The sequence below is a fragment of the Stenotrophomonas sp. FW305-3-2-15-E-LB1 genome (assembly GCF_058787375.1).
Window position 1 is genome coordinate 1 of record NZ_JBYSZR010000005.1, and the last position, 57,236, is coordinate 57,236.

At 69.6% G+C, this 57,236-nt stretch carries 48 protein-coding genes (1 of these 48 running past the window's edge); 23 read left to right on the top strand and 25 right to left on the bottom strand.

What is annotated here, in order from left to right; all coding sequences use genetic code 11:
* Nucleotides 1-317 precede the first annotated feature (317 nt).
* From AC3WL7_RS05285 to AC3WL7_RS05325, 9 genes are read left to right on the top strand one after another with little or no spacing between them, the layout of a single operon-like run.
* A complete protein-coding gene (locus AC3WL7_RS05285; RefSeq protein ID WP_492749593.1) occupies nt 318-1,949 on the top strand; it encodes a TldD/PmbA family protein in 1,632 nt (543 codons plus the stop codon).
* A 31-nt stretch (nt 1,950-1,980) separates the two neighbouring features.
* A complete protein-coding gene (locus AC3WL7_RS05290; protein WP_312739599.1) occupies nt 1,981-3,615 on the top strand; it encodes a TldD/PmbA family protein in 1,635 nt (544 codons plus the stop codon).
* Between the two features lie 21 nt (nt 3,616-3,636).
* Nucleotides 3,637-4,971 (top strand): TldD/PmbA family protein, encoded by a 1,335-nt coding sequence (locus AC3WL7_RS05295; RefSeq protein ID WP_108745645.1) that lies wholly within the window; start codon nt 3,637-3,639, stop codon nt 4,969-4,971.
* Entirely contained in the window at nt 4,971-5,678 is a 708-nt protein-coding gene (locus AC3WL7_RS05300) for a DUF4159 domain-containing protein (protein ID WP_197564653.1), read from the top strand. The genes AC3WL7_RS05295 and AC3WL7_RS05300 overlap by 1 nt, the downstream gene beginning before the upstream one ends.
* Before the next feature lie 16 nt (nt 5,679-5,694).
* Nucleotides 5,695-6,678 (top strand): AAA family ATPase, encoded by a 984-nt coding sequence (locus AC3WL7_RS05305; RefSeq protein WP_492749594.1) that lies wholly within the window; start codon nt 5,695-5,697, stop codon nt 6,676-6,678.
* Between the two features lie 7 nt (nt 6,679-6,685).
* The gene (locus AC3WL7_RS05310) at nt 6,686-7,582 is read left to right on the top strand and encodes a DUF58 domain-containing protein (RefSeq protein ID WP_492749595.1); all 897 of its coding nucleotides are present in this window, start codon (nt 6,686-6,688) and stop codon (nt 7,580-7,582) included.
* Complete coding sequence (locus AC3WL7_RS05315) at nt 7,579-8,697, top strand: BatA domain-containing protein (RefSeq protein ID WP_492749596.1); 1,119 nt, start codon at nt 7,579-7,581, stop codon at nt 8,695-8,697. The genes AC3WL7_RS05310 and AC3WL7_RS05315 overlap by 4 nt, the downstream gene beginning before the upstream one ends.
* Complete coding sequence (locus AC3WL7_RS05320) at nt 8,694-10,859, top strand: hypothetical protein (protein WP_492749597.1); 2,166 nt, start codon at nt 8,694-8,696, stop codon at nt 10,857-10,859. Before AC3WL7_RS05315 ends, AC3WL7_RS05320 begins: the two co-directional genes overlap by 4 nt.
* Complete coding sequence (locus AC3WL7_RS05325) at nt 10,856-12,664, top strand: hypothetical protein (protein ID WP_492749598.1); 1,809 nt, start codon at nt 10,856-10,858, stop codon at nt 12,662-12,664. Before AC3WL7_RS05320 ends, AC3WL7_RS05325 begins: the two co-directional genes overlap by 4 nt.
* Nucleotides 12,665-12,715: 51 nt before the next feature.
* Here AC3WL7_RS05325 and AC3WL7_RS05330 read toward each other — a convergent pair whose 3' ends face one another.
* Nucleotides 12,716-13,390: a hypothetical protein gene (locus AC3WL7_RS05330; protein WP_492749599.1), complete on the bottom strand. Its 675-nt coding sequence runs from the start codon at nt 13,388-13,390 to the stop codon at nt 12,716-12,718.
* A 37-nt stretch (nt 13,391-13,427) separates the two neighbouring features.
* Nucleotides 13,428-13,910 (bottom strand): hypothetical protein, encoded by a 483-nt coding sequence (locus AC3WL7_RS05335; RefSeq protein WP_200734116.1) that lies wholly within the window; start codon nt 13,908-13,910, stop codon nt 13,428-13,430.
* Between the two features lie 196 nt (nt 13,911-14,106).
* Between AC3WL7_RS05335 and AC3WL7_RS05340 the strand changes: the two genes are divergently transcribed.
* From AC3WL7_RS05340 to AC3WL7_RS05350, 3 genes are all read left to right on the top strand, one after another.
* Nucleotides 14,107-16,596 carry a DEAD/DEAH box helicase gene (locus AC3WL7_RS05340; protein WP_200734117.1) on the top strand — a complete coding sequence of 830 codons (2,490 nt, stop codon included), beginning with the start codon at nt 14,107-14,109 and terminating at the stop codon, nt 16,594-16,596.
* Nucleotides 16,593-17,615: a ribonuclease H-like domain-containing protein gene (locus tag AC3WL7_RS05345; protein ID WP_492749600.1), complete on the top strand. Its 1,023-nt coding sequence runs from the start codon at nt 16,593-16,595 to the stop codon at nt 17,613-17,615. The genes AC3WL7_RS05340 and AC3WL7_RS05345 overlap by 4 nt, the downstream gene beginning before the upstream one ends.
* Nucleotides 17,616-17,699: 84 nt before the next feature.
* Complete coding sequence (locus AC3WL7_RS05350) at nt 17,700-18,023, top strand: I78 family peptidase inhibitor (RefSeq protein WP_492749601.1); 324 nt, start codon at nt 17,700-17,702, stop codon at nt 18,021-18,023.
* Nucleotides 18,024-18,109: 86 nt separating this feature from the next.
* On the opposite strand, the gene AC3WL7_RS05355 is transcribed toward AC3WL7_RS05350, so the two are convergent.
* Together AC3WL7_RS05355 and AC3WL7_RS05360 are read right to left on the bottom strand one after the other, a co-directional pair.
* Nucleotides 18,110-20,053 (bottom strand): M56 family metallopeptidase, encoded by a 1,944-nt coding sequence (locus AC3WL7_RS05355; RefSeq protein ID WP_492749602.1) that lies wholly within the window; start codon nt 20,051-20,053, stop codon nt 18,110-18,112.
* 3 nt (nt 20,054-20,056) lie between these two features.
* Nucleotides 20,057-20,443, bottom strand: coding sequence for a BlaI/MecI/CopY family transcriptional regulator (locus AC3WL7_RS05360; protein ID WP_079224605.1), 387 nt, complete (start codon nt 20,441-20,443; stop codon nt 20,057-20,059).
* Between the two features lie 192 nt (nt 20,444-20,635).
* Between AC3WL7_RS05360 and AC3WL7_RS05365 the strand changes: the two genes are divergently transcribed.
* A complete protein-coding gene (locus tag AC3WL7_RS05365; protein ID WP_492749669.1) occupies nt 20,636-21,703 on the top strand; it encodes a serine hydrolase domain-containing protein in 1,068 nt (355 codons plus the stop codon).
* On the opposite strand, the gene AC3WL7_RS05370 is transcribed toward AC3WL7_RS05365, so the two are convergent.
* Both AC3WL7_RS05370 and AC3WL7_RS05375 read right to left on the bottom strand, forming a co-directional pair.
* Nucleotides 21,676-22,089: a DUF7684 family protein gene (locus tag AC3WL7_RS05370; protein ID WP_492749603.1), complete on the bottom strand. Its 414-nt coding sequence runs from the start codon at nt 22,087-22,089 to the stop codon at nt 21,676-21,678. The genes AC3WL7_RS05365 and AC3WL7_RS05370 overlap by 28 nt on opposite strands.
* Nucleotides 22,090-22,157: 68 nt before the next feature.
* Complete coding sequence (locus AC3WL7_RS05375) at nt 22,158-23,264, bottom strand: SDR family oxidoreductase (protein WP_492749604.1); 1,107 nt, start codon at nt 23,262-23,264, stop codon at nt 22,158-22,160.
* A gap of 196 nt (nt 23,265-23,460) precedes the next feature.
* On the opposite strand from AC3WL7_RS05375, the gene AC3WL7_RS05380 reads away from it, so the two are divergent.
* Nucleotides 23,461-23,805, top strand: coding sequence for a putative periplasmic lipoprotein (locus AC3WL7_RS05380; RefSeq protein ID WP_079224598.1), 345 nt, complete (start codon nt 23,461-23,463; stop codon nt 23,803-23,805).
* A 28-nt stretch (nt 23,806-23,833) separates the two neighbouring features.
* On the opposite strand, the gene AC3WL7_RS05385 is transcribed toward AC3WL7_RS05380, so the two are convergent.
* Nucleotides 23,834-24,886, bottom strand: coding sequence for a DNA topoisomerase IB (locus AC3WL7_RS05385; protein ID WP_492749605.1), 1,053 nt, complete (start codon nt 24,884-24,886; stop codon nt 23,834-23,836).
* 116 nt (nt 24,887-25,002) lie between these two features.
* Between AC3WL7_RS05385 and AC3WL7_RS05390 the strand changes: the two genes are divergently transcribed.
* The 3 genes from AC3WL7_RS05390 to AC3WL7_RS05400 all read left to right on the top strand — a co-directional run bounded on the left by AC3WL7_RS05390 (nt 25,003) and on the right by AC3WL7_RS05400 (nt 31,527).
* Nucleotides 25,003-25,392 (top strand): I78 family peptidase inhibitor, encoded by a 390-nt coding sequence (locus AC3WL7_RS05390; RefSeq protein WP_079225454.1) that lies wholly within the window; start codon nt 25,003-25,005, stop codon nt 25,390-25,392.
* 173 nt (nt 25,393-25,565) lie between these two features.
* Nucleotides 25,566-30,020, top strand: coding sequence for a glutamate synthase large subunit (gene gltB / locus AC3WL7_RS05395; RefSeq protein WP_492749606.1), 4,455 nt, complete (start codon nt 25,566-25,568; stop codon nt 30,018-30,020).
* Between the two features lie 61 nt (nt 30,021-30,081).
* Nucleotides 30,082-31,527 (top strand): FAD-dependent oxidoreductase, encoded by a 1,446-nt coding sequence (locus tag AC3WL7_RS05400; protein WP_492749607.1) that lies wholly within the window; start codon nt 30,082-30,084, stop codon nt 31,525-31,527.
* Here the strand turns inward: AC3WL7_RS05400 and AC3WL7_RS05405 are convergent.
* On the bottom strand, nt 31,513-32,919 hold the full coding sequence (locus AC3WL7_RS05405) for a sensor histidine kinase (protein ID WP_492749608.1): 1,407 nt from the start codon (nt 32,917-32,919) through the stop codon (nt 31,513-31,515). The two genes, AC3WL7_RS05400 and AC3WL7_RS05405, sit on opposite strands and share 15 nt — an antisense overlap.
* A 163-nt stretch (nt 32,920-33,082) precedes the next feature.
* Here AC3WL7_RS05405 and AC3WL7_RS05410 point away from each other — a divergent pair, with 163 nt between their 5' ends.
* Nucleotides 33,083-33,949, top strand: a complete 867-nt coding sequence (locus AC3WL7_RS05410; protein WP_492749609.1) for a methylglyoxal synthase — start codon at nt 33,083-33,085, stop codon at nt 33,947-33,949.
* A 280-nt stretch (nt 33,950-34,229) separates the two neighbouring features.
* Here the strand turns inward: AC3WL7_RS05410 and AC3WL7_RS05415 are convergent, their stop codons facing one another.
* The 3 genes from AC3WL7_RS05415 to ttcA are packed head-to-tail and all read right to left on the bottom strand — an operon-like array spanning nt 34,230 to nt 36,940.
* Entirely contained in the window at nt 34,230-35,009 is a 780-nt protein-coding gene (locus tag AC3WL7_RS05415) for a M48 family metallopeptidase (RefSeq protein WP_492749610.1), read from the bottom strand.
* Nucleotides 35,010-35,068: 59 nt separating this feature from the next.
* Complete coding sequence (locus AC3WL7_RS05420; RefSeq protein WP_005411825.1) at nt 35,069-35,974, bottom strand: recombination-associated protein RdgC; 906 nt, start codon at nt 35,972-35,974, stop codon at nt 35,069-35,071.
* Between the two features lie 36 nt (nt 35,975-36,010).
* Nucleotides 36,011-36,940 (bottom strand): tRNA 2-thiocytidine(32) synthetase TtcA, encoded by a 930-nt coding sequence (gene ttcA, locus AC3WL7_RS05425; RefSeq protein WP_283222024.1) that lies wholly within the window; start codon nt 36,938-36,940, stop codon nt 36,011-36,013.
* A gap of 83 nt (nt 36,941-37,023) precedes the next feature.
* On the opposite strand from ttcA, the gene AC3WL7_RS05430 reads away from it, so the two are divergent.
* Nucleotides 37,024-37,227 (top strand): YdcH family protein, encoded by a 204-nt coding sequence (locus AC3WL7_RS05430; RefSeq protein WP_079224582.1) that lies wholly within the window; start codon nt 37,024-37,026, stop codon nt 37,225-37,227.
* Nucleotides 37,228-37,251: 24 nt separating this feature from the next.
* On the opposite strand, the gene AC3WL7_RS05435 is transcribed toward AC3WL7_RS05430, so the two are convergent.
* The 6 genes from AC3WL7_RS05435 to AC3WL7_RS05460 form a co-directional block, all read right to left on the bottom strand.
* Nucleotides 37,252-37,611 carry a hypothetical protein gene (locus tag AC3WL7_RS05435; protein WP_492749611.1) on the bottom strand — a complete coding sequence of 120 codons (360 nt, stop codon included), beginning with the start codon at nt 37,609-37,611 and terminating at the stop codon, nt 37,252-37,254.
* Nucleotides 37,608-40,244 (bottom strand): glycerol-3-phosphate 1-O-acyltransferase PlsB, encoded by a 2,637-nt coding sequence (gene plsB, locus AC3WL7_RS05440; protein ID WP_492749612.1) that lies wholly within the window; start codon nt 40,242-40,244, stop codon nt 37,608-37,610. The genes AC3WL7_RS05435 and plsB overlap by 4 nt, the downstream gene beginning before the upstream one ends.
* A complete protein-coding gene (locus AC3WL7_RS05445; RefSeq protein WP_108745625.1) occupies nt 40,244-41,197 on the bottom strand; it encodes a hypothetical protein in 954 nt (317 codons plus the stop codon). Before AC3WL7_RS05445 ends, plsB begins: the two co-directional genes overlap by 1 nt.
* Before the next feature lie 260 nt (nt 41,198-41,457).
* Nucleotides 41,458-42,282 carry a serine protease gene (locus AC3WL7_RS05450; protein WP_492749613.1) on the bottom strand — a complete coding sequence of 275 codons (825 nt, stop codon included), beginning with the start codon at nt 42,280-42,282 and terminating at the stop codon, nt 41,458-41,460.
* 219 nt (nt 42,283-42,501) lie between these two features.
* Entirely contained in the window at nt 42,502-43,227 is a 726-nt protein-coding gene (gene pyrF / locus AC3WL7_RS05455; protein WP_492749614.1) for an orotidine-5'-phosphate decarboxylase, read from the bottom strand.
* On the bottom strand, nt 43,224-44,147 hold the full coding sequence (locus AC3WL7_RS05460) for a 5'-nucleotidase, lipoprotein e(P4) family (protein ID WP_283222020.1): 924 nt from the start codon (nt 44,145-44,147) through the stop codon (nt 43,224-43,226). The genes pyrF and AC3WL7_RS05460 overlap by 4 nt, the downstream gene beginning before the upstream one ends.
* 102 nt (nt 44,148-44,249) lie before the next feature.
* Between AC3WL7_RS05460 and AC3WL7_RS05465 the strand changes: the two genes are divergently transcribed.
* Complete coding sequence (locus AC3WL7_RS05465; protein ID WP_492749615.1) at nt 44,250-44,903, top strand: YceH family protein; 654 nt, start codon at nt 44,250-44,252, stop codon at nt 44,901-44,903.
* 78 nt (nt 44,904-44,981) lie between these two features.
* On the opposite strand, the gene AC3WL7_RS05470 is transcribed toward AC3WL7_RS05465, so the two are convergent.
* Together AC3WL7_RS05470 and AC3WL7_RS05475 are read right to left on the bottom strand one after the other, a co-directional pair.
* Complete coding sequence (locus AC3WL7_RS05470; protein ID WP_492749616.1) at nt 44,982-45,506, bottom strand: GNAT family N-acetyltransferase; 525 nt, start codon at nt 45,504-45,506, stop codon at nt 44,982-44,984.
* Nucleotides 45,507-45,848: 342 nt separating this feature from the next.
* Nucleotides 45,849-47,825: a UvrD-helicase domain-containing protein gene (locus AC3WL7_RS05475; RefSeq protein WP_492749617.1), complete on the bottom strand. Its 1,977-nt coding sequence runs from the start codon at nt 47,823-47,825 to the stop codon at nt 45,849-45,851.
* A gap of 101 nt (nt 47,826-47,926) precedes the next feature.
* On the opposite strand from AC3WL7_RS05475, the gene AC3WL7_RS05480 reads away from it, so the two are divergent.
* Both AC3WL7_RS05480 and AC3WL7_RS05485 read left to right on the top strand, forming a co-directional pair.
* Nucleotides 47,927-48,547: a thymidine kinase gene (locus AC3WL7_RS05480; protein ID WP_079224565.1), complete on the top strand. Its 621-nt coding sequence runs from the start codon at nt 47,927-47,929 to the stop codon at nt 48,545-48,547.
* 83 nt (nt 48,548-48,630) lie between these two features.
* Entirely contained in the window at nt 48,631-49,362 is a 732-nt protein-coding gene (locus AC3WL7_RS05485; protein ID WP_492749618.1) for a sel1 repeat family protein, read from the top strand.
* Nucleotides 49,363-49,426: 64 nt separating this feature from the next.
* Here the strand turns inward: AC3WL7_RS05485 and AC3WL7_RS05490 are convergent, their stop codons facing one another.
* The 6 genes from AC3WL7_RS05490 to AC3WL7_RS05515 all read right to left on the bottom strand — a co-directional run bounded on the left by AC3WL7_RS05490 (nt 49,427) and on the right by AC3WL7_RS05515 (nt 56,612).
* Nucleotides 49,427-51,031, bottom strand: coding sequence for an OpgD/OpgG family glucan biosynthesis protein (locus AC3WL7_RS05490; protein WP_079224561.1), 1,605 nt, complete (start codon nt 51,029-51,031; stop codon nt 49,427-49,429).
* A 48-nt stretch (nt 51,032-51,079) separates the two neighbouring features.
* Nucleotides 51,080-53,545 (bottom strand): protein kinase domain-containing protein, encoded by a 2,466-nt coding sequence (locus AC3WL7_RS05495; RefSeq protein ID WP_492749619.1) that lies wholly within the window; start codon nt 53,543-53,545, stop codon nt 51,080-51,082.
* A gap of 16 nt (nt 53,546-53,561) precedes the next feature.
* Nucleotides 53,562-54,128 carry an ECF-type sigma factor gene (locus tag AC3WL7_RS05500; RefSeq protein ID WP_079224557.1) on the bottom strand — a complete coding sequence of 189 codons (567 nt, stop codon included), beginning with the start codon at nt 54,126-54,128 and terminating at the stop codon, nt 53,562-53,564.
* Nucleotides 54,129-54,195: 67 nt separating this feature from the next.
* A complete protein-coding gene (mutM, locus tag AC3WL7_RS05505) occupies nt 54,196-55,008 on the bottom strand; it encodes a bifunctional DNA-formamidopyrimidine glycosylase/DNA-(apurinic or apyrimidinic site) lyase (RefSeq protein WP_492749620.1) in 813 nt (270 codons plus the stop codon).
* Between the two features lie 75 nt (nt 55,009-55,083).
* Nucleotides 55,084-55,413 carry an EF-hand domain-containing protein gene (locus AC3WL7_RS05510; protein ID WP_108745616.1) on the bottom strand — a complete coding sequence of 110 codons (330 nt, stop codon included), beginning with the start codon at nt 55,411-55,413 and terminating at the stop codon, nt 55,084-55,086.
* On the bottom strand, nt 55,410-56,612 hold the full coding sequence (locus AC3WL7_RS05515) for a DesA family fatty acid desaturase (protein WP_295518000.1): 1,203 nt from the start codon (nt 56,610-56,612) through the stop codon (nt 55,410-55,412). The genes AC3WL7_RS05510 and AC3WL7_RS05515 overlap by 4 nt, the downstream gene beginning before the upstream one ends.
* A gap of 152 nt (nt 56,613-56,764) precedes the next feature.
* Between AC3WL7_RS05515 and AC3WL7_RS05520 the strand changes: the two genes are divergently transcribed.
* A protein-coding gene (locus AC3WL7_RS05520; protein ID WP_492749670.1) for an ABC transporter ATP-binding protein crosses the window boundary here: on the top strand, nt 56,765-57,236 show its 5' portion. The gene runs 350 nt beyond the window's last position; 472 of the gene's 822 nt are visible here — the first part of the coding sequence; the start codon lies at nt 56,765-56,767; its stop codon lies beyond the right edge, outside the window.

Here is a 57,236-nt window from a genome sequence, read left to right on the forward strand (position 1 = left end):
GGGCGCTTTGCTTGCGAAGCACTGCTTCGCAAGCGCCCGAACGCACAGCCGCCAGCGGCTGGGCCGGCCTGGGGGTTTACGGCGTGTCCTGACCACCCACACCGCCCCGCCATCCCACGGAATGCCGCTCTTGATCTTGAGGTTGCCGGCCAGCGGCCGGCACTACCGCAGGTGCAGGGCTGCAAGCCCTGCCGAAACCCTCCCCTACCATGACTGCAGTCACTTGCCCGATTGCCCCGCGCTGGCGAAAGTCGAGCAGTTGACGTGATCGGAGCGGCCCTTTGCCCTCCGCACGGTTGTAAGAAGAGAGAGACGCTGTGCAACGACGTGAGTTCCTGGCTTATTCCGGTCTGGGCCTGGCGGGCCTGGTGCTGCCGCATTCGCGGCTGATCGCGGCCGAGCAGCTGCTTGCGCCCGTGGATACCGCGCAGCGCCGGCGGCTGGCCGAGGTCGCCCTCGCTGCCGCACGCACCGCCAAGGCCAGCTACTGCGACGTGCGCATCGGCCGCTACCTCAACCAGTCGATCATCACCCGCGAACACCAGGTCGGCAACGTGACCAACCGCGAGTCGTCCGGCGTGGGCGTGCGGGTCATCGTCAACGGCGCCTGGGGCTTCGCTGCAACCCATCAGCAGACCGAGGCGGCCGTGCGCGGCGCGGTCGAGCAGGCCACGGCCATCGCCCGCGCCAATGCCGGCATCCAGACCCGGCCGGTGCAGCTGGCGCCGACGCCACCGGTCGGCGAGGTGCGCTGGCAGACCCCGGTGCGCAGGAACGCCATGGAAGTGCCGATCCAGGACAAGATCGAACTGCTGCTGGCGCTCAACAGCGCCGCGCTCGATGCCGGTGCCGATTTCATCAATTCCACCCTGTTCCTGGTCAACGAACAGAAGTACTTCGCCTCCAGCGACGGCTCCTTCATCGACCAGGACATCCACCGCATCTGGCTGCCGTTCACCGCTACCGCCATCGACAAGGCCAGCGGCAAGTTCCGCACCCGTGCCGGGCTGTCCTCGCCGATGGGCATGGACTATGAGTTCCTCGACGGCGATGCGCGCGGCAAGGTACAGCTGCCCGGCGGCATCACCGCCTACCGCGATTCCTATGACCCGGTGGAGGACGCCATCGCCGCCGCCCGCCATGCGCGCGAGAAACTGAAGGCGCCGTCGGTGAAGCCCGGCAAGTACGATCTGGTGCTGGACCCGTCCAACCTGTTCCTGACCATCCACGAGAACGTCGGCCACCCGCTGGAGCTGGACCGCGTGCTGGGCTACGAGGCCAACTACGCCGGCACCAGCTTCGCCACGCTGGACAAGCGCGATGCCGGCTTCCGCTGGGGCAGCGACCTCGTCACCTTCTTCGCCGACAAGACCCAGCCGGGCAGCCTCGGTGCGGTCGGCTACGACGATGAAGGGGTGAAGACCCAGCGTTGGGACCTGGTGCGCGATGGCGTGCTGGTCGATTACCAGGCCACCCGCGATGAGGCCCACATCCTCGGTCGCGACGCCTCGCATGGCTGCAGCTATGCCGATTCCTGGTCCAGCGTGCAGTTCCAGCGCATGGCCAATGTCTCGCTGGCGCCGGGCAAGGCACCGCTCAGCGTCGAGGACATGATCAAGGATGTGGAGAACGGCATCTGGATCCACGGCCGCGGCTCCTACTCCATCGACCAGCAGCGCTACAACGCGCAGTTCGGCGGCCAGCTGTACTACCAGATCAAGGACGGCAAGATCGCCGGCATGGTCGAGGATGCCGCCTACCAGATCCGCACGCCGGAGTTCTGGAACGCCTGTACCGCGATCTGCGACCAGCGCGATTTCCGCCTCGGCGGTTCCTTCTTCGACGGCAAGGGCCAGCCCGCGCAGGTATCGGCGGTCTCGCACGGGTCGTCCACCACCCGCTTCAACGGCATCAACATCATCAACACCGCGCGCAGTCTCGGCGCCTGAGTCGTCCCATCCTTCGACGTGGAGAGCTGCCTTGCAGAGACGTGACTTCCTCGCCCTTACCGGGCTTACCGCGGGCGGCCTGATCGTGCCGTCGTTCTTCGGCAAGGCCATCGCCGCCGAGCAGCTGCAGTCCAGCCTGGACCTGGGGCTGAAGAAGCGCCTGGCCGATGCGGCGCTGCAGGCCGCTCGCAGCGCCGGCGCCACCTACTGCGATGTACGCATCGGCCGCTACCTGCGGCAGTTCGTCATCACCCGCGAGGACAAGGTGCAGAACGTGGTGAACACCGAGTCCACCGGCGTCGGCATCCGCGTGATCGTCAACGGCGCCTGGGGCTTCGCTGCCACCAATGCGCTGGGCACCGCCGACGTGGCCCGTGCCGCGCAGCAGGCCGCTGCCATCGCCAAGGCCAACGCCGGCGTGCAGACCGCGCCGGTGCAGCTGGCCAAGGCACCGGGCGTGGGTGAAGTGAGCTGGCGCACGCCGATCCGCAAGAACGCCATGGACGTGCCGATCAAGGAAAAGGTCGACCTGCTGCTGGACGTCAACGCCGCCGCGATGGGCGCCGGTGCCAGCTTCGTCAATTCGATGCTGTTCCTGGTCAACGAGCAGAAGTACTTCGCCTCCACCGATGGCTCCTACATCGACCAGGACGTGCACCGCATCTGGGCGCCGATGACGGTCACCGCCATCGACAAGGCCAGCGGCAAGTTCCGCACACGCGAAGGCCTGTCCGCGCCGATGGGCCTGGGCTATGAGTACCTGGACGGTGCGGCCAGCGGCAAGGTGCTCACCCCCAATGGCGTGGTGAACTACGGCTCGTCCTACGACATGAAGGAAGATGCCATCGCCGCGGCGAAGCAGGCACAGGAGAAGCTGAAGGCACCGTCGGTGAAGCCGGGCAAGTACGACCTGGTCCTCGATCCGTCGCACACCTGGCTGACCATCCACGAATCGATCGGCCACCCGCTGGAACTGGACCGCGTGCTCGGCTACGAAGCCAACTACGCCGGCACCAGCTTCGCCACGCTGGACAAGCGCGAGCAGCATTTCCAGTACGGCAGCGAGCACGTCAACATCTTCGCCGACAAGACCCAGCCGGGAAGCCTCGGCGCGGTCGCGTACGACGATGAAGGCGTGAAGTGCAAGCGCTGGGACTTGATCAGCAACGGCAAGCTGGTGGATTACCAGACCATCCGCGACCAGGCCCACATCCTCGGCAAGACCGAGTCCGATGGCTGCTGCTACGCCGATTCCTGGTCCAGCGTGCAGTTCCAGCGCATGGCCAACGTATCGATGGCGCCGGGCAAGACCCCGCTCAGCGTCCCGGACATGATCAAGGACGTCGAGAACGGCATCTACATCATCGGCGACGGTTCGTTCTCCATCGACCAGCAGCGCTACAACGCGCAGTTCGGCGGCCAGCTGTTCTACGAGATCAAGAACGGCCAGATCACCCGCATGCTGGAGGACGTGGCCTACCAGATCCGCACGCCGGAGTTCTGGAACGCCTGCACCGCCGTGGCCGACGAACGCGACTACCGCCTGGGCGGTTCGTTCTTCGACGGCAAGGGCCAGCCGGGCCAGGTCTCGGCGGTCTCGCACGGTTCGTCCACCGCGCGCTTCAACGGCATCAACGTCATCAACACCGCACGCAGCCTCGGCTGACCGGTCAGGAGCCCTTACACCATGAGTATCTTCACCGAAGCCCAGGCCAAGGCCATCCTCGACAAGGTCATCGCCCTGTCCAAGGCCGATGAGTGCACCGCCGTGCTGGCCGGTTCCATCAGCGGCAACATCCGTTTCGCGCTGAACAACGTCTCCACCAGCGGCATCGTCGACAACACCGAGCTGGCCGTCACCGTGGCCTTCGGCAAGCGCGTGGGCACCGCCTCGATCAACGAGTTCGACGATGCCGCGCTGGAACGCGTGGTGCGCCGCGCCGAGGACCTGGCCCGCCTGGCCCCGGAGAACCCGGAGTTCATGCCCGCCATCGGCAAGCAGAGCTACCGTCCCAGCCCGACCTTCAGCGAATCCACCGCCGCGATTGATCCGGCGTTCCGCGCCAAGGTCGCCGCCGATTCCATCGCGCCGTGCCGGGGCAACGGCCTGATCGCTGCCGGTTTCCTCGAAGATGGCCAGGGGTTCCAGGCCACCGCCAACAGCAACGGCAACTTCGCCTACCAGCGCACCACCAGCTTCGACTACACCTGCACCGTGCGTACCGAAGATGGCCGCGGTTCGGGCTGGGTCGGCCGCAACCTGAAGGATGCGGCGGACTTCAAGGCCGACCAGGACATCCGCATCGCCATGCGCAAGGCCACCGAATCGGCCGAAGCCAAGGCGCTGGAACCGGGCAAGTACACGGTGATCCTGGAGCCGGCGGCGGCCGCGGGACTGATCAGCTTCATGATGAACTTCTTCAGCGCACGCTCGGCCGATGAAGGCCGCAGCTTCCTGTCGAAGAAGGGGGGCGGCAACAAGCTGGGCGAGCAGGTCTACGACCCGCGCGTGAGCATGTATGCCGACCCGTGGCATGCCGAGGCACCGGTGCTGCCGTGGGATGGCGAGGGCATGCCGCGCGAGCGCATGGCCATCATCGAGAACGGAAAGATCGCCAACCTGGACTACTCGCGCTTCTGGGCGCAGAAGCAGGGCAAGACCGCCAAGGCCACGCCGGGCAACCTGCTGATGAGTGGCGGCGACAAGAGCACGGCCGACCTGGTGCGCGGCACCCAGAAGGGCATCCTGGTCACCCGCACCTGGTACATCCGCATGGTCGACCCGCAGACCGTGCTGCTGACCGGCCTCACCCGCGATGGCACCTTCTACATCGAGAACGGCCAGATCAAGCACCCGGTGAAGAACTTCCGCTTCAACGAATCGCCGGTGATCATGCTCAACAACATCGAGGAACTGGGCCGGCCGGTGCGCGTGGCCGGTGATGAATCCAGCTTCGTGATGATGATCCCGCCGATGAAGCTGCGCGATTTCACCTTCACCTCGTTGTCCGACGCGGTCTGATGGATCGCCGGGCCTGCCTGCGCTGGCTGGCCGCTGCCGCTTCGGCGGCGGCGCTGCCGGCCTGGGCACAGGCGGGCCCGCGCAGTTCGCGCTACGACTTCTGGTTCACCCGCCTGCAGTACGACTCCGGTGACTGGGACGTGGACGCGCGCATGCCGTCCAACCTGATCACCTCGCTGATCGACTACACCTCGCTGCGGGTGGACCCGCAGGAGCACGTGGTGGCACTGGCCGACCCGCGCATGCTGGAAGCACCGTTCTGCTATCTGGCCGGGCACACGCTGGTGGAGTTCAACGCCGCCGAGCGGCAGAACTTCGTGCGTTACGTACGCAACGGCGGCTTCGTTTTCGTCGATGACTGCAACCACGACATCGACGGCCTGTTCGCCACCTCGTTCGAGGCGCAGATGGGCCGCCTGTTCGGGCCGAAAGCCCTGCAGAAGCTGCCCAACACCCATGCGCTGTATCGCAGCTTCTTCCGCTTCCCGGACGGCCCGCCCGCCACCGGCTTCGAGCTCAACGGCTGGGGCGACGACCTGGTGCACGACTACCTGAAGGGCATCGAGGTCGATGGCCGCCTTGGCCTGCTCTACAGCAACAAGGACTACGGCTGCGAGTGGGACTACGACTGGCGCAACAAGCGTTTCCTGGCCGAAGACAACACTCGTTTCGGCGTCAACATCGTGATGTACGCGCTGAACAACTGACAGGACCTGCACGACCATGACCACCCTCGACCTCGATTCCCTGCTGCCGCGCCTGGATGCGCTGCGCGCGGCGCTCGCGCGTGCGGTGGTCGGCCAGCACACGGTGGTCGAGCAGCTGCTTATAGGCCTGCTGGCCGGCGGCCACTGCCTGCTGGAGGGTGCGCCCGGCCTGGGCAAGACCCTGCTGGTGCGCTCGCTCGGGCAGGCGCTGGAGCTGCAGTTCCGGCGCGTGCAGTTCACTCCCGACCTGATGCCCAGCGACATCCTCGGCACCGAGCTGCTGGAAGAGGACCACGGCACCGGCCATCGCCATTTCCGTTTCCAGCAGGGCCCGATCTTCACGAACCTGCTGCTGGCCGACGAACTGAACCGCACCCCGCCCAAGACCCAGGCCGCACTGCTGGAAGCGATGCAGGAACGCACGGTCAGCCACGCAGGCACCACGCGCGAGCTGCCCGCGCCGTTCTTCGTGCTGGCCACGCAGAACCCGATTGAACAGGCCGGTACCTACCCGCTGCCGGAAGCCCAGCTGGACCGTTTCCTGCTGCACGTGCTGGTGGATTACCCGAGCGAAGACGAAGAGCGCCGCATCATCGAGCAGACCACGGGCGGCGCCACCGGGGCGGTGCCGAAGGTGATGGATGCCGACGCGGTGATCGCGCTGCAGGCCGCCGTGCGCCAGGTGCATGTCAGCCCCGATGTGCTGGCCTGGATCACCCGCCTGGTGCGCGCCAGCCGTCCCGGCGACGGCGCACCGGCCGCCATCAACCAATGGGTGAAGTGGGGCGCTGGCCCGCGCGCCGGACAGTCACTGGTGCTCGCGGCGAAGGCACGCGCATTGCTGCAGGGCCGCTTCGCCGCCACCCGCGAGGATGTGCAGGCCCTGGCTGCACCGGTGATGCGCCATCGCCTGCTGCTGTCCTTCGCCGCCGAAGCCGAACAGAAGCGGGCCGACGACGTGGTCGCCGCCCTGCTGCAGGCCGTGCCGTTCCCGGGTTGAAGCACACGTGAGCACCGGCACGCCGCTGACCCTGCCACCGGAGCTGCGCGCGCGCCTGCGCACGCTGCGGCTGCGGCCGCGCCTGGCCAGTGGCGCAGGCGGCATCGGCCAGCACGCCAGCCGCAGCCGCGGTGCCGGCCTGGAGTTCGCGCAGTACCGCGCTTACGAGCCGGGTGACGAACTGCGCCAGATCGACTGGAAGCTGTACGCGCGCTCGGACCGCTTCTTCGTGCGCGAATCCGAACGCGAGAGCCCGATCACCGTCTGGCTGCTGCTGGACGCCACCGCCTCGGCCGGCCAGGCCGACCGCGCGGCGCCGCAGCGCACCCGACTGGACCACATGCGCGGGCTTGCCGCCTGCGTGGTCGAACTGGCCCTGCAGCAGGGTGATCGCTTCGGCCTGCTGGCGATCAACGGCGATGGCCTGCAACTGGTACCGGCCGGCAACGGCGCACGCCAGCGTGATCGTGTGCACCTGCAGCTGCATGCCCTGCAGGCGCGCGGTGGCTGGCCGGCAGCCGGCCGCCTGCGCCCGCTGTGGGAACGCGTTCGCCCCGGCGATCTGCTGCTGGCCATCGGCGATGGCTTTGATGAGGCCAGCATCGTGCTGCTGGAACAGCTGGCCAGCGCACGCCGCGAGGTGATGCTGCTGCAGGTGCTGGGCGCCGACGAGCGTGATTTCCCGTTCGATGCCGGCCACCGCTTCCGCGATCCGGAAACCGGCGAGGAACTGCTGGGCGATGGCGCCGCGATCCGCGCCGACTACCTGCAGCGCTTCGCTGCCGCACACAGTGCGCTGCAGTCGCGCCTGCAGGCCAGCGGCATCGCCAGCGCCACCGGTTGGCTCGACCAGCCGTTGGACCAGCCACTGCAGGTGGTGTTCGGCCGCGGAGGCGGCGCATGACCCTGCTGTTCCCGCTGGGCCTGGCGGCGCTGGCCGCATGGCTGCTGCCACTGCTGATCCACCTGGCCCGGCGCCATCCGTATACGCCGCTGGATTTCGCCGCACTGCGCTGGCTGCGCGCGCAGGTCCGCCCGCGCCAGCGCATCCGTTTCGATGATTGGCCGCTGCTGCTGGTACGCCTGCTGTTGCTGGCTGCACTGGCGCTGCTGCTGGCGCGCCCGGCGCTGACCGGCAGCGCACCGCCCCCCGGCGCGTGGACGGTGGTGGCGCCCGGCCTGGATGCCCGCGCACAGCGCGGCAGCAGCGAAGCAGCCCACTGGCATTGGCTGGCGCCCGGCTTCCCGTCCGTCGACCAGCCGGCGCCCGGCGTGGCTGCGCCGCTGGCCAGCCTGCTGCGCGAGCTGGACGCGCAGCTGCCCACCGGCACCGCGCTCACCGTGCATGTGCCCGATCCGCTGCCAGGCCTGGATGGCGCACGCCTGCAGCTGTCGCGACCCGTGCACTGGCAGCCGCACCCTGCGGCCCCCGCCAGCACACAGGCCTTCGTGGCGCCGCCACGCCTGCGCGTGCATGCCGACGCACCGGCCAGCGCGCGGCAGTGGATCAGCGCCCTGCAGCGTGCGTGGAGCACCCAGCCTGCACCCGCCGAGCTGCCTGCCGATACGCTGCCCGCACGCGGCGAGATTGCGGTGTGGAGCGGTACCGGTGCATTGCCGCCTGCCTGGCAGGCCTGGCTGCGCCACGGCGGCAGCGTCCTCACCGCGGCCCCACCGGTGCAGGGTGCCAGCGTGCGCCTGCGCACCGCCGAGGGCGCGCCGCTGCTGTGGCAGCAGCGTGTCGGCCAGGGCCGCCTGCTGTCGCTGCCCGGCGAGTGGGACGCCACCCACAACGCCGCGCTGCGTGATGCCCGTTTGCCGCAGTCGCTGTTGATGGCCCTGCAACCGCCGCCGCCCGCGCGTGTGGCCGATGCGCAGGACCAGGCACCGCAGCAGGCAGTCCTGCCCGCGAGCGTTGCCGCACCGCGTGAACCCACGCCCTGGCTGCTGCTGGCCATCGTGCTGCTGTTCGCGCTGGAACGCGGGATGGCCAGCCGCCGCGCGCGGAGGCCGGCATGACGTCGCTGCAACGCACCTGGCAACGCGCACGCCGCCGCCGCGCCAGCATCACCCTGCTGCTCGGGCTGCCGTGGGCGCTGGCCGCCACCGCGCTGGCCCTGCGGCTGGCCGGCTTCGATGCCGCCTGCGTGGTCGCCACGCTGGCGCTGCTTGCCTGTGCGGGCGTGGCGGTGGCGCGGGCGCGTCGGATGGACCCGCGCTGGCTGCAGCGCCAGCTCGACGGCAGCGGCCGCAGCGAGGACAGCGCCGACCTGCTGTTTGCCGATGTCGCCCGCCTCAACCCGTTGCAGCAGCGCCAGCGCGCGCATGTGCTGGCCACGCTGGAACGCACCATGCCGGACCTGCGCCCGCGCTGGCCGCGCGCCGCACTGGCCCTGTGCTGGATCGGCGGGCTGGCCATCGCCCTGCTCGCGCTGGGCTGGCCGCGCAGCACGGGCATGCCTGCAGGCAGCAGTGGCACGGCAACGGCGCCCGCTGCTGCCGCCGGCCCGCTGCAGCTGCAATCAACCCGCCTGCAGATCGATGCACCGGCCTACACCGGGCAGGCCACGCGCACCCAGAACGCGCTGGATGCCAAGGTGGCTGCGGACAGCCGGCTGTCGTGGTCACTACGGTTCGACCGTGCGCCCAGCAGCGCCTGGCTGCAGTTCCACGATGGCCGCCGGCTGCCGCTGCGCGAGCACGATGGCCAATGGCAGGCGCAGGACGTGGCACGCACGCCGGTGCTGTACCGCGTGGTCAGCGAGCCTGCGCTGGCCAGCACCCGCCTGTACCGGCTGGATGTGGTGGCCGACCGCGCGCCCAGCGTGCGCGTGCTGGAACCGGCCGCCAGCCTGGTGCTGGGCACGCCCGGGCAGCGGCAATGGGCGCTGCGCTTCGAAGCCAGCGATGACTACGGCGTGGCCACGCAGGCAAAACTGTCGATCACCACCACCCAGGGCAGCGGCGAGAACATCACCTTCGTCCAGCGCAGCGTCACCCTCACCGGCAGCGGTGAAGCCACCGCACGACGCTTCGCCCACACCCTCGACCTGGCCGCGCTGGGCGCGCAGCCCGGCAACGATGTGATCGCCCAGCTGGAAGTGCGCGACAACCACGCCCCCAGCGCGCAGACCGGGCGCAGCAGCAGCGTGATCCTGCGCCTGCCGACCACCGAAGTCGCGCTCGGTGCCGAGCTGGAAGGCCGCATCAAGAAGACCCTGCCGGCGTATTTCCGCAGCCAGCGGCAGATCATCATCGATGCCGAAGCGCTGATCCGCCAACGCCGCAGCCTGGCCGCCGATGACTTCATCAAGCGCAGTGATGCGATCGGCGTCGACCAGCGCATCCTGCGCCTGCGCTACGGCCAGTTCCTCGGCGAAGAAAGCGAGGGCGCGCCAAAGCCGCCGCCGACCAGCGACCTGCCCACCAGCGATACACCCGCAGCCGACTCGCACGATCACGACGACGAGCATCAGCACACGCAGGACGATGGCCATGATGCGCATGGCCACGACCACGGCGGCACCGGCGGCAATGCCGGCACGCCGCCGGTGTTCGGCAGTGCCACCGACGTGCTGTCCGAGTACGGCCACACCCACGACCACGCCGAGGCCGCCACCCTGCTCGACCCGCAGACCCGCGCCACCCTGAAGGCCGCGCTGGACCAGATGTGGTCGGCCGAAGGCGAGCTGCGCCAGGGCCGGCCCGAGCAGGCGCTGCCGTTCGCCCACAAGGCGCTGGGCTTCATCAAGCTGGTGCAGCAGGCCGAGCGCATCTACCTGGCCCGCGTCGGCCCCGAACTGCCGCCCATCGACGAAGGCCGCCGCCTGGGCGGCGACCGCACGGGACTGGCCAGCCGCGAGCTGCCGCTGGCCGCACGCACAGCGCCGGACCCGGCCATCGTCGAGGCCTGGCAGCGGCTGGGCGACGGTGACGGCACGCCCGACCTGGATGCGCTGGCCGGCTGGCAGCAGCGCCATGCCGCCTTCCTGCCCGACGCCCTCGACCTGGCCGCCGCCATCGAGCAGCTGCGCATCGAACCGGACTGCAGCGACTGCCGCCAGCGCCTGCGCGCGCAGCTGTGGCGCGCCCTGCAGCGGCCGCTGCCGCAGGTGATGCGGCGCACGGCCACCGATGCGATGGGCCAGCGCTACCTCGATGCGCTGGAGGCACAGCCATGAACGCCCCTGCATTGAACCTGTGGCTGGCCGTGGCCCTGGCGGTCATCGTCATCCTCGCCAGCGCGCTGCAGCTGCGCGCGCCCACTGCACATCGCGGCCGCCGCGCGGTTCGGCTGGGCGTGCAGGCCATCGCCGCGGTGCTGCTGTATTTCTGCCTGCAGCCACCCAGCCAGCAGCAGCCGGCGGGCGGCCTGGTCGTGCTCACTGCCGACGCCACCGCTGCCGGCACATTGCCGGCCAGTGATGGCCCCCTGCTGCTGTTGCCGGAAGCGGCGGATGTGCCGGGCGGCCAGCGCGTACCTGATCTGGCCACGGCGCTGCGCCAGCACCCGGCCTCCACGCTGACCCTGGTCGGCGCCGGCCTGGCCGCGCGTGACCGCGACACCGTGCTGCCGGCGCACGTGCAGTGGCAGGCGCCGCCTGCGCCGCGCGGCTGGATCGCGCTGCAGCCGCCGGCCGATGCAGCGCCCGGTGCGCGCTTCGAGGTGCACGCCCAGGCGCACGGCATCAGCGCTGGCCGCGCCGAACTGCTGGACCCGGCCGATACCGTGGTTGATCGCGCGGACCTGGCCGCCGATGGCCGCGTGCAGCTCAGTGGCATCGCCCGCGCGCCGGGCCGCAGCGTGTTCCATCTGCGCCTGCTTGACGCGCAGTCGCACGTGCTGGACAGCGTGCCGGTGCCGCAGCAGACGCTGGCGGCGGCACCGCTGCGCCTGCTGGTGCGTGCCAGCGCGCCCGGGCCGGAACTGAAGTACCTGCGCCGCTGGGCCACCGATGCCGGCCTGCGCGTGCAGGTGCAGGCCGACACCGGCGCGGGCCTCAGCGTGGGCGATGGCGCGGTGCCGCTGGATGCCGCCGCACTGGCGCGCAGCGATCTGCTGCTGCTGGATGAGCGCAGCCTGGCAGGTTTGAGCGCGGGCCAGCTGGCTGCAGTGCGCCAGGCACTGCGCGATGGCCTTGGTGTGCTGGTGCGCAGCGCCGGTGCACCCTCGGCCAGCGCGCGCCTGCGCCTGCGCGATCTCGGCCTGCCGGTGCAGGGCGATGGCAGCAGCCACGTGGCCGATCTGCCCAGCGATGGTGAGAGCACGATGCTTGCCGCACGGCGTGGCCCGCTGGGCTCGACCACCCTGCCCAGCGCCGACGGCGAAGCGGCCGACCGCAGCTCGCACAGCGCCGCCCTGCCCACGCTGGAGGTGCTGGCATTGCAGCCGATCGATGGCAGCACGCTGCTGCACGACCGCGCGGGCAAGGCACTCGGTGGCTGGCGCAGCGTCGGCAAGGGCCGCATCGGCCTGCTGCCGGTCACCGACAGCTGGCGCTGGGTGCTGGCCGGTCGCGATGATCGCCACGGCGAACTCTGGAGCGGTGTGGTCGCCACGCTGGCACGCGCGCAGGCCGGTGCGGATGCACTGTGGTCAGCGCAGGCGATTGCCTGGGCAGGAGAGCGGCAGGCTCTGTGCGGCGTGCAGGCGCCGCTGCAGGCGTTCGATGCGAAGGGCGCGGGGGTGCCGCTGGTGGTCGATGGCGCGACAGCGTCGCTGCGCTGCGCCGGCTGGTGGCCGCGTGCCGCAGGCTGGCAACGCCTGCAGCATGGCGAGGCAACCGTCTGGCGCTATGTGTTCGACGCGAATGAGGCAGCGGTGCTGCATCGGCAGGCGATGATCGATGCAACCACGCAGGCGCTGGCAACGGCCACGCCTGCGGGTGCTGCGGCGATGCAGCCGGTGCCGGGCCCGCGCTGGCCGTGGTGGCTGGCGTTCGTGCTGTGCGTGTCGCTGCTGTGGTGGCTGGAACGGCGGCGCTGAGCCCCACCCATGAAGCATCCACGCATGGCGTGGATCTACTGACCCCATCCCTCACCGCGCCCCGGTACGCCGGTACACGCCGTCGAACCGCACGTTCATGCCACCACATTCGCTGTTGTCGGACACCACCAGCACGTCGCCCAGCACCTGGGCGTGCACCGTGCAGCTGTCCTCGACGAAATCCACCTGGCTGCCACGCGGCGTCGCCTGCGCTTCCACCTGGCCCATGTTCGGCCCATACGGCCGCTGTTCCGGCGTGGGGTTGGCCGAGGGCCAGTAGGCATCACCTTCGACATGAAGCTGGCCGCCACGCACCGAGATGCGCAGGCCGTTGTCGCCATCCTTCCAGTCACCGGCCCAGTCCTGCAGCGACGGCGTTGCCACCGGCAACGGCTGCAGCGTGCTGCGGTCGACCCAACCGGCGCTGCCGCCCACCTTGTTCGGATAGAACGCGCAGCGGTACGCGCCCAGGTCACGGCCGGTCACCACGGTATCGCCGCTCACCACGTAACTGCGCTGGCGGCAGGCCGGTTCGCCCTTGGCTGGGCAGCCGTCCATATCGCCCAGCAGGTACAAACGCTGCGTGCCCACCACCCTGGCCAGCGCGAAACCAGACTGCGCGGATGGGAAAAGGCCGTTGCGGCAGGAGCCACCGTCGGCCAGGTCGCTGGCCGCCGCAGCCAGCGGGCTCAGCGTGGCAAGCAGGAGAAGAGAGCGCAGCAGCATCCAGGCAGCCTCGGAAGGAGAGGCGGCAGGATAGCGCCTACTTCCCGGCCGGGGGATCGCAGCCTTCCTGCTGCTCGCAGAACTGCTGTGCACGGCGCTGCTGCTCGGCGGTCAGTTCCGGCGGTGGCCGTGCAATGGCGGACTGGATCTGGTCCGGGCCACCGGTCAGCTTGTTCAGGCCTTTGCCAGCGGCAGTCAGGCCTTTCACCACGCCCATCATGATGTAGCCACCGCCCATGCTCACCTGTTCGGGCGACGGCGGCTCGCTCCAGTCGCGGCTGAAGCGGTTGTCACCGAACTTCACCGGATTCTTGAAGCGGTACAGATCCAGCGGCTCGTCATCTTCGGGCTTGATCGCGCGCACTTCGCCCAGGGTGGTGACATCGCCCTGCGGCGGCGCAGGCAATGGCGATTGCGCAGCGGGCTCGACCACCGGCGTGGCCTGCTGCGCCTGCGCGGTGGCGGCCAGCATCATGCCGGCCAGAAGTGCTCCCTGCAGTTCCCGTCGTGCCACAGCCATCGCCCTGCCTGTTGCGTGCAATCCTCGAGGATACGCATCACGGCTTCAGATTTCGTTGCCTGCGCTGCCGGCATTCAGCCAGCGGTGTCGTGCCGCCGCACTGAATGATTCACTGCATCCCGGCACGCGGTCTCACACCCTGAGACCCATCTGTGGTGCCATGTGACCCCTCGCAAACCGTCCCGGCTTCACCTCCATGGCCTACGAACTCGCCAAGCGCACCGCCGACGCCGAGCAGAAGCTCGCCACCCGCGACGGCCTGCCCGCCCGCGATGGCGCCCTGCTCAGTGCGCGCCTGCAGCGCCGCTACCACGACCGCATCACCGGCAGCTTCGCCATTCCCGGCCGCGAGGGCCGCTATGCGCCGCTGCCCGGTTCGGTGCCGCCGGCCCTGGCTGCAGCGCTGAAGGCGCGCGGCATCGAGCAGCTCTACAGCCACCAGGCGGAAGCGTGGGAGGCCAGCCAGCGCGGCGAGCACGTGGCCATCGTCACCCCCACCGCCAGCGGCAAGTCGCTGTGCTACACCCTGCCGGTGGTCAGCGCAGCCATGCAGGACAAGGCCAAGGCGCTGTACCTGTTCCCGACCAAGGCGCTGGCCCAGGACCAGGTGGCCGAGCTGCTGGAGCTCAACCGCGCCGGCGACCTCGGCGTGAAGGCCTTCACCTTCGATGGCGACACGCCGGGCGATGCCCGCCAGGCCATCCGCCTGCACGGCGACATCGTGGTGTCCAACCCGGACATGCTGCACCAGGCCATCCTGCCCCACCACACCAAGTGGGCGCAGTTCTTCGAGAACCTGCGCTACATCGTCATCGACGAGGTGCACACCTACCGCGGCGTGTTCGGCAGCCACGTCACCAACGTGCTGCGCCGGCTCAAGCGCATCTGCGCGTTCTACGGCGTGCAACCGCAGTTCATCCTGTGCTCGGCCACCATCGGCAACCCGCAGGCGCATGCCGAAGCACTGATCGAGGCGCCGGTCACCGCCATCACCGAATCCGGCGCGCCCAGCGGGCCCAAGCAGGTGCTGCTGTGGAACCCGCCGGTGATCAACCCGGACCTGGGCCTGCGTGCCTCGGCGCGATCGCAGAGCAACCGCATCGCCCGCATCGCGATCAAATCCGGGCTGAAGACGCTGGTGTTCGCGCAGACCCGGCTGATGGTGGAAGTGCTGACCAAGTACCTGAAGGACATCTTCGACCACGACCCGCGCAAGCCGCCGCGCATCCGCGCCTATCGCGGTGGCTACCTGCCCACCGAACGCCGCGAGACCGAGCGTGCGATGCGCGCGGGCAACATCGACGGCATCGTCAGCACCTCGGCGCTGGAACTGGGCGTGGACATCGGCAGCCTGGACGTGGTGATCCTCAACGGCTACCCCGGCAGCGTGGCCGCCACCTGGCAGCGCTTCGGCCGCGCCGGTCGCCGCCAGCAGCCCGCGCTGGGGGTGATGGTGGCCAGCTCGCAGCCGCTGGACCAGTACGTGGTGCGGCATCCGGATTTCTTCGCCGAGGCCTCGCCCGAGCACGCGCGCATCGCGCCGGACCAGCCGCTGATCCTGTTCGACCACATCCGCTGCGCGGCCTTCGAACTGCCGTTCCGGGTGGGCGATGGCTTCGGCCCGATCGATCCGGAAGTGTTCCTGGAGGCGCTGGCCGAAACCGAGGTCATCCATCGCGAAGGCGAGCGCTGGGAATGGATCGCCGACAGCTATCCGGCCAACGCGGTCAGCCTGCGCGCGGTGGCCGATGGCAACTTCGTGGTGGTCGACCGCAGCGATGGCCGCCAGCAGATCATCGCCGAGGTCGACTATTCCGCGGCCGCGCTCACCTTGTACGAAGGCGCCATCCACATGGTGCAGTCCACCCCCTACCAGGTGGAAACGCTGGACTGGGAAGGCCGCAAGGCCTACGTCACGCGCACCCACGTGGACTACTACACCGACAGCATCGACTTCACCAAGCTCAAGGTGCTGGACCGCTTCGACGGCGGCGTGGCCGGCCGTGGCGACTCGCACCATGGCGAAGTCCACGTCGTACGCCGCGTGGCCGGCTACAAGAAGATCCGCTACTACACGCACGAGAACATCGGCTACGGCCCGGTGAATCTGCCCGACCAGGAACTGCATACCACTGCGGTGTGGTGGCAGCTGCCGCAGGCATTGCTGCTGCGCGCGTTCGCCAGCAAGCAGGATGCGCTGGATGGCTTCCTCGGTGCCGCCTACGCACTGCACATCGTCGCCACCGTGGCGGTGATGGCCGATGCGCGCGACCTGCAGAAGTCGGTCGGCAACGGCGACGGTTCCTGGTTCGCGATCGCCGACCAGACCGGTCGCGGCCAGCTGCGCGGCGGCGAGGGTGATCCGGGCATCGTCGAGCTGCTGCAGGAGTTCGTGCCGACGGTGTACCTGTACGACAACTTCCCTGGCGGCGTCGGCCTCAGCGAACCGTTGTGGCAGCGCCAGGCCGAGCTGGTGCAGCGCGCGCGCGAACTGGTGCAGCGCTGCGACTGCAAGGCCGGCTGCCCGGCCTGCGTCGGCCCGGTGCTGGCTGCGCAGGAAGAAGATGAAACCTCGCCGCGTGCGCTGGCGCTGCGCGTGCTCGACCTGTTTGACGCCGAAGCCTGCCAGCACGTACGCGACGTGGTGGTGACCCCGCGCGACCCGATGGAGCTGCTGGCACCGTGAGCCTGAGCCTGGACAAGCTGCGCCTGCTGCGCAAGCAGGCCGGCGACCCGAAGGCGAGCGCCCCCGCCGCGCCGGAGCCGCCGCCCACGGCGCCTGCTCCGGTAGCCGCCAACGACGCGCGGCAGCCCGCCGCCGAGCGCTCGGTGTTCGCCTGGGTCGAGCAGGAGATCCGCCACAAGCCGACCGGCACGGCGGCACCTGCGACGGCACCGGCACCGCTGCGGCGGCCGGAAGTGGGCGGCCTGCATCGCCTGCTCGGCCTGCGCACGCGCGGCGCCGCCGCCCCGGCACGGGCCAGCGCGCAGGACCGGCAACTGCCTGGCGAGGAGATCGCCCCCGGCCTGTTCCTGATCGAATCGCTGCAGCCGCAGGCGATTCCCCCGCAGCCACTGTCACTGGATTTCGCCCGCCGCGACGGCGAGCACGTGGCCGCACGCGACCTGCTGTTCTTCGATACCGAAACCACCGGCCTGGCCGGCGGCACCGGCACCCGCGCCTTCATGATCGGCGCTGCGGACTGGCATGCCTGCCCGCAGCGCGGCGAGGGCCTGCGCATCCGCCAGCTGCTGATATCCACCATGGCGGCGGAAGACGCAATGCTGGCCACCTTCGCCAGCTGGCTGCAGCCCTCCACCGTGTTCTGCAGCTACAACGGCCGCAGCTACGATGCGCCGCTGCTGAAGGCGCGTTACCGGCTGGCCCGGCAGCGCGATCCGATCACCGCGCTGGACCACGTCGACCTGCTCTATCCCACCCGCCGCCGTTATCGCGGCAGCTGGGAGAACTGCAAGCTGTCCACCATCGAGCGCCAACTGCTGCGCGTGGTGCGCGAGGATGACCTGCCCGGTTCGGAAGCACCCGCGGCGTGGCTGCGCTACCTGCGCGGCGGCGATGCAGTGAACCTGCGCCGCGTGGCCGACCACAACCACCAGGACGTGGTGACCCTGGCCCTGCTGCTGCAGCGGCTGATCCGCGAGGAACAGCGCGAGCGCGAGACGCTGGCGCTGGTGCAGCCCTGAGCGCGCGCGGGTTCAGGCGGCGTTGACACCGCTGACACGCGCAGCGGCGACACTGCCCCCTGTCCCTTCACCGGAGCCGTGCCCATGCGCCGTACAACCCTGTTGCTGCTGGCCAGCATCCTGCCGCTCGCGGCCTGCAGCCATGCCGGTGCCAACAGTACCGCCGACACCGGCACCCTGCCGGCCAAGGGCGCCGAAGGCCCGCACGAATGCCGTCCGGAGACACTGGAGGCCTTCACCGGCAAGACGGCCGACGAGGCCACGATCAAGAAGCTGGTGGCCGACAGCGGTGCGCGCAACGCACGCGTGGTGAAGCCGGGCATGGCGGTGACGATGGATTTCCGCCAGGACCGGGTCACCGTGCGCGTGGACGAGCAGAACCGGATCGAGCGCGCCAGCTGCGGTTGATGAGGTAGCGCCGGGCCATGCCCGGCGGGTTCCATTCGCATACGCGCCGCTGCGCTCGCCGGGCATGGCCCGGCGCTACCGCTCCTTCAGAGCTGCTGGGCCTTGCCGCTGGCCATCGCGCGGGCGATCACCTGCTTTGCCTGTGCCGACGCCTGCGCCTGCAGCTGCGCCTGGCGTTCACCCAGTTCGGCCTGCTGGCTGCCCAGCGCGGCCTGGCGCAGGCCCAGCTGGGCCTGCTGGTTGGCCAGTTCGCTGATGTCGTGGCTGTGTGCGTCCTGCACCGCCTGCACTTCACGCATCGCAAGACGCACCTCGGCTGCGGCCTGGCGGGCAATCGCGGCGTCATCCACCGCACCACGTGCCGCCCTCGCGGCCTCCGCTGCGCCCTGGCGGTTGATGTCGCTCTCGCGCACCGCCCTGCTTGCCGCCTGGGTCGCCACACGGCTGATTTCCCGGGCATGCACGGCCTGCTTGCGGCCCAGCTCACCCTGCTGGCGCCCCAATACCCCCTGCTCGCGGCCGAGCTGGCCCTGCTGGCGGCCCAGTTCGGCCGATTGCGCATAGACGCGCTGCAGCGGCTGGATCAGGGCCGGATCACGCACGGCATAACGCTTGTTGCCTTCGCGGAACCACAGCACCGGGCCATCGCGGCCGACATCACGGCGGGCCTGCTGGATGTCATCGATCGTCGCACTGGCATAGCTGCGGCCGTGGTCGATCAGCACGTGGCCACGTTCCAGATCGTTGCCCAGGTGCAGCTCGCCCACCGTGGTGTAGCTGTCGTCATCCTCGGCAGGCGGTGCCGGAGGCGCGGGCGGTGCAGACGGCGCAGACGGCGCAGACGGCGCCGCGGGGACGGACGGCGCGGCGGGCGGTGCCGGCGGCTTGGGCATCACCAGATGGACCCCGTTGGCCGGCACAGCGGGCGCGGCCGGCGGTGCGGGCGGTGCAGGGACCACCTTCGGCGGCGCCGGCGGCGCAGGCGGTGCCGGGGCAGCCACGAGGCGCATCGGCGCCACGCCCACCGCAACCACCAGGGCGGTCAGGCCGATGGCGAGGATGCGCGGGCAGGCACGGCGCGGCTGCAGGCTCATCAGGCGGCGCTTCAGGCTGGTGGTGCTCGGCGCGGCACTGGCCACGCCCAGGTGCGGCTGCGGTGCCACGCCCAGCTGCAGCAGCAGGCGGCCATAAGCGTGGCGGCTGGCACCGTGCTGGCCGACCACCGCCGCATCCACTGCTTCTTCGCGGGCCTGGGCGTATTCGCGCACGGCCAGGCGCAGCAGCGGATGGAAGAAGAACAGGTGCTGGGCCAGTGCGGGCAGCAGGCCCCACTGCAGGTCACGGCGCTGCATGTGCTGCAGCTCGTGGGTCAGCGCCAGATCCAGCGCATCGCCCTGCAGGGCATTGGCACCGGCCGGCAGCAGCAGCACCGGGCGCAGCGGGCCGACCAGCTGCGGTGCGTCCACCTGCCCGCTCATCCACAGGCGCGGTGCGCGGCGCAGGCCATGGGCATCGGCAGCCAGTTGCAGCGCCTGCACCAGCGCCGCGTCTTCGCAGGGATGCGAGGCGGCCAGCAGCGCGCGGCACTGGCGCCACTCACCGAAGGTGCGCCACGCCATCACCAGCACGCCGGACAGCCACAGCGCGGCCAGCGCCATCGCCCACCAGGCCATCGGCGATACGCCGCTGCCGATCGACGCGGCGATGTCAGGGGCCTGGTCGATCGGCGCAGTGGCCAGCAGGTTCGCGGAGAGTTCCGGCGCCATCGGATGGATCGCATCGGCGGCCAGATCGGTGGCGCTCATTGCAACGGCCTGCGGCGCCGGCAGCCAGGCAAGCTGCAGCGGCTGGCTCCAGAACAGGCCCAGCACCGCCTGCAGCGACACCAGCCACCACAGGCGGCAGCGGGTGCTGGCCGACAGCGAGGGCAAGGCGCGGCAGAGGCCGTAGACCAGGGCCACCAGCAGCACGGTCTGCAGGCTGGTCCAGCCCAGGCGTTCCAACATCGGGATCAGCATCGTGGTGTCCATGGCTCAGCCCTCGTGGCGACGCGATTGGAGTTGGGCGACCAGCGCTTCCAGTTCCGCCAGTTCGTTGTCACTGACTTCCTGGCGTTGCGACAGGTAGGCCACGAACGGCGACACCGAGCCCTGCAGGGTGTTGTCGACGAACTGGGCCACGGCGCCCTGCAGCACGCTGTCCGGGCCACGGGTGGCCTGGTAGCGGTAGACGCCTTCCTGCTGCTCGCGCTGAAGATACCCCTTGGCGCGCAGCCGCTCCATCATCGTCAGCACGGTGGAACGGGCCAGCCCGCGGGCCTCGCCGTAGCCACTGGCGACCTCGCCGACGCTGGCCGGCGCATGTTCATCGATGTACTGCAGCAGGGCCAGCTCCTGGTCCCCGATGGTCTTGCCACGCATGACACCACTCCCTTGACTACACGTGTCGTCACTGTCTGCGTGACGACAGTTGTAGTCAACCCCCCGGAAGTCATGGGCCGACGAACGGTAGGGGTTGGGGATGGGCTTAAACCTTCTCCCCACCCCGCGCATCCGATCCCCGACAACCTGCCGGGAATTCCCATGTTCCGCCCAACGCTGCCCGCCCTTCTGCTGCTCCTCGCCGCCCTGCCGGTGGCCGCCGCGTCGCCCAGCACGGATGCCGCCAACGAACAGGCGCGCCGCCTGGTCCGCCAGACCATGCAGGACGAGCGCATCCCCGGCCTGCAGGTGGCCGTGGTCAAGGACGGCCACGTGGTGCTGTCCGAAGCCTTCGGCCTGGCCAACGTGGAGAACGGCATCGCCGCCACGCGCAGCACGCGCTTTCCGCTGAACTCGGCCACCAAGGCCTTCACCGGCGTGGCGGCCGCGCAGCTGGCGCAGCAGGGCAGGCTGGATCTGGATGCGCCGCTGGCGCGCTACCTCGATGCGCTGCCGCCGGCCTGGCAGAGCGTTCGCGTGCGCCAGCTGCTCGCGCACACCTCGGGCCTGCCGGACATCCTTGATGAGCGCGGGCTGCTGGGCGGTGGTACCGAGGCGCAGGCCTGGCAGGCCGTGACCGAGCGGCCGATGGATGCCGCACCCGGCCAGCGCTTCGCCTACAACCAGACCAACTACCTGCTGCTGGCGCGGATCATCGCGCGGCAATCGGGCATGCCCTACGAGCGCTTCCTCGCCAGCAGCCAGTTCGGCACGGTCGGCATGGACCGCACCACCTTCGGTGACAGCTACGACCTGGTGCCCGATGCAGCAACGATGTACAGCCTGGCGCCGCGCGCAACGGAAGCGGCCGACACGCCGCCACGCCTGTCGCACTGGTTCTACGACATGCCGCCCAGCCTGTGGGCGGGCGGCGGCATCCTCACTACCGCCGATGACACTGCACGCTGGCTGGCCGCGCTGGCCAGCGGCCGCCTGCTGGCCGAGCCCGCGCGCACGCGCATGTGGACCGCCGAGCCGCTCGCCGATGGCAGGGCCGGCCCTTGGGCCGCCGGGTGGCCGGTGCTGCAGGCCGCGCCGGACCGTCAGGTCGCCGGCATCGGTGGTGCGCGCTCGGCCTTCATCGTCTACCCCGACCGCGGCGTGGCGGTGGTGGTGCTGACCAACCTGGTCGGCGCCAACCCGCAGCGCTTCATTCCACGCATCGCCGATCTCTATGCACCTGCTAGAACAGCGCCCTGAACACCTGCAAGCACGCGCGCCCGGTCGGCCACCCCAGCCACATGCAGCACCAGTGTGTGCGGCAGCGCCAGCGTAGGGTGCTGGGCAATGGCGCAGAACGCGAACACCTCCGCCAGGGTGTCGCGGTCATGCCAGGTGGTCATCACAAAGTCGGCGCCCTCGCCCTCCAGCGATGCCATGTCCACCGCATCATCCCATCCGCTGCACTCGGTGCCCCAGGCCATCATGTAGCGGCAACCGCTGCGGACCAGCCAGTCGCTCACCCGCGCCTGCCAGTCCGCCTCCACGGCGGCTTCGACCGCCACAATGGCGCGGAAAGGGGAGCAGGCCCGTTCGGGCGGTATCGCGCCCGGCGGCAGCCACAGGTATTCAACGGTGCCGTCCATGCCCACCCCATCCTCTGTTCGCGTGCGCCGAGGATAGCTGCCGGCCAGCGGCCGGCACTACCGCCGGCTCAACCGCGCGGACCGCCCATCACCGGCAGGATCGCGCCGCTGATGTAGCTGGCGCACGCGGGCGAGGCCAGGAACACATAGGCCGGTGACAGCTCCTCCGGCTGCGCGGGACGGCCCATGTCGCTGTCCTTGCCGAACTCAGCCACCTCGTCGGCCTGCTTGTCGGCAGGATTCAGCGGCGTCCACACCGGCCCCGGGGCCACGCAGTTCACCCGGATGCCACGCGGCAGCAGCTGACTGGCCAGCGCCTTGGTGAAAGCATGGATGGCGCCCTTGGTGGCCGAGTAGTCGATGAGGGCCTTGCTGCCGAACAGGCCGGTTTCCGAGCCGGTGTTGATGATGCTGGCGCCCTCGCCCAGATGCGGCAGCACCGCCCGCGCCATCTGGATGTAGCCGCCGATGTTGGTCTGCAGGGTTTCCTGCAGGTGCGCGTCTTCCAGGTCTTCCAGGCGCTCGCAATGCAGCTGGAACGCCGCGTTGTTGACCAGGATGTCGATGCCACCGAACGCCTTGGCCACCTGCTTTACCGCCTTGTTGCAGAAGCGCGGATCACGCACGTCGCCGGCAATCACCACGCAGCGCCCGCCTTCGCGTTCCACGTGCTGGCGGGTGATGTCCGCATCCTCCGCTTCATCCAGATGCAGCACGGCGACATCGGCGCCTTCGCGGGCGAACAGCACGGCCACCGCGCGGCCGATGCCGGAATCACCGCCGGTGATGATCGCGCGCATGCCCTGCAGCTTGCCGCTGCCGACGTAATCCGGGGCGAGGAAGCGCGGTGCCAGTTCCAATGCATGCTCATGGCCGGGCTTGGCCAGGTGCTGGGCCGGCATGGTTTCCGGCTGCCGGCGCGCACCCGCCTGGGTGGCGGTCTTCTTCGTCGCCTTCCTGATGGCGCGTGCGTCCTTGGCCTTCTCCTGGTCCTGCAGGCGCCGCTGCCGCGCGGCCACCCGGGCCGCGCGCGGGTCGCTGGACGCGGCCTTGCGGGTGGCGGTCTTCACCACGCGCGGGCGGTCGGTTTCGGCGACGTTCTTTGCCGCGGTGCTGCCTTTGCGCACCTTGGGCGACGCCTTGCGGCGGGCGGGGGTCTTCTTGGTGGTGGCCATGCAGGTCTCCTCGGGAGGGGGATGGGGTCGCCGGCCAGCGGCCGGCACTACCGGGGGCGGCGTGCGCCGCTCGTGCAGTGTCCCTGCCCGCGTGGTCGGTGACGGTGAGCGCACCGTGTCCACCGCGTGCATGGCATTCATTCCGCCACCACGCGTGTCGTCGCACTCTTCAGGCCAAGACACGAGGAATGCCCAGATGAAACATGCGATTGCCACCGCCGCCGTCTGCTTTGCCCTTGCCGCCTGCAGCAGCAGTCCGGTTGCCCAGATCCAGCCGATCGATGGCGTGATTTCCGGCCAGTGCCACACCAACATGGTGCGCGGCGCAGTCGGCTTGGCCGCTTCGGCGATGACCGTCGAGCGGGCGCGCGTGGACAGCGACAGCCTGCACGTGCAGGTCACCCGCGGCAGCCGCGAGCGCAGCGGCAATACCGCCAGTGGCAGCGCTGACCCTGCCGCAGGCGCGGCCGTCGAGGGCGGTGATCGCCTGACCATCGAAACCGGCCGCACCAACAACATCACTGCCATCTATTGCGGGTAAGCGCCGTCGCGCAAACGCTACGCAGCGCTCAGGCGCTGCGCTTGGCCAGCCGCCGTGCCCGGCGCAGCACCTTCAGGGTCGCCTGCTCCCATTGCCGCGGGCCGCGCAGGCCCGCCAGCGAAGCGAGCTCACCGCGTTCCCAGCCCGCAAACACGCACGGGTCGATATAGGCCTTGCGGCAGACCGCCGGCGTGTTGCCCAGCCGCGCGGCCACCTGGCACACCACCTCGCGCTGCGCCTTGGCCAGCGCGCGCTGGCTGGCCGGCTCCGGCAGCTCGGTGGCGGCGAAGGTCTGCACCGCCGCCAGGGTGCCGCCCCAGGTACGGAAGTCCTTGGCGGTGAAATCCTCGCCCATCACCTCGCGCAGGTAGTCATTGACCGCACCGGAATCGACCGGCTGCACGACACCCTCGTCGTCGCGGTACTGGAACAGCGCCTGCCCGGGCAGCTGCTGCACGCCGCGCACCAGCGTACCGAGCCGGCGGTCGCCCACGGTCACCTCGTGCAGCTGCCCGGATTTGCCGCGGAAGCGCATGCGCACGCGGCCACCGCGCAGCAGGTCCAGGTGGCGGTTGCGCAGCGTGGTCAGGCCAAAGGATTTGTTTTCCTTGGCATAGGTTTCATTGCCCACCCGCACCAGGGTGTCGGCCAGCAGCGCGACCACCACCGCCAGCACCTTCTCGCGGGGGAAACCACGCAGCTTGAGATCGCGGCTGAGCCTGCGCCGCAGGGCGGGCAGTGCTTCGCCGAAAGCGATGGTGCGGTCGAACTTGCCTGAGTCGCGCACTGCCGCCCAGTCGGCGTGGTAGCGGTACTGCTTGCGCCCGCGCGCATCGCGCCCGGTGGCCTGCAGGTGGCCGTTGGCATGGGCGCAGATCCACACGGCGGTGTAGGCCGGCGGGATGGCCAGCGCGCGGATGCGCTGCAGGGTGGCGGCATCGCGCACGGCGTGGCCATCGGCATCGCGGTAGGCAAAGCCCTTGCCTGCGCGGCGCCGGCTGATGCCGGGCTGGGTGTCATCGACATAGCGCAGGCCCGCCGCGCGCGCGGCCTGTCGTTCGGGGGTGGGGGCAGGAGGCATGCCGCCAGTGTGGCGATCGGCGCGGCGTGGCCACGTCAATAACGCAAGACAAACACGTGAGGGGCCACGGGCGGCTATGCTCGGGTCTTCACAGTCCCTTCCGTTCCGGAGTCATGATGCCGTTCCAGATTCGCGCCCGTTCGCTCTCCGCCCTGCTGCTGCCGGCCGTGCTGGCGTTGTCCGCCTGCCAGGCGCCCGCGCTGGATGAGCAGGATTCGGCCACCGCCCATGCCCAGCAGGCCGCCGAAGCCGCCAAGGCCCCGGCCGATGAAGCCGGCAAGGCCACCGAAGCACCGCCGGCCGGCAACTGCGATGCCAGCCAGGTGCAGAGCCTGGTCGGCCAGGCCTACACCGATGCACTGGGCAAGCAGGCCCAGGAAGATGCCGCCGCCAGCCAGGTGCGCGTGCTCAAGCCCAGCGACGTGGCCACGATGGAGTTCCTGGGCGATCGCCTGAACATCGAAGTGGACGAAAAGGGCCTGGTCAGCGGCGCCCGCTGCGGTTGAGTGAAAGCCAACGCCGGCAAGGGTTTGCCGGCGTTTTGGTTGCACGCGCAACCGTGTATTGCGGCGTTGCAACAACTGTGATCTAGTCGAGGCATCCGGTGGCCTCATGATGCGCTCCAGGGATTGGGCGGGCACGAGTGTCCCTGCTCATTTCATTACGCATCGAGGTAGAGATGGCCCCCCGCAACCGCCAAGGGCTTTACGACCCGCGCTCCGAGCGCGATGCCTGTGGATTCGGCATGGTCGCGCAGCTTGACGACCAGCCCTCGCGCCTACTGGTCGACACCGCCATCGCCGCGCTTTCGCGCATGACCCACCGTGGCGGCGTCGCCGCCGACGGCCTGACCGGCGATGGCTGCGGCCTGCTGCTGCGCCGCCCCGATGCCTTCCTGAAACTGCTGGCCAGCGAAGCCGGCATCACCGTGGGCGCGCGCTTCGCCGCCGGCCTGGTGTTCCTGCCGCACGATGCCGACGCCGCCCAGGCCTGCCGCACGCAGCTGCAGGCGCAGGTCGAAGCGGTGGGCTGCAAGGTCGCGGGCTGGCGCGAGGTGCCCACCGATGACAGCGTCTGCGGCCAGCTGGCCCGCGACACGCTGCCGCGCATCGAACAGGTGTTCGTCGACGCCGGTGTCGGCCAGGACGACGGCGGCTTCGCGCTGGCACTGTTCCTGGCCCGCCGCCGCAGCGAACAGCAGCTGCGCGAGCATGCCGATTACTACGTCACCACCCTCAGCCCCAACGCGATCAGCTACAAGGGCATGGTGCTGCCGGACAAGCTGAGCCGCTTCTTCCCGGACCTGCAGCGCCGCGAACTGGCCTCCAGCGCCATCGTGTTCCACCAGCGCTTTTCCACCAACACGCTGCCGCGCTGGCCGCTGGCGCACCCGTTCCGCATGCTCGCCCACAACGGCGAGATCAACACCATCGAAGGCAACCGCCGCTGGGCGCAGGCGCGCAGCAAGGTGTGGAAGACCCCGCGCTTCGACATCGCCGAGTTCGATCCGGTCATCTCCATGCACGGCTCGGATTCGCAGAGCCTGGACAACATGCTGGAGCTGATGGTGTCCGGTGGCATGGAACTGATCCAGGCGCTGCGCATCCTGGTGCCGCCGGCGACCCAGTCGCTGGAGTTCAAGGATCCCGACCTGGCTGCGTTCTACGAGTTCCATGGCCTGAACAGCGAGCCGTGGGACGGCCCGGCCGGCATCGTCGCCTGCGACAGCCGCTATGCGGTGTGTACGCTGGACCGCAACGGCCTGCGCCCGGCGCGCTGGATGCTGACCGCCGACCGCCACTTCCTGGTCGCCTCCGAAGCGGGCGTGTGGGAAGTGCCGACCGAACGCGTGGTGCGCAAGGGCAAGCTCGGCCCGGGCGAGATGATCGCCATCGACCTCAAGCGCGGCGACCTGCTCGATTCGGAAGCCATCGACCGCATCAACCGCGGCCGTGCGCCGTACAAGCAGTGGCTGCAGCAGGGCGTCACCTACCTGCAGACCGAACTGATCGATCCCTCGCTGGTGGAGGAACCCTTCGACGAGGGCACCCTGCGCAGCTACCACAAGCTGTACCAGCTCAGCAGCGAGGAAGTGGAGCAGGTGCTGCGGCCGCTGGCCGAGACCGAGCAGGAAGCCACCGGCTCGATGGGCGATGACACGCCGATGGCCGTGCTCAGCCAGCGCAGCCGCCCGCTGTACGACTACTTCCGCCAGGCCTTCGCGCAGGTCACCAACCCGCCGATCGACCCGCTGCGCGAAGACTGCGCGATGTCCCTGTCCACCCAGCTCGGCAAGGAGACCAACATCTTCCATGCCGGCCCGGAGACGGTGAACCACGTCATCCTCAACTCGCCGGTGCTGAGCCAGCGCAAGCTGCGCCAGCTGCTGAAGATGGACCAGTACGTGCAGGCCAACCGCCTGCTCGACCTGTCCTACAGCGAGGAGGAAGGCCTGCGCGCCGGCATCGAGCGCATCTGCGCCGAGGCCGAACAGGCCGCCCGCGAGGGCATGGTGATGCTGCTGCTGTCCGACCGCTACCCGGTGGCCGGGCGGCCGATGGTGCACGCCCTGCTGGCCACCAGCGCCATCCACCACCACCTCTCGCGCCTGGGCCTGCGCTGCGACGTCAACCTGATCGTCGAGACCGGCACCGCCCGCGACCCGCACCACATGGCCTGCCTGCTCGGCTTCGGTGCCACGGCGGTGTACCCGTACCTGGCCTACCAGACCCTGTTCGACCTGGGCCGCCGCGGCATCCTCAAGCTCAGCAAGGGCGGCGAGCAGTCGCAGATCGGCCGCCGCTACCGCAAGGGCGTCTACAAGGGCCTGTCGAAGATCATCTCGAAGATGGGCATCTGTACCGTGGCCAGCTACCGCGGCGCGCAGCTGTTCGAGATCATCGGCCTGGAACCGGAGGTCGTCGACCTGTGCTTCCCCGATACCGCCTCGCGCATCGGTGGCGCCGGTTTCGCGCGCCTGGATGCCGATGCGCGCGAGCTGTGCGCGCAGGCCTGGGATGCGCAGCAGGGCGTGGATGTCGGCGGCCTGCTGAAGTACGTGCACGGCGGCGAGTACCACATGTACAACCCGGACGTGGTGACCACCCTGCAGCGCGCGGCGCGCAGCGGTGACCCGCGTGCGTGGCAGCAGTACTGCGATGCCGTGCATGCACGGCCGCCGTCGGCGCTGCGCGACCTGCTGGAACTGGTGCCGGCGGGCACGCCGGTACCGCTGGACGAGGTGGCCCCGGCCAGCGAACTGTTCCCGCGCTTCGACACCGCCGCCATCAGCCTCGGCGCGCTGTCGCCGGAGGCGCATGAAGCGCTGGCCATCGCCATGAACCGCCTCGGCGGCCGCAGCAATTCCGGCGAAGGTGGCGAAGACCCCGCGCGCTACGGGACGCAGCGCCGCAGCAAGATCAAGCAGGTGGCCTCGGGCCGCTTCGGCGTCACCGCCGAGTACCTGGTGAACGCAGAGGTGCTGCAGATCAAGGTCGCCCAAGGCGCCAAGCCCGGCGAAGGCGGGCAGCTGCCCGGGCACAAGGTCAACGAGCTGATTGCCCGCCTGCGCTATGCCAAGCCGGGCATCGGCCTGATCTCGCCGCCGCCGCACCACGACATCTATTCCATCGAAGATCTCGCGCAGCTGATCTACGACCTCAAGCAGGTCAACCCGACCGCGCTGGTGTCGGTGAAGCTGGTCAGCCATGCCGGCGTCGGCACGATTGCCGCCGGCGTGGTCAAGGCCGGTGCGGACCTGATCACCATCTCCGGCCATGACGGCGGCACCGGCGCCTCGCCGGTCAGCTCCATCCGCTATGCCGGCGTGCCGTGGGAACTGGGCGTGGCCGAAGCGCACCAGGCGCTGCTGGCCAACGACCTGCGCGGGCGCACCCTGCTGCAGACCGATGGTGGCCTGAAGACCGGCCTGGACGTGGTCAAGGCGGCGCTGCTGGGTGCGGACAGCTTCGGCTTCGGCACCGCGCCGATGATCGTGCTGGGCTGCAAGTACCTGCGCATCTGCCACCTCAACAACTGCGCCACCGGCGTGGCCACCCAGGATGACCGCCTGCGCGAGAACCACTTCACCGGCCAGCCCGAGCGCGTGGAGAACTTCTTCCGCCTGCTGGCAGAGGAAGTGCGTGGCTGGCTGTCCTACCTGGGCGCGCGTTCGCTGGAGGAGATCGTCGGCCGCACCGACCTGCTGCGGCAGATCGAAGCGGCACCGCGCGATGGCGTGCGCGTGGACCTGTCGCGCCTGTTGGCCGATGCCCGCTACGAAGGCAGCCACTGCGCCGCGCAGCGCCTGTACGAATCGCCGGACAGCCTGGCCACGCAGATGGATGGCCTGCTGGCCGCGGCCATCGAACACAAGCAGGGCGGCGAACACCGCTTCCTGATCCACAACACCGACCGCAGCATCGGCACCCGCCTGGCCGGTGCCGTGGCCCGCGCGCATGGCAACCAGGGCATGGCCGAGGCACCGCTGGAACTGCGCTTCCGCGGCAGCGCCGGGCAGAGCTTCGGCGCCTTCAACGTCGGCGGCCTGCACCTGGAAGTGGAAGGCGAAGCCAACGACTACGTCGGCAAGGGCATGGCCGGCGGCCGCCTGGTGGTGCGCCCGCCGCGTGGCGCGCGCTTCGAGGCCCGCAGCACGGCCATCATCGGCAACACCTGCCTGTATGGCGCCACCGGTGGCGAGCTGTTTGCCGCCGGTCGCGCGGGCGAGCGCTTCGCGGTGCGCAATTCCGGCGCACTGGCGGTGGTGGAAGGGGCCGGTGACCACTGCTGCGAGTACATGACCGACGGCGTGGTGCTGGTGCTGGGCAAGGTCGGCCTGAACTTCGGCGCCGGCTTCACCGGTGGCCTGGCCTACGTGCTGGACGTGGATCGCGATTTCGTCGACCGCTACAACCACGAGCTGATCGACATCCACCGCGTGTCGGCCGAGGGCTTCGAGAACTACCGCCAGCACCTGCACCGCCTGATCGGCCGCCACCGCGAGTTGACCGGCAGCATCTGGGCGCAGCAGATCATGGACGAGTTCCGCGATTACATCGGCAAGTTCTGGCTGGTCAAACCCAAGGCCGCCAGCATCGAGTCGCTGACTGAAACCCTGCGACGCGCCGCGTGATTCCGCCCGGTAGTGCCGGCCACTGGCCGGCAACGTTCCCCTTCGCATTCCAGAGCCAGCCATGAGCCGCAAGCACGCTTTCCAGTTCCTCGACCTGCCCCGGACCATGCCGCAGCGCATCCCGGTCGAACTGCGCACCTCCGGCGACTGGGGTGAGCTGTACGGCAAGTTCGGCAAGGAAGACGCCCAGTACCAGGCCGGCCGCTGCCTGGATTGCGGCAACCCGTACTGCAGCTGGAAGTGCCCCGTGCACAACGCCATCCCGCAGTGGCTGCAGCTGGTGCAGGAAAACCGCATCCACGAAGCGGCCACGCTGTGCCACAGCACCAACCCGCTGCCGGAAGTGTGCGGCCGCGTCTGCCCGCAGGACCGCCTGTGCGAAGGCAGCTGCACGCTGGAGGAATTCGGCGCGGTGACCATCGGTGCGGTGGAGAAGTACATTGTCGATACCGCCCTGGCCAGCGGCTGGCGCCCGGACCTGGGCGCGGTGCAGCCCACCGGCCAGAGCGTGGCGGTGATCGGCGCCGGCCCGGCCGGCCTGGCCTGTGCCGACCGCCTGGCGCGCGCGGGCATCACCGCCGTGGTCTATGACCGCTACGAACAGATCGGCGGCCTGCTGCAGTTCGGCATCCCCAGCTTCAAGCTGGACAAGGACGTGATCCACCGCCGCCGCGAGGTGCTGGAGGGCATGGGCGTGCAGTTCCGCTTGGGCGTGGAGATCGGCCGCGATGTCAGCGTGCAGCAGCTGCTGGACAGCCACGATGCGGTGTTCGTCGGCACCGGTGCCTACCGCTACACCGATGGCGGGCTGGACGGCCAGGACCTGAAGGGCGTGCTGCCGGCGCTGCCGTTCCTGGTGCAGAACAGCCGCATCGTCAGCGGCGATGATCCGAATGGCCGGCCGATTGCCGGCTGGGAGGACACCATCGCCCTGCCCGATCTCAACGGCAAGCGCGTGGTGGTGCTCGGCGGCGGCGACACCGGCATGGACTGCGTGCGCAGCGCCGTGCGCCTGGGCGCGGCCAAGGTGACATGCGCCTACCGCCGCGACGAGGCCAACATGCCCGGCAGCGCGCGCGAAGTGGCCAACGCGCGCGAGGAGGGCGTGCGTTTCCTGTTCAACCGCCAGCCGCTGTCGATCGAAGCCGGTGCCGATGACGAAGTGATCGGGGTGACCGTGGTCGAGACCCGCCTGGGCGAACCCGACGCCAATGGCCGCCAGAACGCGGTGCCGATCGAAGGCAGCGAATCGCTGCTGGAAGCGGACGTGGTGATCATTGCCTTCGGCTTCTCGCCGACCCTGCCGGCGTGGCTGACCGAACACGGCGTGGAAGGCCAGTCCAACGGCCGCATCGTGGCCGGTGGCAAGGACCGGCTGCCGTACCAGACCGCCCACCCGCGCCTGTTCGCCGGTGGCGACGCGGTGCGCGGCGCGGATCTGGTGGTGACCGCCGTCGCCGAGGGCCGCGACGCTGCGGCCAGCATCGTGCGTCTACTGGCGCACTGATCCGGCCGCCGCCGCCGCCTGTGCGGCCCGTGGCGCCGACGCTGGAGGGGCGTCGCACGCGGGCAGATACAGGTCGAGGCTGACGGTGGTGCCTTCGCCGGGAATGCTGTGCAGCTGCAGTTCGCCGCCCAGTGCGGCGGCCAGCTCGCGGCAGATGGCCAGGCCCAGGCCGCTGCCACCGAAGCGGCGCGGGGTGGACGCTTCGGCCTGGGTGTAGGGCGCGAACACCGCCTGCTGCCGCGCCGGGCTGATGCCCACGCCGGTGTCGGCCACCTGCACGCGCAGGTGCTGGCCGGAGGCGGCCTGGCGCAGCACCTGCAGGCGCAGCTCCACCCCGCCGTGCGCGGTGAACTTGAGCGCATTGCCGGCCAGGTTGAACAGGATCTGCTGCAGGCGCAGGCCATCGACCCTCGAGCGGGCCTGCAGCGCCGGATCCAGCACGCAGCGCAGCTGCAGGCCCTTGCCCGCGGCCAGCGGTGCCAGCAGGCGCTGCACGCCCCGCAGCAGCGCGGCCAGGTCGGTCGGCACGGCCTGCGGAGGCCGGCCGCCCAGCGGCTGCCGCGCGCTGTCCAGCACCTCGTCGAGGATCTGCCGGAGCATCACGGCGGCCTCCTCGAGGCTGGCCAGCAGGTGGCGCTGCCGCGGGTCCAGCCGCGTACCGGCCAGGCCATCGAGCATGCCCACCAGGGTGTTCATCGGCGCGCCGATCTCCTGGCGCATGGCCGCCAGGAAGTGGGCCTTGGCCACGACCGCCTGCTCCGCCTCGCGGCGGGCCTCGTCCAGGGCGCGCGCATGCCGCTGTGCTTCGGTCACGTCGATCCAGTAGCCACGCCATTCGACCGCGTGGCTGTCGCCGTCGCCACGGGGCAGCGGTCGCCCGTGCGAGCGTACCCAGCGCCAGCCCATCCGCCCCTGGCTGCGGAAGGTGACGTCGATCGGCCCGCGCACCCGTGCCGCGGTCTCGACATGGGCCATCACCGATGCGCGGTCGTCCGGGTGTACGGCCGCCAGCAGGCGTGCGTGCTCGACGCGTGCGCTGTCCACGTCGATGCCGAACAGGGCGTGCACGTCACCCGAAAGGTAGGGCACGCTGTAATCGCCACCTCCGCTGCGCCGCACCCGATAGACCACCGCCGGCAGGCCAGCGCTGAGTATCTGCAGGCGCTGCTGCAGTGCGCGGCGGCGCTGCACTTCGCGGCGCAGCCGCCAGCGTCCGAGGGCATGCAGCAGGCCCAGCCCGAGCAGGGCCAGCAACGCGGCGGCCAACCCGTGCGACCACGGCTGTGGCTGGCTGGCAGCGACCGGCAGGGCCACCAGCAGGACCAGCAGCACGCCGCCACAACGCCAGCGGCGGTGCGCAGTGGCGGCATCAGGACAACCAGCGACACTCACGATGGACTCCTCACGCCGCAGGCCGGACACGCGGCTGCACGACGCAGCAGCCACCTGCCACGCTAGCGACACGGCGCGCAGCAGCAATGAGGAAAATTGCAAAACGCTCCAGCGGTGCTGATAGCGACATACACTGCCGCCTCTACCACTGAGGGAGCCCGCGATGCGCATCGGCCTGGCCGCCAACCGCCTGCACCACCATGACGCGCGCGCCGCGCTGTTCCGCTGGCTGCGTGCCAGCGAGCCGGGCCTGCGCGAGCTGGGCGTGTCCCTGCATGCGGTCGGGCGCACCCACGACGCCATCGAGCGCAACGGCTTCCTGGCCGGTTATGCAGGCCTGCAGCGCTATCCCTACGGGCGCCAGGGCGGCCTGATGAAGCTGGTGGCCGAAGTGGTCGGCATGGGCCCGGAGCGGACCCTCGATGGTGCGATCTACTTCATCGATCCGGTCGATCCTTCGTCGGTGTTTCCCGAAGCGACCGCGCTCAAGCGGCAGTGCGTGATCCACGGCAAGCCGTTCATTTCGACGGTGGCCACCGCGCGCGACTGGATCGAGAACGAACGCATCCACGCCGGGCTGGCCGCCGATACCGGCGCCGATGACCTGCACGCGTTCGGGGGGCAGACCCTGGCGCTGATCGCCCACGATGCGATGAAGCCGGCGATGCTGGCCTTCGCCGACGAGCACTTCGATGTGCTGGCGCGCTTCGGCGAGCGCGTGGCGACCGGGACCACCGGCCAGCGCCTGAACGAACTGGCCTGGAGCCGTGGCTGGCCCAGCGATGCACCGTGGGTGACACGCTACCAGAGCGGCCCGATGGGCGGTGATGCGCAGATTGCCGACCGGGTGCTGGAGGGGCGTTGCCAGCGCGCGATCTTCTTCGAGGATCCGCATGTGGCGCGCCAGCATGAGGCTGACATCCAGCTGCTGGAGCGGGCGGTGACGACGGTGACCGACCAGGCGGTGTGCATCACGGCGCCGCGGGTGGCGGCACGCTGGGCGACGGCGGCGGCGCTGCGCGCGGGTTGATGGGGGTATCGGCCAACGGCTGGGCCCCTCGTGACTGGCTGCGGGATCGTGGGGCTGCTGGGCTTGGCCGGGTGGGGTGGACTGCGCAGGACACGCCGTAAACCCGTCCATGGGGGCTCGTAGGCGCCATCCATGGCGCCTGCGGTCCTGCGCAACCCACCCCACCCGGCCACGGACAGTTTCCGTGCGCGTCCAGCCACGGAAGAAGAAACTAAAGAGCAGGAGCGGGTCGCGCGCTGCGCACGCTCCTGTAGAGCCGAGCATGGGCTCGGCTCTACAGTTACAAAAGCTGGCGCAGCATGGCCTTCAGGCGTCGGCCTTCCAGCTGGAAGTAATCGCGCTGTTCGCGCCAGGCGGGGAAGCGTTGTTCCACTTCGTGCCAGAACGCGGGCGAGTGGTTGGGCTGGATCAGGTGGCAGAGTTCGTGCACCAGCACGTATTCGAAGGCGTCCGGGCGGCCCAGCACCAGGGCCAGGTCCAGCGCCATGCTGCCGTCCGGGGCCAGCGAGCCCCATTGCGAGGACATCACCTTCAGCCGCACGCGGCTGGGTGCGCGCGGCAGGCCGGGCAGGTACTTCGGCAGCCAGCGGCCGACGTCGGCGCGGGTCTGCGCCTCGTAGAACTCGCGCAGCAGGCGGCGCAGGGTGGCATCGCCGGCGCGGGTCGGCCATTGCACGCAGGCGCCGTTGCCGTCGATCTCCAGCCGCGCGAAGCGGCCTTCCTGCCAGCGCACCGGCAGCAGTTCACCGCGCAGCGGCAGCATACCGTCCTCGCCCGGTTGCAGCGGCGCCGGCAGGCCGTTGTCCTGGTAGACGCGCAGCTGCAGCGCCAGCCAGTCGCGGTGCTGTTCGAGGAAACGCTCGCCCATCACCAGGCTGGCCCGCGGCGGCAGGGTCAGGCGCGCACCGCGCTCGTCCACGCTCAGCTTGATGCGGCGCGCGCGCGGATCGCGCACGCGCAGTACCTCGATCTCGGCATCATCCAGGCGCAGGCGAACGGTGTCGCGCTGCACGGTGGCGGGCGGGGTCGGGCCGATCAGGCGGCGCAGCAGGCGGCTCATGTGCCCAGCATAGCGCTGCGCGGGGCCGCTGGATGACCGGCGGCCCGCGCAGTGCCTGTTCAGTCAGCCTTGCTGAGCTTGAAGGCTTCTTCCAGCAACAGGAACAGGCGACGGATCTCGGCGCTCTGCAGGGCGAAGCGGGCGTCGAACTCGGCGCGGCGGCCGTCTTCGTCGGCATGCTCCAGCTGGTCCAGGGCACCGTCGAGGAACTTCAGCTTGCGCACGATCAGGTCGTCGCCGATGACGAAGGACAGGTTGTCCTCGAAGATCAGGGCCAGCTTGGTCACCTGCTTGCCGGCATCCAGGTGCTTGTCGATCTCGTCGCAGCGCAGTTCCTGGTGCTGGCACTTGACCACCGCGCCGCCTTCCACCGGGTCCTTCATCTCACACTCTTCGCCCAGGCTCAGGCCGGTCGGCAGCGGCTCGCCGGCGATCCAGCCGGTCAGGATCGAGCGCGGCGCGACTTCGGCGTTCAGCGGCATGGCCGGGAAGCTGCCGAGCAGGCCACGGATGTCGGACATGAAGTACTCGCCGGTCTTGCGGCTGGAGGTGTCCACCGCGACGTAGCCGTGCTGCAGGTCGATGAAGGCATCGTTGCGCGAGGACTTCACGAAGGCGCGCGGCAGCAGCTCATGCAGCAGGTCGTCCTTCATGCGCTTGCGCTCGCGGCCACCGGGGCGGCGGCCTTCCTTCTCCTCGATCTCCTCCAGCTTGCGCTCGAGCAGGTCGTTGACCACCGCCGCCGGCAGGATCTTGTCCTCGCCGCCCACGGTCAGCCACAGGTGTTCGGCGATGCGGTGCGAGAGCAGTTCCTTCTCCTCGCGGCCGAAGGGCGAGATGAAGCCGCGCGAATTCATTTCCAGCGCACCGACCGGCTTGAGCAGGGCGTGCGGCAGCAGGGTGTCCACTTCGGAGAAATCGGTGGTGGTCGGGAAACGGAAGAACGTCAGGTTGCGAAAGAACATGGAATTCCGGATGGCGAAGAGGAAGGGCGTCCCACCTTAAGCGGCGGGCGTCTCGGGAACTGCGTCGGCGTCGGCCGGAAAACCGGCCAGCCAGGCATGGGCATCGGACACGGGTGCAGCGTCGCGACGGCCCAGCGCCATGAAGTCGAACAGGCTGGCATCGGCCAGCTGCGAGGGGTGGATCTGGCCCATGGCCCGGGCGATCTGGTCGATGCGGCCGGGATGGTCCTTTTCCCACTGCTGGAGCATCAGCCCGACCTGGCGGCGTTGCAGGTTTTCCTGGCTGCCACACAGGTTGCACGGGATGATCGGGAAATCACGGGCCCGGGCGTACGCGACGATGTCGTGCTCGCGTACGTAGGCCAGTGGGCGGATGACCACGTGGCGGCCGTCGTCGCTGCGCAGTTTCGGCGGCATGCCCGACAGCTTGGCGTGGTGGAACAGGTTCATGAAGAAGGTGGCCACCATGTCGTCGCGGTGGTGGCCCAGCGCGATCCGGGTGAAGCCGTGCTTCTCGGCGTGGTTGTACAGCGCGCCGCGGCGCAGGCGCGAGCACAGCGAACACATCGTGCGGCCTTCGGGGATGACCCGGCTGACCACCGAATAGGTGTCCTGCTCGATGATCTGGTACGGCACGCCCAGGCGGGCCAGGTACTGCGGCAGCACGTGTTCGGGGAAGCCGGGCTGCTTCTGGTCCAGGTTCACCGCCACCAGCTCGAACGGCACCGGCGCCTTCTTCTGCAGCTGCAGCAGCAGGTCCAGCAGGGTGTAGCTGTCCTTGCCGCCGGACAGGCAGACCATCACCTTGTCACCGGCCTCGATCATGCCGAAGTCGGCAATGGCCTGGCCGACCTGGCGGCGCAGGCGCTTTGCCAGCCGGTGCTCCGCGCCCACGTCCCGGCGCGGTGCGACAGTCGCACGCGGCAGGGGATCGGGCAGGGAAATCACGGCGCTCATGGGTTCCATTCTACCGGCTTGGGGCCGGCGCCGGCCGCGGTGCGGGGCCGCCCTCTCCCGATGGTCATCGGCGCTGTGTATGCTCGGAGGCTGTGGATACCTACAGCCCCGCCGAGATCGTCGAACGCCTCGTCGCCCTGCGCGCCGAACACCGCGTGCTGGATGAACAGATCACCCGGATGGCCGCCAATGGCGAGGACGAGCTGGAGTCGAAACGGCTGAAGCGGCGCAAGCTGCAGTTGAAGGACTGCATCGCCAAGCTGGAAAGCCTGCAGATTCCCGACGAGCCGGCGTAGGCCCCATCCACGCATGGCGTGGATCTACCTGTCCGGGATGTCGGCGTTCCACGCCGGTTCGCCGTCGACGCTCAGCGCGCAGCGGCGCACGGACCCGTCCACGCGGCAGAGCAGGTGCAGCGGGTGGCCGTACCAGTCGCCCTGCAGGCCCGCGCCGACAGCTGCGTCTTCATCGCCGGCAATGCGCTGGGCACCGGCCAGCCACAGGCTGTAGCGCGGCACAGCGCCGTCGCCGGCGTCCACGCACAGGCGCACCGGTGCATCGGCCAACCGCCCCGGCAGGGTGTCCTCCACGCAGGCCGGCGCCGCCTGGGCAGTGCCGGCGGCGAGCAGCAGGGCCGGCAGCAGCCACGCGGGGCTGATCCACCGGCCAGCGCGGTTCATGGCTGCGGCGTCGGTTCTTCCGGGCGCGCCGCTTCCGGGCTGACGCGCTCGATGGTGTGGCGCAGTTCGCGGCCGAGGATGAACTTGGCATCCTTGGCCCAGCTGTCCAGGCGGTCGTCGAACAGCAGCTTGCTGTTCTCGTCCGGCCACACCAGGCGCAGCTCGCGCAGCTTCTGGATGAAGCCACGGAACAGCGACTTGTCGAAGAACTCCGGCGCGGCCGGCGCGTACAGCAGGCTCAGGCGCTGCGCGGCCTGCTGGCACAGGCTTTCCAGCTCGGCGGTGCCCAGCGTGCCCGGGCCGTTCTTCACCAGCACCGAAATGGCGATGTAGTAACGCTCGAACGCCTGCTGCAGCGAATGGCCGATGGCACGCAGGCGGAACACCTCGTCGGTCTGCCCGGTGTTGCGGGTCAGCATGCCGCCGTCATCGTCGTTGACCTGCTGCAGCAGGCCTTCGCGGATGAACACGTCGATGGTCTGTTCGATGCGCTGGGCGAACTCGTCCTCGCTCCACGGCAGGAACAGCTCGGCCTGCAGGAACGGGTACACGGTGCGGCCCAGGCGGACCAGGCCGGTGCGGCTCATGCGGCGGTTGTTCTGGAAGCAGCAGGCCACCCACGACGAGGCGGTGAACAGGTGCACCACGTTGTTGCGGAAGTAGCTGAGCAGCACCGCGGTATCGCCGCTGACGCTGAGCACGTCGCCCAGCGGGTGCTTGATGCGGGTGAGGACGTTGATTTCCTCGGCGTGGGCGATGATGCGCTCCGGCGAGTGCGGGGTCACCGTCACCCGGCCCGAATACGGCATCTCTTCCAGCAGCATCTTGCACAGCTCGATCTGCGCGATCAGGTCGGCCTCGCCCATCGCGTGCTTGGGCGTGGAGAGCAGCGCCAGCGCCAGCAGGTTGATCGGGTTGACGTCGGCGGCGGCATTGACGTGAACGTTGATGTTCTGCGCCAGCGTGTCGACGGTCTTCATCAGCCATGCCGGCTTTTCGTCCTCCGCTACTGCACGGCCGTCCCATTCGGGCGCGTTGACGGCCAGAACATCGGTCAGCGCGATCGGTTCGCCGAAGTTCACCACCACCTGGCCGTAGTTCTGCTTGAGCACCTTGGGGATGCCCCACAGCAGGGACCAGATCGATTCCTTCTCCTTCGGCCGCCCGGACAGTTCGTCCAGGTAGCTGTTGCCTTCCATCAGCTTCTCGTAGCCGATGTAGATGGGCTGGAACAGCACCGGCTTGCGCGGCTGGCGCAGGTATGCGCGCAGTGTCATCGAGATGACGCCACCCTTGGGCTGCAGCAGGCGCCCGGTGCGCGAGCGGCCACCCTCGACGAAGTACTCGATGGAATAGCCGCCTGAGACCAGCTGCGCCATGTACTCGGAGAACACCGCCGAATACAGCGGGTTGCCGCGGAAGCTGCGGCGCGCGAAGAACGCACCGCCCTTGCGCAGCAGGGTGCCGACCACCGGCAGGTTCAGGTTGATCCCCGCGAAGATGTGCGGCGGCACGATGCCACGGTCGTACAGCAGGTAGGACAGCAGCAGGTAGTCCATGTGGCTGCGGTGGCTGGGCACGTACACCACTTCGTGGCCCGGCGCGGCGGCCTTGAACTTGTCCAGGTGGTGCACCAGCACGCCGGCGTAGATGCGGTTCCACACGTGGCTGAGCATGAAGCTGGCCGAGCGCACCACCGGGCTGGAGTAGTCCGCGGCGATTTCCCAGGCGTAGGCGTGCGCCTTCTTCCAGGCATCGGCCGGCTTGGAGTTGTCGCGCTTGGCCTGGGCGGCAATTGCCTCGCGCACCGGTTCGGCGGCCAGCACCTGGTCCACCAGCAGGCGGCGGGTGGACAGGTCGGGGCCGATGACCGATTCGCGGATGCGGCGGAAATGGGTACGCAGCACGCGCTGCAGCTTGCGCACGGTGCGCTCGGGCTCCAGGCCCTCGTCCACGGTGCTGCGCAGCGAGATCGGCGGGGCGAAGCGCACGATGGTGCTGCGCCCGTTCAGCAGCAGGCCCAGCAGGCGGCGGAAGCGGCCGACCAGCGCCCAGTTTTCCGAGAACAGCACGGCGAACCAGCCGCTCTGCTTGTCCGGCGCGCGGCCAACGAAGATCGACACCGGCACCAGGTGCACGTCCAGGTCATCGCGCACGCGGTGTGCCTGCAGGACCTTGGCCAGCGAATCGGAGTGGGTCTTGGCGCCGCGCTGCTCGGGGATGAGCGAGTTGCTGGAACTGCGCCGCGACAGGGCCAGGTAGGCGCGCTTGCGGCCGGTCGGGTCGCCAGCCAGCGGCACCAGCGGCGAGGGCAGGCCGGCCTGGCGGCAGGCCTTGTCCAGGATCAGCGCGTTGGACAGGCCGTAGTCTTCCAGCACGTAGACCACCGGGCGGCCATCGTTGTACTGGCCCGGGTCTTCCGGCTCGATCTTCAGGGCCAGCCACGGCTCGACCAGGCGGCCCAGCAGGCGCGCCCAAAGGGGGCGCCGGCCAGCGGGACGGGCGTGCGCGGGCGGCGGCACCGGGTTGGGGCCGGTGCCGGTCGAGGGAGACGCCGCGGCCGGATCGGCGGGCGTCTGCTGGGGTTCTTCGCCGGGGAACGGCAGCGGGTTCTGTTTCGACATCGGCGCCATTATGGCTTAGGCGGCGTGGTTGCCGCTTCCCCGCTGGCGGCGGGGGCCTGCGCAGGCGCCGGCGCGGCCGCCGCGCGGGCCGCATCGGCCTTGCGCAGCAGGGCATCGGTATCGGCCAGGGTGCGGGTCAGGTACCAGTGGCCTTCACGCCGGCTCAGCGGCAGCTGCAGCTGCAGGGTGCGCCCAGCCAGCTCGTACTCCATGCGCACCAGGGCGTTGTCGCCTTCCACCGAAAGCAGTTCCCCGCGCAGGCTGCGCAGGGCGTCGTCCACGCCCAGCCCGTAGCTGGCCAGGACCGCCTTGACCGTGTGCAGGAACGGCGCCAGCTGCTGCAGGCTGCCTTCCATGCCGGCTGCACGCAGGCCGTCCTCATCATCGAAGCCCACCTTGGCGGCGGCCTCGACCAGCGCGGCGATGCTGCTGCGGGCGCGGGCCCGGTCGCTGATCGGCGCGCCCTGCGCCCAGCCGGCCAAGGTTTCCACCAGGGCGATGTAGTGCGTCTGCTGGCTGGGGGTGTAGCCCTTCTGGTGGCGCAGGTACTGCACGCCGAAGTTGCCCATCGACTGGGCCGCCTGGCGCACCGCGCTGGCCTGGCCGGCCAGCTGGCGGTCGAAGCTGCGCTGCAGCTGGGTGGCGGCCTGCGGCTCGCGCAGGGCGGCCAGCATCGGCAGCATCTGGTCGCCCAGAGGCAGCTCGCCCAGCGGCCACTGGCTGTGGCCGTCGGCCCAGGCCTGCTGCAGGCGCTGGTACTGGCCCGGCGGCACCGACAGGCGCGCGTACCCGACCAGATCATCCTCGACCAGGCGCTGGGCCATGGCCTGCACTGCCGCCACCGGCTCGGCCGCCGGCTTTGCCGGGTCGCTGCCGGATTGGCGGCACGCGGCCATCGCCAGAAGCACCATGGCTGCCAGCCCCCATCCACGCGCAGACCTTCGTCGCACTGCCACGCTCATGCAATCGGACTCCCCGTACCGGCCCGCATCTTGCGGCCTGCAAGGTGACAGCGGCAAGCCGTGCGATCACGGTTTGCGTTCTGCGGCGATAAAAAAAGAGCCCGGATCACGGGGATCGCAGGCTCTTCAAACCGGCGCGGGGCCGGTGGACAGTTGTGGCACATCTCCGGCCCAGGGACCGGATGGCGGCGATGCTACGCCGCCGCCGAAGTTAAGGCAATACGTCATGTAACATGACTTAAATAATTGATTTTATTGAATCAATCCTTCTGCCAGACCGATTCAATGAAATCTACGGCATGTTTTTCGGCGATTCGGGCATAAACGCCGGGGTAACCGGCCAGCGCGCAGCCCTCGCCCCAGCTGACGACGCCGAACTGGGTCCATCCCTCGCGCAGCTTGAGCAGCAGCGGGCCGCCGGAATCGCCCTGGCAGCTGTCCATGCCTTCGCGCCCGGCGCAGAGGACCTTCCCACGCTGCAGTTCGCCGGCATAGGCCTGCTGGCACTCGGCAAACGGCACGAACGGTACCTGCACCGTCTGCAGCTGGGTGGGATAGACCCGGCCATCGCCGATATCGGTGTCGCCCCAGCCAATGACGGTGAAGTCGCGGCCGGGCTTGAGATAGCTGGCATCCGGGCGCAGGCGCAGGGTCACCGGCTGGGCATCGGCCAGCGGCGCATCAAGCTGGATGAGGGCTACGTCGTGCTCCAGCGAGTTGCCGCTGTTGAAGGCCGGGTGCACATGGATGGCCTTGACGTTGGAGGCGCGCGGCGCGGCGTCGGTGGACAGCGCGGTGACGTTGCCGGCCACCGCGATTCCGGCGGGCGCTTCACCCTGCATGCAGTGCGCGGCGGTCAGCACCCACGACGGCGAAATGAGGGTGCCGCCGCAGAAGTGGCGATCATGGTCGGTGTCGCCGTCGAAAACGCCCTGGATGCTGACCATGAACGGGTACTGCCCCGGCTGGGCGTCCACGCCGCCGATGATGCGCGGCGTTTCGCGGGGCTCGGGTGCGGCGAAGGCGGGCGCCGCGCTGACAGCCAGCAACAGGCCGGCAAGAGCTGCAGAGGTGCTGCGATACATATCCGTGTACTCCCTCTCTGATGGTTGGAACCCGCGCAGCCGTGGGCGGCGCCGGTGCATCGATTGGGAGGGAGCGGCGTTCCGATCCAGTGCGACCGTGCGCACGGTTTTTCGCTGCGGGGTCGACAGCGACAGCGCTGGGCCCACAAATGCGAACGCCATCCCACACGAGGCGGGATGGCGTTCGGTATTGCGCTGTGACCGGCGGCGCCGGCAGGCTCAGCGTGCAGCCAGAGCCGACGCGATTTCCTGCTGGATCGCCCGCGCGGCCGACTGCGGATCGGCCGCCAGGCGGATCGGGCGGCCGACCACGATGGCATCGGCGCCATCGGCGAAGGCCTGGGCCACGCCGACGGTGCGCTTCTGGTCATCGCCGACCGGGCCGCCCGGACGGATGCCCGGGCAGACGATCGAGAACCCGGCGCCGGTGGCGGCACGGATCGGTCCGGCTTCCTGGCCCGACGCAATCACGCCGTCGATGCCGACGGCCTGGGCGGCCAGCGCGCGCTCGACCACCACGTCCACCGGCTCGCGGTCGATGCCCATCTGCGCCAGGTCCGGGCGCCCCATCGAGGTCAGCACCGTCACCGCCAGCAGGCGCATGTCGCTGCTGTTGGCGGCCGCGCAGGCCTCCATCATCGCCGGGTGCCAGCCGTGGATGGTGGCGTAGCTGACCGGCCACTGCGACAGGCGCTTGATCACCGCCGCAGCGGTGGCCGGGATGTCGAAGAACTTCAGGTCGACGAACACGCGCTTGTCGCGGCGCGCCAGCTCCTCCAGCACCTGGAAATACTCGCCGGAGGCAAGCAGTTCCATGCCGATCTTGTAGAACGCCACGCTGTCGCCCAGGCGATCGACCCACTCCAGCGCCTGCACGCGGTCAGGCACGTCCAGGGCGAAGATCAGCCGTTCGTCATCGCGCAGCGGCAGCGGTGCGCGGCTCACGGTGCGTAATCCAGCGCCGCACGCTTGGCGTCGTGGCGGGCCTGGCGCGACTGGGTGTAGTCATTGTTGAACTGGGCCGGCTCGAAACCGCCGTAGGTCGGGTTCGGCAGCATCCACCAGCGCTCGCCGAACCAGTCGTGGTACTGCTGCAGCAGCGCGTCGCGGCCTTCGTTGGTGTTGGCGGTCACTTCCACGAAGTCACCCATCTGGTCACCAAACTGCATCAGCACGCGGTACTGCTGGCCGGCCAGGCGGCGGCGGCAGTTCTTCTCGCTGCCGTTCTGCTCGCAGTCCTTGACCACGGTACCCAGGCCCAGGAACACGCTGTCGTCGGCCACCGGCAGGCCCTGCTCGCGCAGGTTGGCCAGGGTCGCGTCCTTCAGGTGCACGGCGCGGTTGGAGATGTACAGCAGGGTCACGCCCTTGGCGTTGGCGGCCTTGGCGAAATCAACCACGCCGGGGATGGCCTTGGCCTTCTTCTCGGCCACCCACTGGTCCCAGGTCAGCTCGTCGTATTCCTTGCCGTCGCGCACCAGGCGCGCCTGGTAGGGCGAGTTGTCCAGCACGGTTTCATCCACGTCCAGCACCACGGCCGGCTTCAGGCCCTTGGCCGCGTTGCCGCGTTCTTCCGGCACCAGCGCATCCCAGTGGGCTTCCTTCAGCGCGGCGTCCAGGTGGTCAGCGGCAGCACGGTAGGTCTGTTCGGTGATCGCCTTGTACTCCTGCGCACGCTGCATCCACAGCACGGCATTGAGGTTGTCATTGGCGGTCGCATCAACCGCACCGTCGGCCTTGGCGGCCGCGGCCGGGGCATCGGGGGCGGGGGTCTCGGCGGCAGGCGCATCCACGCGCTTGCAGGCAGACAGGCCGATCGCCGCAGTGGCGAGCAGGGTCAGGGACAGGGAAACGGGACGACGCATCAGGATTCACCGGCAATCAGATATACCCGGCCATTTTACCGGCAAAGATGACCGTGGCACGGCTATGCTTCGGGGTTGACCCGTTGCCTTGCGGAGGCCGCCATGACCGATCCCGTCCAGACCCCCGACGTCCCCCTGCTCGACGCCGTCCAGGCCCGCCTGCTGGGCTGCCTGGTGGAGAAGGAGGCAACCACCCCGGACACCTACCCGCTGACGGTCAACGCCGCGCAGTCGGCGGCCAACCAGAAGACCGCCCGCGAGCCGGTGATGAACGTCGATGCCGGCAGCGTGCAGCACGCCCTGCGCCAGCTGGAGACACTGGGCCTGGCGCGCCAGCACTTCTCCTCGCGCGCCGACCGCTACGAGCACCGCCTGCAGGCCGCGCTGGACCTGACCCGGCAGCAGACCGTGCTGCTGGCGATGCTGCTGCTGCGCGGGCCGCAGACCCTGGGCGAACTGGTCACGCGCAGCGAGCGCCTGTACCGCTTCGCCGACGTGGACGAAGCCCGCCACGCCATCGAGCGCCTGCAGCAGCGCGCCCTGCTGGTGGTGCTGCCGCGCGCCAGCGGCCAGCGCGAGGACCGCTACATGCACCTGCTGTGCGGTGAAGTGGACGGTGCAGCCCTGGCAGCGAAGTACGCCAGCAGCGGCGGTGGCAGCAGCGAAGCGTCCGACCCCGGCCTGGCCGAGCGCGTGGCCCAGCTGGAAGCAGCGGTGGCCGAACTGCAGGCGCAGCTGGCGGAACTGCGCGGCTGAAAGAGCCCAGGGTGGGTGCCGACCGTTGGTCGGCACTGCATTTGAATCGTGCCGACCAACGGTCGCCACCCACCACAATCAAACCTCGGCCGCGCCTGGCGTGGCGTACAGCCGACTGGGACTGTCCACGCCCGGCAGCTGGATCACCCCGCGTTCCTGCATGCCCAGGCCCAGCAGGATGCGCCCGGAGGCCACATTGTCCAGGTCGGTGATGCCGTACAGATCCTCGATGCCCAGCTCCGCACGTGCATGCGCGAACACTGCCCGCGCTGCCTCGCTGGCATAGCCCTGCCCCGCGAATTCCGACAGCACCGCATAGCCGATGTCCGGCCCCGGCAGGCCATCACGCCGCACCAGGCCGGCATTGCCCAGCCACGCGCCGTCGGCCAGGCGCTCGATCGCGTACATGCCGAACCCGTTCAACGCATAGCTGTGCAGCACGCGCAGCGCGATGTACTCCCGCGCCTGTTCCTCGCTGTGCACGTTGCGATCGCCGATGAAGCGCACGAAGCCTGGATCATTGAGCAGTGCCAGCATCGGCAGCGCATCCCGATCCGGCTCGATGCGGCGCAGCCGCAGGCGTTCGCTTTCGATGGGATGCACGCGCAGACCTCCAGCCGAAACCCCGATTCTGCCTCAACGCCCGGCGGTTGTTTTTGATTTTCTATTTTCTTTTCCGTGGCTGGTGCGCACGGAACCTGTCCAAGGCCGGGTAGCTGGGTTGCGCAGGGGCGTGAGCTGCATGGATGCGGCGACCGAGCTTACAGGGGTGAGGGCGCTTTGCTTGCGAAGCACTGCTTCGCGAGCGACCGAACGCACAGCCGCCAGCGGCTGGGCCGGGCCCCGGAGGGGGACTTGCAGCGTCCCCTGCGCAGCCCATCTACCCGGCCAACCACAAATGCACTGCGAACGGCGCCAACCACGAGGGGCTGCGCCGTTCGCCGGTCAATCGAACAGCGCCTCGATCGCGGCCAACCCCGCCGTCGCGCGCTCCTTCTTCCGCGCCGCATCCGCCACCGGGTCCGCGCCATCGCGCTGGATCTCCTCGGCCGGAATCTCCTCGAAGAACCGGCTCGGCTTCAGCCGCACGTGCTCGCCGAACTTGCGCGTCAGCTTGCTGTAACTCATCCACAGCTGGATCTTCGCGCGGGTGATGCCCACGTACAGCAGGCGCCGCTCTTCCTGCAGGTTGCCTTCGTCCAGGCTGACCTGGTGCGGCAGCACGCCGTCCTCGCAGCCAACGATGAAGACATAGGGGAATTCCAGGCCCTTGGACGCATGCATGGTCATCATGCGTACCTGGTTGCCGCCCTCATCCTTGTCGCTGCGCGACAGCAGCGCCAGCTGGCCGGCAAGGTCGGCGGCGGTGGCGCCGCGCGGGCCGCCCTCGAACCACTGCGCCAGTTCCTCGATGTTGTTGGCACGGCGCTGGTAGCTGGCCTCTTCCTTGGCCTGCTGGCGCAGCTCGCTCAGCAGCCCCGACTCCTTGGCCACCTTGCGGATCATGTCGCCGGAGGTGATCTGCCGGGTCTGCGCGCGCAGGTCGCGCAGGATGTCGGTGAAGCGCGCCAGGCTGTTGGCCGCACGCGGCGGCAGCTGCTGCAGTGCGCCGATCGACTCGGCGGCATGCGCCATCGGGATGTCCTTTTCCTGCGCCAGCTCGGCCAGCTTGGCCAGCGTACCGGCGCCGACATCGCGCTTGGGCGACTGCACCGCACGCATGAACGCGGTGTCGTCGTCCGGGTTCACCAGCAGCCGCAGCCAGGCCAGCGTGTCCTTCACTTCCTGGCGTTCCAGGAACATGGTGCCGCCGGTCAGGTGGTAGGGGATACGCAGCAGCTGCATCGCCTTTTCCAGCGGCCGCGACTGGAAGTTGCCACGGAACAGGATGCAGAAATCACTCCACGGCACCTTGTGCGCCTGCGCCACGTAGGCGATCTCGGCGGCGACTTTTTCCGCTTCATGTTCGCTGTTGCGGCATTCCCATACGCGGATGCGCTCGCCGTCGGCCTGATCGCTCCACAGCTTCTTCAGGTGTTCGTGCGGGTTGTTGGCGATGAGCGCGTTGGCCGCGCGCAGCACGCGGTTGGAGCAGCGGTAGTTCTGCTCCAGCTTGATGATTTCCAGCGCCGGATAATCGCGCCCCATCTGCTGCAGGTTTTCCGGGTTGGCACCGCGCCAGGCGTAGATCGACTGATCGTCGTCGCCCACACAGGTGAAGTTGCCCTTCTCGCCGGCCAGCTGCTTGAGCATGCGGTACTGCGCGTCGTTGGTGTCCTGGCATTCGTCCACCAGCAGGTAGCCGATGCGTTCGCGCCAGGCCACGGCGATGTCCGGGTTCTCTTCCAGCACCTGCACCGGCAGGCGGATCAGGTCGTCGAAGTCGACCGCATTGAACGCGGTCAGGCGCAGCTGGTAGCGCTCGTAGACGCTGGCCGCTTCCTTCTCGCGGTTGCTGCGCGCGGCGGCCATCGCCTGCTCGGGCGACAGGCCGGCGTTCTTCGCGCGCGACACCAGGTTCTTCATGTCCTCGATGTCGTCAGGCTTGGCGCCGGACATCAGGTCCTTGATCTGCGCAGCGGCATCGTCGGCATCGAAGATCGAGAAGCCGCGCTTCAGGCCCACCGCCGCGTGTTCGATCTGCAGGAACTTCAGGCCCAGGGCGTGGAAGGTGCAGATGGTCACCTCGTCGGCGTCCTGCTCGCGCAGGCGCTTGGCCACGCGCTCGCGCATTTCCTTGGCCGACTTGTTGGTGAAGGTGATCGCCGCGATGCGGCGCGCGGGGTAACGCCCGCAGCCGATCAGGTGGGCGATCTTCTCGACGATCACGCGCGTCTTGCCACTGCCGGCACCGGCGAGCACCAGCAACGGGCCTTCGATGTGCAGGACGGCGGCGGCTTGGGGAGGATTGAGACCGTGCATTGGAGGGGGATTGTAGCGGTCCCGGGTGACGGCCACAGCCGTCGGCCGGTGGGGATGCTGAACGGCTTCGGCGCGCCGGGGCAGCGGCGTACAATCGGCCGATGGCCAAGCTCTATTTCTACTATTCGGCGATGAACGCCGGCAAGACCACCACCCTGCTGCAGAGCGCGCACAACTACCGCGAGCGCGGCATGCGGGTGGCGATCCTGACCCCGCGCCTGGACGACCGCGCCGGTGCCGGCGTGGTCGCCTCGCGCATCGGCCTGCGCGCCGAGGGCATGGCCTTCGACCGCGACAGCGACCTGCAGCGCTGGGTGGCGCAGGACCTGGACGACAACGGCCCGATGGGCTGCGTGCTGGTGGACGAGGCACAGTTCCTGACCCGCGCGCAGGTCTGGCAGCTGAGCGAGGTGGTCGACCAGCTGCGCATCCCGGTGCTGTGCTACGGCCTGCGCACCGATTTCCGCGGCGAGCTGTTCGAGGGCAGCCAGTACCTGCTGGCCTGGGCCGACGAGATGCAGGAGATCAAGACGATCTGCCACAGCGGCAAGAAGGCGACGATGACCGTGCGCGTGGACGAGCATGGCCACGCCGTGCAGGACGGCCCGCAGGTCGAGATCGGTGGCAACGAGCGCTATGTGTCGGTGAGCCGGGCGGAATTCAAGAAAATCACCCGCGGTGAAGGCCGGATCGACCCGGCGCAGGCGCCCCTGCCGCTGTAGGCGGGCGTGACGTCCGGCCGTTTACAAGGCCGCGGTGACCGCCCTAGGCTGGGCCAACGTCACCGTTGATCGGGAAGTCCGTCATGCGCTCCGTCCTGTTGCTGCTTCCTTTGATGTTCCTGCCGGGGCTTGCCACGGCAGCCGGCCAGGCGGCTTCGCCGCAGGACGATGCGGCGCTGCTCGGTGCCGGCTTCCTGGATGGCCATCCGGACATGAAGTTCCGCCAGTGGGGAATGAATGCCCTGCAGCAGGGTGATGCCGAGGCGGCGATGGACAATTTCCGCAAGGCTGCCCGCTATGCGGACAAGCCGGCACAGGGCCTGCTCGGCGAGATGTACTGGTACGGCGTCAAGCGTGCCGCCGACCCGGTCATGGCCTACGCCTGGATGGATGTCGCCTCCGAGCGCGGCTACCCGCTGATGCTTGAACTGCGTGACAAATTCTGGGCCGCATTGCCGCTGGAAAAGCAGGCAGAGGCACGGGCGCAGGCGCTGCGGCTGCGCGATGAGTACGGTGATGCGGCGGCCCGGCCGCGCCTGGCCGCCGAACTGCAGCGCGGCAAGCGGGCGATGACCGGCAGCCGCACCGGCTCGCTGTCCAACAACGTGGACATCGTCTACATGGACGGGGGAGTGAGCCGCACCATCAAGGCCGATCGCCTGTATGACCCCACCTATTGGGATCCCGACCGCTACCAGCGCTGGCAGGACGAAAACTGGATGAAGATCCGGCGCGGCACGGTTGACGTCGGCGTGCCCACCGTCGCACCCGCACCACCGCCGGCGCCTGCACCGGCAGACACCGGCGGCAAGTAACACCGCCGGCATGGCGTGCAGGGCGGCGCCCTGCCCGCCCACATGCTCCGGTTACAGCGCGGCCTCAGTAGAGCGTGCGCTCCGGTGCGCCCGCCGGCGGCGGGGTGTACTGGTACAGCCAGGTCTCGGTGAGCGGCTTGCCGCCACTGCGCAGGTACAGGCGGATGTCGATCTGCTCGGTACTGCCCTCCGGCGGCACCAGGTCGAACATCGCGCGGTAGCCGTTGATCTCGCGCAGCGGCCGCGCCGAGACGATCTCCACCCGGCCGCGGCTGGCTTCCACCACCGCCTCCACCTCGCCCTTGTCGATCAGCCTGGCCAGCTCGCCGCCTTCGAAGTCCACCGCAAAGCGCCAGCTGAAGTACTCGCGCTTCTTGCCCACCACGCCGCCGAGGCCGGTGTGGGTGGCCACGCAGTGCGCCAGCGGCGTGCGTGCCGGCGGCTCGGCGCCCCAGAACAGGCGGTAGCCGACCAGCAGCTCCTGGCCCGGCTGCGGCTTTTCCTTCGGGTTCCAGAACGCCACGATGTTGTCGAAGGTTTCGTCCACGGTGGGGATCTCCACCAGCTGCACCGAACCATCGCCCCATTCGCCCTTCGGTTCCACCCACAGGCACGGGCGCTTCTCGTAGAACACGCCGTCATCCTGGTAATGGTCGAAATTGCGGTCGCGCTGCAGCAGGCCGAAGCCGCGCGGGTTGTGGTCGACGAACATGTTGAAGCGCAGGTTGCGCGGGTTCACCAGCGGTCGCCAGATCCATTCGCCGGCACCGGTCCACATCGACAGGCCATCGGTGTCGTGGATTTCCGGGCGCCAGTCCCATCCCATGCGGCGGTCGTTCTCGCCCACCTGGTACATGCTGGTGCACGGGGCGATGCCCAGGCGCTCGATCGCCTTGCGCGGGTACAGCGCACTGTCGATATCCATCAGCAGCACGTCGCCATTGGTGATGGCGAAGCGGTAGGCACCGGCCACGCTGGGCGAATCGAGCAGGCCGTAGACCACGATCGTGTCCGAGTCGGCCGCCGGCTGTTCCAGGTAGTAGGCGATGAAATCGGGGAATTCCTCCGGCTTGCCCATGCCGGTATCGATGGCCAGCGCACGCGCGGACTGGCCGTACTGGCCTTCCTTGCCGACGGCGCGGAAATAGCTGGCGCCGAGGAAGGCGGCGAAATCGCGGTCGGTGTCCTTGCGGGTGTTCAGGCGGAACCCGGCAAAGCCCAGGTCGGCCGGCAGCTCGCCGTTCTTCAGGCCGCTCTTGCCGTAGTTGAACGCCGCACCGTCATAGGCCAGTTCCTGCGCCTTGCCGTCGACCACGTCGAACATCCGCACCGGCGAATGGAAATACAGGCCGAGGTGGAAGAACTTCGCCTGGAACTTGCCGGGCTGGTCGGCCCACAGCGCATGGTCCTGGCGGTAGCCGATGGATTGGTACTGGTCCCAGTCGAGGGCTTCCAGCGGCTTGGGCAGCACCCGCTTGTGGCTCTGGTACGGCGCCTGCGCCAGTGCGCGGGCCTGGCCCTTCAGTGTGGCGAAGTCGAACGGCTGCGGCTGGCCGAGCCGGCGCAGGCCGAGCTGGCCACTCTTCCCGGCCGCGCAGGCCGGCAGGGTCGGCAGGCCGAAGGCGGCCAGGGCCAGGGAGGCATTGCGGAGGAAGTCGCGTCGTTGCATGCAGGCGCGGAAGCAAGGGAAAGGTCGGCCATCATAGGCAGACAAACGTTAACGGGCAGCGGAGGGCTGTACGGTCGGTTCAGCCTGCGCCAGCGCGGCCAGCCGCGCATCCAGCTCGCGCAGGGCCGGGGCCTGTGCCCCGCGCTGGGCCAGCAGCAGCTGGCGTGCTTCGGCCAGCGCAGCGTGTGCCGCGTCCGGCTGCCCGGCCTGCTGCAGCGCGCCTGCCTGCGCCAGCAGCGCCTGCGGCAGCAGGGCCATATGGTCGGGCTGGCGCCAGATCGCCACCGCCCGCGCGTAGTGCCTGGCCGCCAACGCGGCGTCGCCGTGATCGCTGGCCCACTGCCCCAGTGCGAACTCGCCCTGGCCCACCTCGCGGTGGGCCGGGCCCAACGCGGCCAGCAACTGCGCCTGGACCTGCTGCAGCTCCTGCCCTGCCTGTTCGCCCTGCCCGCGCTGCAGGGCCAGCATCGCGCGGGCGCGGCGCACCACCAGCGCCTCGGGATGGCGTGGGCCCCAGGCATCCTGTGCCGCCTGCCAGGCCAGGTCCAGTTCAGTGGCAGCAGCCTCGGTCCGGCCTTGCCGCGCCAGCACTTCGCCCAGTTGGCGGTGCAGGCCGATCACCTGCGGGCTGCGGCCATCGCTCGGCTGGTCCAGCAGGCCCAACGCCTGCTGGTAACCGGCCAGCGCCGCAGGCAGGTCGCCGGCGCTGGCATCCAGCCCGGCCAGGTCGGCCAGCGATTCGGCGCGGCCAAAGCGCTGGCCGATGCCCTCGTGGCGCAGGGCGAGGGACTGTTCGAATGACGCGCGCGCCGCCTCCGCATTGCCCAGCTGCGCCTGGCAGCGACCCAGCTGGCTGTGGAACTCGGCCACCGTTGCCGGCAGTGCGTCGGCTTCACTGGCGGCCAATGGCTGCAGCGGTTGCAGGTGCGCCAGACAATCGCGGTCGCGGCCCAGCATGCGCAGCGCGCGACCCCGCTGGGTCACTGCTTCCAGCTGCAGGGCGGGCGGCACGTCGTCCACCTGCTGCAGCAGCCGGCGCTGCTGGTCCAGGGTCTGCAGGGCCAGCTGGTAGTCGCCCAGGCCGATCCGCAGGCGGCCGATGACGCCTTCCAGTTCGGCCAGCGCCAAGGGCTGGTCGGCCAGCTCGGCCTCACCGCGCTGCTGCCCGGTGGCCAGCAGCTGCGGCACGTCGAAATGGCCGTGGCGCTCACTGGCCGCCTTGTCGAACAGGCTGACGGTGAAATCCTGCATCGCCTGCGCGCGGGCCATTTCCACCTGCGCCTGGCGCGCCTGCCACAGCGCGACGGAGGTGGTCCCGAGCAGGGCCAGCACCGCCAGCGAGGCCAGCGCCACGCCCCAGCGGTGGCGGCCGATGTACTTGTTCACCCGGTAGCCCACGCCGGGCGGCCGGGCCTGGATCGGCCGGCCCTGCAGGTAGCGTTGCAGGTCGCCGGCCAGCGCCTCGGCCGAGGCGTAGCGCTGTGCGGGATCTTTCTGCAGCGCCTTTTCCAGCAGCACGTCGAGGTCGCCGCGCAGCTGCCGGGCCTGCCGCTGCAGCGCGCGCCGGGCGGCACCCGGCTGGTCGGCCAGGCGCTGCAGCAGCGCCGAGGCGCGCGGGACCTGCACGTCCAGGATCGACCGCTCCCATTCGGCATCGCTGTGCCGGCGCAGGCGGTAGGGCTTGTGCCCGGTCACCACCTCGAACAGCACCACGCCCAGCGAGTAGACATCGGTGAGGGTGGTCACCGCCTCGCCGCGCACCTGTTCCGGCGCGGCGTAGTGCAGGGTGAACGCGCGCACCTCGGTGGGCGGGTGGGTGGCGTCGGCATCGTCGTGGTCGAGCAGCGCGGCGATGCCGAAATCGAGCAGCTTCACCGTGCCATCGGCGCGCACCAGGATGTTGGAGGGCTTCAGGTCGCGGTGCACCACCAGGTTGGCATGGGCATGGCTGACCACCGCGCAGACCTGCAGCATCAGCTGCAAGCGGGTTTCCAGCGGGGGCTGCAGGCGCCGGCAGTAGTCGCTGATCGGTTCGCCTTCCACGTAGTCCAGCGCCAGGTAGGGCTGGCCGTGCTGGTCCACGCCGGCATCCAGCAGCTGGGCCAGGTGCGGATGCTGCAGGCGGGCCAGGATCTGCCGCTCGCGGCCGAAGCGCTGCCGCAGCCCGGGGTCGGCCACGCCGCTGCGCAGCAGTTTCAGCGCCACCTGGCGCTGGTACAGGCCGTCGCAGCGCTCAGCCAGCCAGACTTCGCCCATGCCGCCCTCGCCCAGTGGACCCAGCAGGCGGTAAGGGCCTACCTGGCTGCCGGCGCGCCCCGGTGGCGGTGCGGTCCACAGCGGCTGGGCCATGAACTCCTGGCTGTCGGCCTCCTGCAGCAGCAGGTGTTCCAGGTCGCGGCCCAGGGTCGGGTCATGCTCGGCCAGGCGCTGCAGGCGCAGCTTCCGCGCCTCCGGGGCCAGCTCCAGCAGCTGGTCCAGCCAGGACGACAGTTGCTGCCAGCGCGCGGCATCCATGGTCGGCCTGCGCGCCTCAGTCGCCGCGCATCGCCGCCAGCAGGAACAACCGCGCCTTCTGCCAGTCGCGGCGGATGCTGCGCTCCGAGCGCTGGCTGAGTTCGGCGATCTCCTGTTCGGACAGGCCGGCGAAGTAGCGCAGCTCGACCACCCGCGCCAGGTGCACATCGACCGCCTGCAGCCGCTCCAGGGCGACATCCAGCGCCAGCAGGTCTTCGTCCAGGCGCACGCCGCTGCTGCTGTTCTCGGGGATCTCGGCCACCCGCTTCAGGTCGCCGCCGCGCTTGCGCGCCAGCCGGTTGCGCGCGTAGTCGACCACCACGCTGCGCATGGCCGAGGCGGCATAGGCGAAGAAGTGCGCGCGATCCTCGAAGCGCGCCGCGCCGCGGCTGCCGAGCAGTTTCAGGTAGGACTCGTGGACCAGCGAGGTGGCGTCCAGGGTGCGCCCCTGCTGGCCGGCCAGCTGGCGCCGGGCCATGCCGTGCAGTTCCTGGTACAGCGTGGTCAGCACGCGGTCCAGCGCCGTGCGGTCGCCACCGCGCGCGGCATCCAGCCAGACAGTGATATCCGGTCCTTCGTCCATCGCAACCTCCCCCGCAGCGGATGCTGTGCGGACTATAACGCCGCCCGCGTCCGCTGCATGAAGAGATTCAGCGCTGGCAGCGGCTGCACCACACGCTGGCGCGCTGGCCGATCATCGCGTGCTTGAGCGGGCGCCCGCACTGCGGGCACGGCAGGCCGTCGCGGCCATAGACCAGCAGCTCCTGCTCGAAGTAGCCCGGGGCGCCATCGGGGCTGATGAAGTCGCGCAGGGTGGTGCCACCGCGGGTGATGGCATAGCCGAGGGTGTCCTTCACTTCGCGGGCCAGCCGACGATAGCGTTCGCGCGAGACCTTGCCGGCTTCACGCAGCGGACTGATGCCGGCCTTGAACAGGCTTTCGGCGGCGTAGATGTTGCCCACCCCGACCACCACCGCCTGGTCCATCAGGAAGGTCTTCACCGGTGCGCTGCGGCCACGGCTGCGCTCGAACAGGTAATCGCCGTCGAAGGCCTCGTCCAGCGGCTCCGGGCCCAGCCCCTGCAGCAGCGGATGCACCTCACCGGCCGGCTGCCACAGCAGGCTGCCAAAACGGCGCGGGTCGTTGAAGCGCAGCAGGCGGCCGTTGTCCAGGCTGATGTCCACGTGGTCGTGGGTGCGCAGCGGCGTGTCCCCCGGCAGCACGCGCAGGCTGCCGGACATGCCCAGGTGCAGCACGGCGCTGCCCACGGCGGTATCCAGCAGCAGGTACTTTGCTCGCCGGCGCACCGCCTCGATGCGCTGCCCCGGCAGCAGATCGGCCACCTCCGGCGGAATCGGCCAGCGCAGGTCGGCGCGGCGCAGGATCACGCCATGGACGCGGCGGCCTTCCAGGTGCGGCGCCAGGCCGCGGCGGGTGGTTTCTACTTCGGGCAGTTCAGGCATGGGCTGATTCTACGCCGGGCCATGCGAAGCCGCCGGGCATGGCCCGGCGCTACCGGCGATCGCGGAACCGCAACGTCAGCGCGGCGGCGCCGACAGTTCGCGTGCATCCAGGTAACCATCGCCATTGGCGTCCTGCTTGTGGAAGCGCTGCACGATCACCTGGCGCTGCTGCTCGCGGGTGATCGGCCTGCCCTTGCCACCGGGCAGCTCATCGGCGGTCAGCACACCGTCGCCGTTGCGGTCCATGTGGTCGAAGGCATACAGCATCCACTGCACGTATTCGGTTTCGCTGACCTTGCCATCGCCATCGCTGTCCATGCGCTGCAGGTAGGTGGCGGTGTCACTGACCTGCGCTGCCGCGGCCAGCGGCAGCAGGCACAGCAGCGGAACCAGCAGCTGCCTCATGCGCCCACCAGGGTATAGCCCTTCAACCGGGCGGCGTACGCCTGCAGCGCAGCGATGCCGCTTTCCTCGGCCTCGTGGCACCACGCCTGCAGGTGGCGCAGGCGCTCGGCTGCATCGTGGCCACGGGCTTCCAGCAGCGCGGCAAGGCGCGCGCGGTATTCCACCAGGGTGCGGATGCGCGGGCGCTGCGCGACCCACGCGCTGAGCTGGGCGCGGCTGTCGGGCTGCAGCCAGCGGCCATCGTTGACCAGGCCACGGCGCAGGCGGCGCGGCAACAGGCGGCGCAGCTTCGCCCCGGCCTGCGTGGCTTCCTCGCGCAGGGCCGGCATGAACACGTTGCGCTGGTAATCGGTCATCGCCTGGAAGCGGTGCGAGAGCAGCGCCTTCAGGGTCTCGGCATCGGGCACGGCGATGTTCGGGCGCACGTCCATGGCCGGTGCAACGCGCAGCACCTTGGCCAGGCGCAGCGCCTGCAGCAGGCGGATCGCGCTCCAGCCGATGTCGAACTCCCAGCGCCGCATGGCAAAGCGCGCCGAGCTGGGGAAGGCATGATGGTTGTTGTGCAGTTCCTCGCCACCAATCCAGAACGCCCACGGCGTGAGGTTGGTGGACGTGTCGGCCGACTCGTAGTTGCGGTAGCCCCACCAGTGGCCCAGGCCGTTGACAACGCCTGCGGCCCAGAACGGGATCCACGCCATCTGGATCGCCCACAGGGCCACGCCGGGCAGGCCGAACAGCACGCTGTTGATGGCCAGCAGCAGCACCGGGCCGAGGGTGGCGCGCGGGGTGTAAAGGTGGCGCTCGATGGCATCGTCCGGGGTGCCACGGCCGTACTGTTCGATGTCCGCACGCATGCCCCGGGCCTCGCGGTACAGCTCCACGCCGTGCCAGAACACCTTGCCGATGCCGCGGGTGACCGGGCTGTGCGGGTCGTCCTCGGTTTCCACCTTGGCGTGGTGCTTGCGGTGGATGGCCACCCACTCACGGGTGATCATCGAGGTGGTCAGCCACAGCCAGAAGCGGAATACATGCGCGACGGCCGGATGGAAATCGACCCCGCGATGCGCCTGGCTGCGGTGCAGGTACAGCGTGACCGAGAAGATGGTGAGCTGGGTGAATACCAGCAGCACCGCCAGCATGGCCCAGCCGCCCAGGCCGAGCACGCCACCGGTGAGCAGGGAGATCAGGGCATCGGGCATGGCGGCACTCCAGATCGACGCGGGATGGCAGACATGATGGGCGCTTAAGTTGCAAACTGCACCCTCGCGACGGTCGTCGTGCACCGTCATAAAGTGCCACCGTTCACAGTTGGGGACCTGAGTTGTCGAGCCTTGATCCGCGCACCCGCGCAATTACCACTGCCCCGTCCGCCGCGGAGCTGCCGCCGCTGATCGAACTGGACCACGCCAGCGTGGTCCGCGGCCAGGTGAAGGTCCTGCACGGGCTCAGCCTGCGCATCGCGCAGGGCCAGCACACCGCGCTGCTGGGCCCGAACGGCTGCGGCAAATCGACGTTCATCAAGCTGATCACCCGCGAGCTGTACCCGCTGGCCCAGGCCGACGGCCGGGTGGCGGTGAAGGTGCTGGGGCAGAACCGCTGGCAGGTCGATCGCCTGCGTTCGCAGCTGGGCATCGTCACCGGCGACCTCAGCAGCAACCTGTCCGACATGCCCGGGCTGACCGTGGAACAGGCGGTGCTGTCCGGCTTCTTCGCCAGCTACGTGGTGCCGGCGTTCCGCGAGGTGACGGCGGACATGCGGGCACGGGTGGGCGAGACGCTGGCAATGACCGGCGCACTGGCCCTGCGCGAGCGCGCCTATGCCG

Coding starts and splice junctions, on each gene's coding strand:
- AC3WL7_RS05320 (WP_492749597.1), top strand. CDS start 8,694: ATGACGTCGCTGCAACGCACCTGGCAACGCGCACGCCGCCGCCGCGCC.
- AC3WL7_RS05325 (WP_492749598.1), top strand. CDS start 10,856: ATGAACGCCCCTGCATTGAACCTGTGGCTGGCCGTGGCCCTGGCGGTC.
- AC3WL7_RS05375 (WP_492749604.1), bottom strand. CDS start 23,264: ATGGCCACCACCAAGAAGACCCCCGCCCGCCGCAAGGCGTCGCCCAAG.
- AC3WL7_RS05500 (WP_079224557.1), bottom strand. CDS start 54,128: ATGGACGAAGGACCGGATATCACTGTCTGGCTGGATGCCGCGCGCGGT.
- AC3WL7_RS05305 (WP_492749594.1), top strand. CDS start 5,695: ATGACCACCCTCGACCTCGATTCCCTGCTGCCGCGCCTGGATGCGCTG.
- gltB (WP_492749606.1), top strand. CDS start 25,566: ATGGCCCCCCGCAACCGCCAAGGGCTTTACGACCCGCGCTCCGAGCGC.
- AC3WL7_RS05380 (WP_079224598.1), top strand. CDS start 23,461: ATGAAACATGCGATTGCCACCGCCGCCGTCTGCTTTGCCCTTGCCGCC.
- AC3WL7_RS05300 (WP_197564653.1), top strand. CDS start 4,971: ATGGATCGCCGGGCCTGCCTGCGCTGGCTGGCCGCTGCCGCTTCGGCG.
- AC3WL7_RS05435 (WP_492749611.1), bottom strand. CDS start 37,611: ATGAACCGCGCTGGCCGGTGGATCAGCCCCGCGTGGCTGCTGCCGGCC.
- AC3WL7_RS05510 (WP_108745616.1), bottom strand. CDS start 55,413: ATGAGGCAGCTGCTGGTTCCGCTGCTGTGCCTGCTGCCGCTGGCCGCG.
- AC3WL7_RS05335 (WP_200734116.1), bottom strand. CDS start 13,910: ATGGCTGTGGCACGACGGGAACTGCAGGGAGCACTTCTGGCCGGCATG.
- AC3WL7_RS05515 (WP_295518000.1), bottom strand. CDS start 56,612: ATGCCCGATGCCCTGATCTCCCTGCTCACCGGTGGCGTGCTCGGCCTG.
- AC3WL7_RS05485 (WP_492749618.1), top strand. CDS start 48,631: ATGCGCTCCGTCCTGTTGCTGCTTCCTTTGATGTTCCTGCCGGGGCTT.
- AC3WL7_RS05355 (WP_492749602.1), bottom strand. CDS start 20,053: ATGGACACCACGATGCTGATCCCGATGTTGGAACGCCTGGGCTGGACC.
- AC3WL7_RS05475 (WP_492749617.1), bottom strand. CDS start 47,825: ATGCACGGTCTCAATCCTCCCCAAGCCGCCGCCGTCCTGCACATCGAA.
- AC3WL7_RS05370 (WP_492749603.1), bottom strand. CDS start 22,089: ATGGACGGCACCGTTGAATACCTGTGGCTGCCGCCGGGCGCGATACCG.
- AC3WL7_RS05460 (WP_283222020.1), bottom strand. CDS start 44,147: ATGCGTCGTCCCGTTTCCCTGTCCCTGACCCTGCTCGCCACTGCGGCG.
- AC3WL7_RS05490 (WP_079224561.1), bottom strand. CDS start 51,031: ATGCAACGACGCGACTTCCTCCGCAATGCCTCCCTGGCCCTGGCCGCC.
- AC3WL7_RS05415 (WP_492749610.1), bottom strand. CDS start 35,009: ATGAGCCGCCTGCTGCGCCGCCTGATCGGCCCGACCCCGCCCGCCACC.
- AC3WL7_RS05420 (WP_005411825.1), bottom strand. CDS start 35,974: ATGTTCTTTCGCAACCTGACGTTCTTCCGTTTCCCGACCACCACCGAT.
- AC3WL7_RS05480 (WP_079224565.1), top strand. CDS start 47,927: ATGGCCAAGCTCTATTTCTACTATTCGGCGATGAACGCCGGCAAGACC.
- AC3WL7_RS05445 (WP_108745625.1), bottom strand. CDS start 41,197: ATGAGCGTGGCAGTGCGACGAAGGTCTGCGCGTGGATGGGGGCTGGCA.
- AC3WL7_RS05350 (WP_492749601.1), top strand. CDS start 17,700: ATGCGCCGTACAACCCTGTTGCTGCTGGCCAGCATCCTGCCGCTCGCG.
- mutM (WP_492749620.1), bottom strand. CDS start 55,008: ATGCCTGAACTGCCCGAAGTAGAAACCACCCGCCGCGGCCTGGCGCCG.
- ttcA (WP_283222024.1), bottom strand. CDS start 36,940: ATGGAACCCATGAGCGCCGTGATTTCCCTGCCCGATCCCCTGCCGCGT.
- AC3WL7_RS05330 (WP_492749599.1), bottom strand. CDS start 13,390: ATGCTGCTGCGCTCTCTTCTCCTGCTTGCCACGCTGAGCCCGCTGGCT.
- AC3WL7_RS05340 (WP_200734117.1), top strand. CDS start 14,107: ATGGCCTACGAACTCGCCAAGCGCACCGCCGACGCCGAGCAGAAGCTC.
- plsB (WP_492749612.1), bottom strand. CDS start 40,244: ATGGCGCCGATGTCGAAACAGAACCCGCTGCCGTTCCCCGGCGAAGAA.
- AC3WL7_RS05390 (WP_079225454.1), top strand. CDS start 25,003: ATGCCGTTCCAGATTCGCGCCCGTTCGCTCTCCGCCCTGCTGCTGCCG.
- AC3WL7_RS05495 (WP_492749619.1), bottom strand. CDS start 53,545: ATGGATGCCGCGCGCTGGCAGCAACTGTCGTCCTGGCTGGACCAGCTG.
- AC3WL7_RS05315 (WP_492749596.1), top strand. CDS start 7,579: ATGACCCTGCTGTTCCCGCTGGGCCTGGCGGCGCTGGCCGCATGGCTG.
- AC3WL7_RS05385 (WP_492749605.1), bottom strand. CDS start 24,886: ATGCCTCCTGCCCCCACCCCCGAACGACAGGCCGCGCGCGCGGCGGGC.
- AC3WL7_RS05295 (WP_108745645.1), top strand. CDS start 3,637: ATGAGTATCTTCACCGAAGCCCAGGCCAAGGCCATCCTCGACAAGGTC.
- AC3WL7_RS05360 (WP_079224605.1), bottom strand. CDS start 20,443: ATGCGTGGCAAGACCATCGGGGACCAGGAGCTGGCCCTGCTGCAGTAC.
- AC3WL7_RS05465 (WP_492749615.1), top strand. CDS start 44,250: ATGACCGATCCCGTCCAGACCCCCGACGTCCCCCTGCTCGACGCCGTC.
- AC3WL7_RS05410 (WP_492749609.1), top strand. CDS start 33,083: ATGCGCATCGGCCTGGCCGCCAACCGCCTGCACCACCATGACGCGCGC.
- AC3WL7_RS05450 (WP_492749613.1), bottom strand. CDS start 42,282: ATGTATCGCAGCACCTCTGCAGCTCTTGCCGGCCTGTTGCTGGCTGTC.
- AC3WL7_RS05400 (WP_492749607.1), top strand. CDS start 30,082: ATGAGCCGCAAGCACGCTTTCCAGTTCCTCGACCTGCCCCGGACCATG.